Origin of the sequence: Streptomyces sp. NPDC085937 (assembly GCF_044540535.1) — a bacterium.
GTDB lineage: Bacteria > Actinomycetota > Actinomycetes > Streptomycetales > Streptomycetaceae > Streptomyces.
Genome location: NZ_JBITSH010000007.1, coordinates 283389 through 339363 on the forward strand (window position 1 = coordinate 283389; position 55975 = coordinate 339363).

50 protein-coding genes and 1 pseudogene (2 of these 51 only partly in view) are annotated in these 55975 nt (G+C 72.8%); 28 read left to right on the forward strand and 23 right to left on the reverse strand.

Going from position 1 to position 55975, the window contains the following annotated elements; translation table 11 throughout:
* From ACIF8S_RS17860 to ACIF8S_RS17875, 4 genes are all read left to right on the forward strand, one after another.
* On the forward strand, positions 1 to 281 hold the 3' end of the coding sequence (locus ACIF8S_RS17860) for a protein kinase (RefSeq protein WP_349795514.1). 1300 nt of this gene lie to the left of the window's left edge; 281 of the gene's 1581 nt are visible here — the last part of the coding sequence; the start codon falls outside the window, past its left edge; the stop codon is at positions 279 to 281.
* A 452-nt stretch (positions 282 to 733) separates the two neighbouring features.
* Entirely contained in the window at positions 734 to 1939 is a 1206-nt protein-coding gene (gene pdhA / locus ACIF8S_RS17865) for a pyruvate dehydrogenase (acetyl-transferring) E1 component subunit alpha (protein ID WP_349795512.1), read from the forward strand.
* Between the two features lies 1 nt (position 1940).
* On the forward strand, positions 1941 to 2918 hold the full coding sequence (locus ACIF8S_RS17870) for an alpha-ketoacid dehydrogenase subunit beta (RefSeq protein ID WP_349795510.1): 978 nt from the start codon (positions 1941 to 1943) through the stop codon (positions 2916 to 2918).
* A gap of 10 nt (positions 2919 to 2928) precedes the next feature.
* Positions 2929 to 4368, forward strand: a complete 1440-nt coding sequence (locus ACIF8S_RS17875; protein ID WP_400000002.1) for a dihydrolipoamide acetyltransferase family protein — start codon at positions 2929 to 2931, stop codon at positions 4366 to 4368.
* Positions 4369 to 4458: 90 nt separating this feature from the next.
* Here ACIF8S_RS17875 and ACIF8S_RS17880 read toward each other — a convergent pair whose 3' ends face one another.
* Positions 4459 to 5361 (reverse strand): D-alanyl-D-alanine carboxypeptidase family protein, encoded by a 903-nt coding sequence (locus tag ACIF8S_RS17880; RefSeq protein ID WP_400000003.1) that lies wholly within the window; start codon positions 5359 to 5361, stop codon positions 4459 to 4461.
* 196 nt (positions 5362 to 5557) lie between these two features.
* Here ACIF8S_RS17880 and ACIF8S_RS17885 point away from each other — a divergent pair, with 196 nt between their 5' ends.
* Positions 5558 to 6214: a GntR family transcriptional regulator gene (locus tag ACIF8S_RS17885; protein WP_400000004.1), complete on the forward strand. Its 657-nt coding sequence runs from the start codon at positions 5558 to 5560 to the stop codon at positions 6212 to 6214.
* Positions 6211 to 7521 carry a nitrate/nitrite transporter gene (locus tag ACIF8S_RS17890; RefSeq protein ID WP_400000005.1) on the forward strand — a complete coding sequence of 437 codons (1311 nt, stop codon included), beginning with the start codon at positions 6211 to 6213 and terminating at the stop codon, positions 7519 to 7521. The genes ACIF8S_RS17885 and ACIF8S_RS17890 overlap by 4 nt, the downstream gene beginning before the upstream one ends.
* 59 nt (positions 7522 to 7580) lie before the next feature.
* Here ACIF8S_RS17890 and ACIF8S_RS17895 read toward each other — a convergent pair whose 3' ends face one another.
* Positions 7581 to 8405 (reverse strand): maleylpyruvate isomerase family mycothiol-dependent enzyme, encoded by an 825-nt coding sequence (locus ACIF8S_RS17895; RefSeq protein ID WP_400000006.1) that lies wholly within the window; start codon positions 8403 to 8405, stop codon positions 7581 to 7583.
* A gap of 219 nt (positions 8406 to 8624) precedes the next feature.
* Here ACIF8S_RS17895 and ACIF8S_RS17900 point away from each other — a divergent pair, with 219 nt between their 5' ends.
* Positions 8625 to 9419 (forward strand): carbon-nitrogen family hydrolase, encoded by a 795-nt coding sequence (locus ACIF8S_RS17900; RefSeq protein ID WP_400000007.1) that lies wholly within the window; start codon positions 8625 to 8627, stop codon positions 9417 to 9419.
* 51 nt (positions 9420 to 9470) lie between these two features.
* Here the strand turns inward: ACIF8S_RS17900 and ACIF8S_RS17905 are convergent, their stop codons facing one another.
* Complete coding sequence (locus ACIF8S_RS17905; protein WP_400000008.1) at positions 9471 to 9965, reverse strand: LURP-one-related/scramblase family protein; 495 nt, start codon at positions 9963 to 9965, stop codon at positions 9471 to 9473.
* Between the two features lie 104 nt (positions 9966 to 10069).
* Here ACIF8S_RS17905 and ACIF8S_RS17910 point away from each other — a divergent pair, with 104 nt between their 5' ends.
* Positions 10070 to 11929: an NHL domain-containing thioredoxin family protein gene (locus ACIF8S_RS17910; RefSeq protein WP_400000009.1), complete on the forward strand. Its 1860-nt coding sequence runs from the start codon at positions 10070 to 10072 to the stop codon at positions 11927 to 11929.
* Here the strand turns inward: ACIF8S_RS17910 and ACIF8S_RS17915 are convergent.
* The 3 genes from ACIF8S_RS17915 to ACIF8S_RS17925 form a co-directional block, all read right to left on the reverse strand.
* Complete coding sequence (locus ACIF8S_RS17915) at positions 11905 to 12162, reverse strand: DUF6458 family protein (protein WP_024886337.1); 258 nt, start codon at positions 12160 to 12162, stop codon at positions 11905 to 11907. The genes ACIF8S_RS17910 and ACIF8S_RS17915 overlap by 25 nt on opposite strands.
* A gap of 127 nt (positions 12163 to 12289) precedes the next feature.
* Positions 12290 to 13588: a M18 family aminopeptidase gene (locus tag ACIF8S_RS17920; protein WP_400000010.1), complete on the reverse strand. Its 1299-nt coding sequence runs from the start codon at positions 13586 to 13588 to the stop codon at positions 12290 to 12292.
* Between the two features lie 120 nt (positions 13589 to 13708).
* Complete coding sequence (locus ACIF8S_RS17925) at positions 13709 to 15535, reverse strand: acyl-CoA dehydrogenase (RefSeq protein ID WP_400000011.1); 1827 nt, start codon at positions 15533 to 15535, stop codon at positions 13709 to 13711.
* Between the two features lie 163 nt (positions 15536 to 15698).
* Here ACIF8S_RS17925 and ACIF8S_RS17930 point away from each other — a divergent pair, with 163 nt between their 5' ends.
* A complete protein-coding gene (locus tag ACIF8S_RS17930) occupies positions 15699 to 16163 on the forward strand; it encodes an SseB family protein (protein WP_019525905.1) in 465 nt (154 codons plus the stop codon).
* A gap of 110 nt (positions 16164 to 16273) precedes the next feature.
* The gene (locus ACIF8S_RS17935; RefSeq protein ID WP_150150885.1) at positions 16274 to 17254 is read left to right on the forward strand and encodes a pirin family protein; all 981 of its coding nucleotides are present in this window, start codon (positions 16274 to 16276) and stop codon (positions 17252 to 17254) included.
* A gap of 69 nt (positions 17255 to 17323) precedes the next feature.
* Here the strand turns inward: ACIF8S_RS17935 and ACIF8S_RS17940 are convergent, their stop codons facing one another.
* Positions 17324 to 19468, reverse strand: a complete 2145-nt coding sequence (locus ACIF8S_RS17940) for a SpoIIE family protein phosphatase (protein ID WP_400000012.1) — start codon at positions 19466 to 19468, stop codon at positions 17324 to 17326.
* Between the two features lie 156 nt (positions 19469 to 19624).
* Between ACIF8S_RS17940 and aspS the strand changes: the two genes are divergently transcribed.
* A complete protein-coding gene (aspS, locus tag ACIF8S_RS17945; protein ID WP_400000013.1) occupies positions 19625 to 21388 on the forward strand; it encodes an aspartate--tRNA ligase in 1764 nt (587 codons plus the stop codon).
* Positions 21389 to 21448: 60 nt separating this feature from the next.
* On the opposite strand, the gene ACIF8S_RS17950 is transcribed toward aspS, so the two are convergent.
* From ACIF8S_RS17950 to ACIF8S_RS17965, 4 genes are all read right to left on the reverse strand, one after another.
* Positions 21449 to 21727, reverse strand: coding sequence for a hypothetical protein (locus tag ACIF8S_RS17950; RefSeq protein ID WP_400000014.1), 279 nt, complete (start codon positions 21725 to 21727; stop codon positions 21449 to 21451).
* A gap of 133 nt (positions 21728 to 21860) precedes the next feature.
* The gene (locus ACIF8S_RS17955) at positions 21861 to 22226 is read right to left on the reverse strand and encodes a PH domain-containing protein (RefSeq protein ID WP_048457137.1); all 366 of its coding nucleotides are present in this window, start codon (positions 22224 to 22226) and stop codon (positions 21861 to 21863) included.
* 127 nt (positions 22227 to 22353) lie between these two features.
* Positions 22354 to 23970, reverse strand: coding sequence for a methionine--tRNA ligase (metG, locus tag ACIF8S_RS17960; protein WP_400000015.1), 1617 nt, complete (start codon positions 23968 to 23970; stop codon positions 22354 to 22356).
* Positions 23971 to 24071: 101 nt separating this feature from the next.
* The gene (locus ACIF8S_RS17965) at positions 24072 to 25796 is read right to left on the reverse strand and encodes a VWA domain-containing protein (protein WP_400000016.1); all 1725 of its coding nucleotides are present in this window, start codon (positions 25794 to 25796) and stop codon (positions 24072 to 24074) included.
* A 295-nt stretch (positions 25797 to 26091) separates the two neighbouring features.
* Between ACIF8S_RS17965 and ACIF8S_RS17970 the strand changes: the two genes are divergently transcribed.
* A complete protein-coding gene (locus tag ACIF8S_RS17970) occupies positions 26092 to 28176 on the forward strand; it encodes a PhoX family protein (RefSeq protein WP_400000017.1) in 2085 nt (694 codons plus the stop codon).
* 52 nt (positions 28177 to 28228) lie between these two features.
* On the opposite strand, the gene ACIF8S_RS17975 is transcribed toward ACIF8S_RS17970, so the two are convergent.
* On the reverse strand, positions 28229 to 29146 hold the full coding sequence (locus tag ACIF8S_RS17975) for a LysR family transcriptional regulator (protein ID WP_400000018.1): 918 nt from the start codon (positions 29144 to 29146) through the stop codon (positions 28229 to 28231).
* Between the two features lie 224 nt (positions 29147 to 29370).
* On the opposite strand from ACIF8S_RS17975, the gene snpA reads away from it, so the two are divergent.
* On the forward strand, positions 29371 to 30027 hold the full coding sequence (snpA, locus tag ACIF8S_RS17980; RefSeq protein WP_400000019.1) for a snapalysin: 657 nt from the start codon (positions 29371 to 29373) through the stop codon (positions 30025 to 30027).
* A gap of 58 nt (positions 30028 to 30085) precedes the next feature.
* Here the strand turns inward: snpA and ACIF8S_RS17985 are convergent, their stop codons facing one another.
* The 3 genes from ACIF8S_RS17985 to ACIF8S_RS17995 form a co-directional block, all read right to left on the reverse strand.
* Positions 30086 to 31093: an endonuclease/exonuclease/phosphatase family protein gene (locus ACIF8S_RS17985; protein ID WP_400000020.1), complete on the reverse strand. Its 1008-nt coding sequence runs from the start codon at positions 31091 to 31093 to the stop codon at positions 30086 to 30088.
* Between the two features lie 113 nt (positions 31094 to 31206).
* On the reverse strand, positions 31207 to 32169 hold the full coding sequence (locus ACIF8S_RS17990) for a hypothetical protein (RefSeq protein ID WP_400000021.1): 963 nt from the start codon (positions 32167 to 32169) through the stop codon (positions 31207 to 31209).
* Positions 32170 to 32471: 302 nt separating this feature from the next.
* Positions 32472 to 32912 (reverse strand): hypothetical protein, encoded by a 441-nt coding sequence (locus ACIF8S_RS17995; RefSeq protein WP_400000022.1) that lies wholly within the window; start codon positions 32910 to 32912, stop codon positions 32472 to 32474.
* Between the two features lie 129 nt (positions 32913 to 33041).
* On the opposite strand from ACIF8S_RS17995, the gene ACIF8S_RS18000 reads away from it, so the two are divergent.
* The 5 genes from ACIF8S_RS18000 to ACIF8S_RS18020 all read left to right on the forward strand — a co-directional run bounded on the left by ACIF8S_RS18000 (position 33042) and on the right by ACIF8S_RS18020 (position 39951).
* The gene (locus ACIF8S_RS18000; RefSeq protein ID WP_400000023.1) at positions 33042 to 34310 is read left to right on the forward strand and encodes a PP2C family protein-serine/threonine phosphatase; all 1269 of its coding nucleotides are present in this window, start codon (positions 33042 to 33044) and stop codon (positions 34308 to 34310) included.
* Between the two features lie 64 nt (positions 34311 to 34374).
* Positions 34375 to 35514, forward strand: a complete 1140-nt coding sequence (locus ACIF8S_RS18005; protein WP_400000024.1) for a hypothetical protein — start codon at positions 34375 to 34377, stop codon at positions 35512 to 35514.
* A 9-nt stretch (positions 35515 to 35523) separates the two neighbouring features.
* Positions 35524 to 35904, forward strand: coding sequence for a hypothetical protein (locus ACIF8S_RS18010; protein ID WP_400000025.1), 381 nt, complete (start codon positions 35524 to 35526; stop codon positions 35902 to 35904).
* A 4-nt stretch (positions 35905 to 35908) separates the two neighbouring features.
* Positions 35909 to 38551: a substrate-binding domain-containing protein gene (locus tag ACIF8S_RS18015; protein WP_400000026.1), complete on the forward strand. Its 2643-nt coding sequence runs from the start codon at positions 35909 to 35911 to the stop codon at positions 38549 to 38551.
* Positions 38551 to 39951, forward strand: a complete 1401-nt coding sequence (locus ACIF8S_RS18020) for an extracellular solute-binding protein (protein WP_400000027.1) — start codon at positions 38551 to 38553, stop codon at positions 39949 to 39951. The genes ACIF8S_RS18015 and ACIF8S_RS18020 overlap by 1 nt, the downstream gene beginning before the upstream one ends.
* Before the next feature lie 43 nt (positions 39952 to 39994).
* Here the strand turns inward: ACIF8S_RS18020 and ACIF8S_RS18025 are convergent, their stop codons facing one another.
* On the reverse strand, positions 39995 to 40159 hold the full coding sequence (locus tag ACIF8S_RS18025; RefSeq protein WP_199785269.1) for a hypothetical protein: 165 nt from the start codon (positions 40157 to 40159) through the stop codon (positions 39995 to 39997).
* A gap of 97 nt (positions 40160 to 40256) precedes the next feature.
* Here ACIF8S_RS18025 and ACIF8S_RS18030 point away from each other — a divergent pair, with 97 nt between their 5' ends.
* The 3 genes from ACIF8S_RS18030 (at position 40257) to ACIF8S_RS18040 (ending at position 42835) form a co-directional block, all read left to right on the forward strand.
* Entirely contained in the window at positions 40257 to 41600 is a 1344-nt protein-coding gene (locus ACIF8S_RS18030; RefSeq protein ID WP_400000028.1) for a tetratricopeptide repeat protein, read from the forward strand.
* A 163-nt stretch (positions 41601 to 41763) separates the two neighbouring features.
* The gene (locus tag ACIF8S_RS18035) at positions 41764 to 42513 is read left to right on the forward strand and encodes a GAF and ANTAR domain-containing protein (protein WP_400000029.1); all 750 of its coding nucleotides are present in this window, start codon (positions 41764 to 41766) and stop codon (positions 42511 to 42513) included.
* 46 nt (positions 42514 to 42559) lie between these two features.
* A complete protein-coding gene (locus ACIF8S_RS18040; protein WP_349795448.1) occupies positions 42560 to 42835 on the forward strand; it encodes a hypothetical protein in 276 nt (91 codons plus the stop codon).
* A gap of 94 nt (positions 42836 to 42929) precedes the next feature.
* Here the strand turns inward: ACIF8S_RS18040 and ACIF8S_RS18045 are convergent, their stop codons facing one another.
* A complete protein-coding gene (locus ACIF8S_RS18045) occupies positions 42930 to 43751 on the reverse strand; it encodes a hypothetical protein (protein ID WP_400000030.1) in 822 nt (273 codons plus the stop codon).
* A gap of 309 nt (positions 43752 to 44060) precedes the next feature.
* Here ACIF8S_RS18045 and thrS point away from each other — a divergent pair.
* From thrS to ACIF8S_RS18065, 4 genes and pseudogenes are all read left to right on the forward strand, one after another.
* Positions 44061 to 45287: pseudogene (gene thrS, locus ACIF8S_RS18050) on the forward strand (threonine--tRNA ligase); the annotation flags it as partial.
* A 34-nt stretch (positions 45288 to 45321) separates the two neighbouring features.
* Positions 45322 to 46305 (forward strand): nucleoside hydrolase, encoded by a 984-nt coding sequence (locus ACIF8S_RS18055; RefSeq protein ID WP_400000031.1) that lies wholly within the window; start codon positions 45322 to 45324, stop codon positions 46303 to 46305.
* Positions 46306 to 46452: 147 nt separating this feature from the next.
* Positions 46453 to 48156 (forward strand): glycoside hydrolase family 13 protein, encoded by a 1704-nt coding sequence (locus ACIF8S_RS18060; RefSeq protein WP_400000032.1) that lies wholly within the window; start codon positions 46453 to 46455, stop codon positions 48154 to 48156.
* 197 nt (positions 48157 to 48353) lie between these two features.
* The gene (locus ACIF8S_RS18065) at positions 48354 to 49172 is read left to right on the forward strand and encodes a carboxypeptidase regulatory-like domain-containing protein (protein WP_400000033.1); all 819 of its coding nucleotides are present in this window, start codon (positions 48354 to 48356) and stop codon (positions 49170 to 49172) included.
* A 131-nt stretch (positions 49173 to 49303) separates the two neighbouring features.
* Here ACIF8S_RS18065 and ACIF8S_RS18070 read toward each other — a convergent pair whose 3' ends face one another.
* The 4 genes from ACIF8S_RS18070 to ACIF8S_RS18085 form a co-directional block, all read right to left on the reverse strand.
* Positions 49304 to 49675, reverse strand: coding sequence for a DUF6479 family protein (locus ACIF8S_RS18070; protein WP_349795440.1), 372 nt, complete (start codon positions 49673 to 49675; stop codon positions 49304 to 49306).
* A gap of 189 nt (positions 49676 to 49864) precedes the next feature.
* Entirely contained in the window at positions 49865 to 51997 is a 2133-nt protein-coding gene (locus ACIF8S_RS18075) for an MMPL family transporter (protein WP_400000034.1), read from the reverse strand.
* 195 nt (positions 51998 to 52192) lie between these two features.
* Entirely contained in the window at positions 52193 to 52507 is a 315-nt protein-coding gene (locus tag ACIF8S_RS18080; RefSeq protein ID WP_167534429.1) for a hypothetical protein, read from the reverse strand.
* Complete coding sequence (locus ACIF8S_RS18085) at positions 52504 to 52890, reverse strand: winged helix-turn-helix domain-containing protein (protein WP_349795436.1); 387 nt, start codon at positions 52888 to 52890, stop codon at positions 52504 to 52506. Before ACIF8S_RS18085 ends, ACIF8S_RS18080 begins: the two co-directional genes overlap by 4 nt.
* Positions 52891 to 53151: 261 nt before the next feature.
* Between ACIF8S_RS18085 and ACIF8S_RS18090 the strand changes: the two genes are divergently transcribed.
* The 3 genes from ACIF8S_RS18090 to ACIF8S_RS18100 all read left to right on the forward strand — a co-directional run bounded on the left by ACIF8S_RS18090 (position 53152) and on the right by ACIF8S_RS18100 (position 54867).
* On the forward strand, positions 53152 to 53928 hold the full coding sequence (locus ACIF8S_RS18090) for a TetR/AcrR family transcriptional regulator (protein ID WP_400000035.1): 777 nt from the start codon (positions 53152 to 53154) through the stop codon (positions 53926 to 53928).
* 116 nt (positions 53929 to 54044) lie between these two features.
* Positions 54045 to 54425 (forward strand): MerR family transcriptional regulator, encoded by a 381-nt coding sequence (locus ACIF8S_RS18095; RefSeq protein WP_400000036.1) that lies wholly within the window; start codon positions 54045 to 54047, stop codon positions 54423 to 54425.
* 238 nt (positions 54426 to 54663) lie between these two features.
* Positions 54664 to 54867 carry a cold-shock protein gene (locus tag ACIF8S_RS18100; protein ID WP_004985680.1) on the forward strand — a complete coding sequence of 68 codons (204 nt, stop codon included), beginning with the start codon at positions 54664 to 54666 and terminating at the stop codon, positions 54865 to 54867.
* A 125-nt stretch (positions 54868 to 54992) separates the two neighbouring features.
* Here the strand turns inward: ACIF8S_RS18100 and ACIF8S_RS18105 are convergent, their stop codons facing one another.
* Positions 54993 to 55880, reverse strand: a complete 888-nt coding sequence (locus ACIF8S_RS18105; protein WP_400000037.1) for a serine hydrolase — start codon at positions 55878 to 55880, stop codon at positions 54993 to 54995.
* Positions 55877 to 55975, reverse strand: partial view of a LysR family transcriptional regulator gene (locus ACIF8S_RS18110; protein WP_400000038.1) — the end only. The gene runs 870 nt beyond the window's last position; only the last 99 of its 969 coding nucleotides appear in the window; its start codon lies beyond the right edge, outside the window — the gene reads right to left on this strand; it ends in the stop codon at positions 55877 to 55879. The genes ACIF8S_RS18105 and ACIF8S_RS18110 overlap by 4 nt, the downstream gene beginning before the upstream one ends.

Consider the following 55975-nt stretch of genomic DNA (forward strand, 5'->3'; position numbering starts at 1 on the left):
ACGAGGCGACCGAGGAGACCGAGGACCCGGGCACCGACCCGGGCTGGGGCTCGGGCGGCGACGGCGGCTGGACGCCGTCGAGCGAGCCGTCGTGGACGCCGAGCCAGCCGGACACGGAGGAGCCGACCGGCGACCCGACGGGCGAGCCGACCGGCGAGCAGACGACGCCCACCGACCCCGAGACCGAGGAGCCGCCGCCCAGCACGCCCCCGCCGGCCACCGGAGGCACGGAGGGCAACGGCGGCGGCAACGGCGAGGACCCGCCGGACGGCGGCCAGTAACCGGCATACGAACCCACTCGCGGTCTTCGCGGGTGGGTTCGTCCGTGCCGGGGCACGGTCCCCACCGGCACGTCCCCTGTCGGCCCGGACGGCCTGGTCCGGCACCCCGTGACACACCCGGCGGCACGCCGTGCCGCCGGGAAAGTCGGCTCTTCCCTGCCCGGCTCGGCCGGGATAACGTGCCGTTGCTCCGGCCTCCTGCAAGGCTGTGACCAGCGCGCCTTCCGGGCCTTCCTCGATTTACTTGGATATCCAAGCAAAATCGCAGGTCAGAGGGGGTTTCACAGAAATGTGGAGCACTGGGTAACGTGCTTTGTGCAGGGCGCTCGCCGGGGCACCTGTCACGCCTGTTCCCGGCCGAGTGGCACCCACCCCGTGCCCGGTGGTCGAGAACAGGTGAGCCGCACTGGCCTACCGGCAACCCCGGGGGCCGGACCGACGGAGGAGCACACGTGACCGTGGAGAGCACTGCCGCGCGCACACCGCGACGCAGCGCCGGAAGCAAGGCCGGCACCACCGGCACCAAGCGCACCACCAGCACCACCAAGAAGGCCGCAGGCGCAGGGAAGAGCGCCGAGCCCGCCCTCGTCCAGCTGCTGACGCCCGAGGGCAAGCGCGTCAAGAACGCCGAGTTCGACCCGTACGTCGCCGACATCACCGCCGAGGACCTGCGCGGTCTGTACCGCGACATGGTGCTCACCCGTCGGTTCGACGCGGAGGCCACCGCCCTCCAGCGCCAGGGCGAGCTGGGCCTGTGGGCCTCGCTGCTCGGGCAGGAGGCGGCGCAGATCGGCTCCGGCCGGGCGTTGCGCGACGACGACTACGTCTTCCCGACCTACCGGGAGCACGGCGTCGCCTGGTGCCGTGGGGTGGACCCGACCAACCTGCTCGGCATGTTCCGCGGCGTCAACAACGGCGGCTGGGACCCGAACGGCAACAACTTCCACCTGTACACGATCGTCATCGGCTCCCAGGCGCTGCACGCCACGGGTTACGCGATGGGCATCACCAAGGACGGCGCCGACAGCGCGGTCATCGCCTACTTCGGCGACGGTGCCTCCAGCCAGGGCGACGTGGCGGAGGCCTTCACCTTCTCCGCGGTCTACAACGCCCCGGTGGTGTTCTTCTGCCAGAACAACCAGTGGGCGATCTCCGAGCCGACCGAGAAGCAGTCGCGCGTGCCGCTGTACCAGCGCGCGCAGGGCTTCGGCTTCCCGGGCGTCCGCGTGGACGGCAACGACGTGCTGGCGAACCTCGCCGTCACCAAGTGGGCCCTGGAGCGGGCCCGCGCCGGTGAGGGACCGACCCTCGTCGAGGCGTTCACGTACCGCATGGGCGCGCACACCACCTCCGACGACCCCACCCGCTACCGCCACGACGACGAGCGGGCCGCCTGGGAGGCGAAGGACCCGATCCTGCGCCTCCGCCGCCACCTCGAGGTCTCAAACCACGCGGACGAGGGATTCTTCGCGGAACTGGAGACCGAGAGCGAGGCGTTGGGCAAACGAGTGCGCGAAGCGGTCCGTGCCATGCCGGACCCGGACCACTTCGCCATCTTCGAGAACGTGTACGCGGACGGCCACGCGCTGGTGGACGAGGAGCGGGCGCAGTTCGCCGCCTACCAGGCGTCGTTCGCGGACGAAGACGGGGGTAAGTGACATGGCGGAAAAGATGGCCCTGGCCAAGGCGATCAACGAATCGCTGCGGCGCGCGCTGGACGCGGACCCGAAGGTCCTCGTCATGGGTGAGGACGTCGGCAAGCTCGGCGGCGTGTTCCGGGTGACGGACGGCCTGCAGAAGGACTTCGGCGAGAGCCGTGTCATCGACACGCCGCTCGCCGAGTCGGGCATCGTCGGCACGGCGATCGGTCTGGCCCTGCGCGGCTACCGCCCGGTGGTGGAGATCCAGTTCGACGGCTTCGTCTTCCCCGCGTACGACCAGATCGTCACGCAGCTCGCGAAGATGCACGCCCGCGCGCTGGGCAAGGTCAAGATGCCCGTCGTCGTGCGCATCCCCTACGGCGGCGGCATCGGCGCGGTGGAGCACCACTCCGAGTCACCGGAGGCCCTGTTCGCGCATGTGGCCGGCCTGAAGATCGTCTCCCCGTCGAACGCGTCGGACGCGTACTGGATGATGCAGCAGGCCATCCAGAGCGACGACCCGGTGATCTTCTTCGAGCCGAAGCGCCGCTACTGGGACAAGGGCGAGGTCGACACCGAGGCGATCCCCGGCCCGCTGCACAAGGCGCGCGTGGTCCGCGAGGGCACCGACCTGACCCTCGCCGCGTACGGCCCGATGGTGAAGCTCTGCCAGGAGGTCGCGGACGCGGCCGCCGAGGAGGGCCGCAGCCTGGAGGTCCTCGACCTGCGTTCGGTCTCCCCGATCGACTTCGACGCCATCCAGGCGTCGGTGGAGAAGACCCGCCGTCTGGTCGTCGTCCACGAGGCGCCGGTGTTCTTCGGCTCCGGCGGGGAGATCGCCGCCCGGATCACCGAGCGCAGCTTCTACCACCTGGAGGCCCCGGTGCTGCGGGTGGGCGGTTACCACGCGCCGTACCCGCCGGCCCGCCTGGAGGAGTCCTACCTCCCGGACCTGGACCGGGTGCTCGATGCCGTCGACCGCTCGCTGGCGTACTGAGGAGAGGGTCGTGACGACGATGACGAACGCGTCCGTACGCGAGTTCAAGATGCCGGACGTGGGCGAGGGCCTCACCGAGGCCGAGATCCTCAAGTGGTACGTCCAGCCCGGTGACACCGTCACCGACGGCCAGGTGGTCTGCGAGGTGGAGACGGCGAAGGCGGCCGTCGAACTGCCCATCCCCTACGACGGCGTGGTGCGCGCCCTGCACTTCCCCGAGGGCACCACGGTCGACGTGGGCACCTCCATCATCGCCGTGGAGGTCGCGGGCGGCGCGGCGCCGGCGCAGGAGGAGGCCCCCGCGGCCCCCGTCCCCGCTGCCGAGCCGGAGCGGCCCGCCGAGCCCGCGGCCCGCCAGCCGGTGCTGGTCGGCTACGGCGTCGCCACGTCCTCCACCCGCCGCCGCCCGCGCAAGCAGGCGCCGGACGCCGCGGCACAGCAGGCCGCGGCCGCCGTCCAGTCCGAGCTGAACGGCCACGGGGGCGCTCCCGCGACTCCGGCTGCCCCGGCTGCCCCGGCCGCCCTCGCGCAGCGTCCGCTGGCCAAGCCGCCGGTGCGCAAGCTGGCCAAGGACCTGGGCGTCGACCTGGCGACGGTCACCCCGACCGGCCCGGACGGCGTCGTCACCCGCGAGGACGTGCACGCGGCCGTGGCCGCGGCCCAGGCGTCCCCGCAGCCGCCGGCGGCACCGGTCCCGGCTCCGGCCGCAGCGCCCGTCCAGGCGGCGGCCCTGGCGTCGTACGACACGGCGCGCGAGACGCGCGTCCCCGTGAAGGGCGTCCGCAAGGCCACGGCGGCGGCGATGGTCGGCTCGGCGTTCACCGCGCCGCATGTCACGGAGTTCGTGACGGTCGACGTGACCCGCACGATGAAGCTGGTCGAGGAGCTGAAGCAGGACAAGGAGTTCGCCGGCCTGCGGGTGAACCCGCTGCTGCTGATCGCCAAGGCCCTGCTGGTTGCGATCCGGCGCAACCCCGACATCAACGCCTCGTGGGACGAGGCGGCCCAGGAGATCGTGGTCAAGCACTACGTCAACCTGGGCATCGCGGCGGCCACCCCGCGCGGTCTGATCGTCCCGAACATCAAGGACGCCCACGCCAAGACGCTGCCGGAACTGGCCGGGTCCCTGGGTGAACTGGTGTCCACGGCGCGGGAGGGCAAGACCTCTCCGGCGGCGATGCAGGGCGGCACGGTCACGATCACCAACGTCGGCGTCTTCGGCGTCGACACGGGCACACCGATCCTCAACCCGGGCGAGTCCGCGATCCTCGCGGTCGGTGCGATCAAGCTCCAGCCGTGGGTGCACAAGGGCAAGGTGAAGCCCCGCCAGGTCACCACCCTCGCGCTGTCCTTCGACCACCGCCTGGTCGACGGCGAGCTCGGCTCCAAGGTGCTGGCCGACGTGGCCGCGGTCCTGGAACAGCCGAAGCGGCTGATGACCTGGGCCTGACGGCCGGACATGGCAGGAGGGGCGTCGCACGGTGTGCGGCGCCCCTCCCGTCGTCCCTGGGCCCTGGCGTCCCCGCGGTGACGTCGGCCGTCAGATCTTGCTGAACGCGTAGTTCATGAGGGCCTTGGCGTCCTTCTCGCGCTGGGCGGTGGAGGACGAGGCGAGCACGGTGCCGACGACCGTCTTGCCCTTGCGGGTCGCGGCGAACACCAGGCAGTACTTGGCCGACGGTCCGGAGCCGGTCTTCACGCCGATGGTGCCGCTGTAGCTGCTCAGCAGGTTGTTGGTGTTGACCCACGGCGCCATCGTGCGGGTGCCGCCCGTCCGGGTCTTCGTCTTCGCCGTGTACTTCTTCGTCTTGACGATGGCGCGGAAGGTCGCGTTCTTCATCGCGCTGCCGGCGATCTTCGTCAGGTCGCGCGGCGTGGAGTAGTTCTTGCCGTTGCCGATGCCGTCGAACGAGTCGAAGTGGGTGTTCTTCAGGCCCAGCTTCTTCGCGTCCGCGTTCATCTTGGAGATGAACGACTTCACGCGTGCGGAGCGCGTGCTGCCGGTGCCGAACTTGTCGGCCAGCGCGTAGGCGGCGTCGCAGCCGGACGGCAGCATCAGCCCGTACAGCAGCTGGCGCACGGTGACCTTGTCGCCGACGATCAGGCGCGCGGAGGAGGCGTTCTTGGAGACGATGTAGTCGCTGTACGCCTTCTGGATCGTGACCGTGGAGTTCAGGTTCAGGTTCTTCTGCGCGAGCACGACCTTGGCGGTCATGATCTTCGTCGTGGAACCGGTGGAGCGGCGGGTGTCCCCGCCCTTCGTGTACAGCGTCTTTCCGTTCGCGTAGTTCATCACGAAGCCGCCCTTGGCGACGACGGGCGGAACGGGCGCGGCTGCCTGCGCGGGCGCCGCGTAGAGGGCGCCGGAGGCGAGCACGGCGCCGGTGGTCACGACGACGCCGGCGGCTCTGCGGAGGCGGACGCCTTGAATGCCGATTTTCAAGTCAGATACCCCGATTACCGTGAATGGCCGTGCTGCTCGGCCGAGTTGAGGAGCGGCCGCCCAGAAGGGGCCGCACGTATCTGACCCGTACGCCGAAGGGATGGTTGTACGGGAGATGCCGCGACTTTTCCGGCACGCACAGTCCGCATCGTGGACGAATACTTCCATGCGTACGTGTTGTATCTATGCTGTCGGCATGAGCTTGTCCGCACCCGAGAAACGTCCCCCTGCCGCCGACCGTGTCTACGCCCACGTCAAACAGGGCGTGCTGGAACGCACGTACGAGGGCGGGACGCTGCTCACGGAGGGCGAGCTGGCCGAGGCCGTGGGGGTGTCCCGCACGCCCGTGCGCGAGGCCCTGCTGCGGCTGGAGGCCGAGGGCCTGATCAAGCTGTACCCGAAGAAGGGTGCCCTCGTACTGCCGGTCTCCGCCCAGGAGATCGCCGACGTCGTGGAGACGCGGCTGCTCGTGGAGGAGCACGCGGCGCGCAAGGCCGTGCCCGCGCCCCCCGCGCTGATCGAGCGCCTGGAGGAGCTGCTCGCCCGGCAGAAGGAGCAGGCGGCCGCCGGTGACTTCGCGGCGGCCTCCGTCACCGACCGGTGCTTCCACGCCGAGATCGTCCGCAGCGGCGGCAACGAGATCCTCTCCCGCCTCTACGACCAGATGCGCGACCGCCAGCTGCGGATGGGCCAGGCCGTGATGCACTCCCACCCGGACCGCATCGCGAAGACCCTCGCCGAGCACGAGGAGATCCTCGGTGCGCTGCGCTCCGGGGACGCCGAGGCGGCCGTGGAGATCGTCCACCGGCACGTCGGCTGGTTCTCCCACCTGGCGCGGGGAGAGGCGCGATGAGCCTCGCCGCGCGGGGTGCCGGCACGCTGCCCGGTGACCCGCCCGGCGGCCGGCGTGCGCTGGTCGTGTGGGGGGTCGGCGTCTCCGTCTACTTCGTCGCCGTCATCTTCCGTACGTCCCTGGGTGTGGCCGGCCTCGACGCGGCCGAGCGTTTCCACGTGGGCGCCTCCGCGCTGTCCACCTTCTCCATCCTCCAGCTGCTGGTCTACGCGGGCATGCAGATACCCGTCGGCCTGCTGGTGGACCGGCTCGGCACCAAGAAGGTGCTGAGTCTGGGCGCCGTGCTGTTCACCCTCGGGCAGCTCGGCTTCGCGCTCTCCCCGTCGTACGGCATGGCGCTCGCCTCGCGCGCGCTGCTGGGCTGCGGCGACGCGATGACCTTCATCAGCGTGCTGCGGCTGGGGACGCGGTGGTTCCCCGCCCGGCGCGGGCCGATGGTCGGGCAGATGGCCGGGCTGATCGGCATGGCGGGCAACCTCGTCTCCACGCTGGTGCTGGCGCGGCTGCTGCACGGCATCGGCTGGACGGCGGCGTTCGCGGGCAGTTCGCTCGCGGGCGTGGTGGTGCTGGTGCTGGTCCTGCTGTTCCTCAAGGACCACCCGGAGGGCCACGAGCCGGAGCCGCTGCCGCACCAGGGCGCCGCCTACGTCCGCCGGCAGATCGCCACCTCCTGGCGGGAGCCGGGGACCCGGCTCGGGCTGTGGGTGCACTTCACCACGCAGTTCCCGGCGATGGTCTTCCTGCTGCTGTGGGGGATGCCGTTCCTGGTGGAGGCGCAGGGGCTGTCCCGGGCCGTGGCCGGTGAGCTGCTCACCCTGGTGGTGCTGGCCAACATGGCCGTCGGTCTCGTCTACGGCCAGGTCGTCGCCCGGCACCACGGGGCGCGGCTGCCACTGGCGCTCGGCACGGTGGGCGCGACGGCCCTGCTGTGGGCCGTGACGCTGGCCTGGCCGGGGGACAGGGCGCCGATGTGGCTGCTGATCGTGCTGTGCGCGGTGCTGGGGGCGTGCGGGCCCGCGTCGATGATCGGCTTCGACTTCGCCCGCCCGGCCAACCCGCCGGAGCGGCAGGGCACGGCGTCCGGCATCACCAACATGGGCGGGTTCGTCGCCTCGATGACCACGCTCTTCGCGATCGGCGTGCTGCTGGACGCGACCGGTGACGACTACTCGGTCGCCTTCTCGGCGGTCTTCGTCCTCCAGGCGCTGGGCGTCACCCAGATCCTCCGCCTGCGCAGGCGCGCGGCCCGCCGCGAACGGGAACGGCTGGTGGCCAGCAGGGTCTCCACGGTCCACGTCCCGGCCTGACGGCCACGGAAGCGGCGGGCGCGCGCCAGGCGGGCGCCCGCCCGCACGGCGAGGACTTCCTACGGCGTGACCGCGAAGTGGCGCAGGATGGCCGCGGCCAGGTCCGGGTCGCCCTCCGTCTTCACGCGGTCCGCCACCGCCTCCGCCGTCACGCGGCCGCAGGCCAGGCGGACGTACGTCTCCCAGTCGAGGGTGAGGGCGGCGGCCGGGCCCAGGGCCGGGGCCGTCTCCAGGGTCCCGCGGCCCTGGATGTCGACGCGCACCGTGCGCAGGAACTCCACCGGGCCGTGCACGTCGACGACCACCGCGGAGCTGCGCGGCGCCCGCGCCAGCTCGGCGACCACCCGGGGCAGGTCGTCGAGCAGCACGTCACGGGCGACCAGGGCGCCGGGGGAGTCGAGGTTTCCGGGGCGGCCGAGCGCCGTCCGCAGGTCCTGCTCGTGCGCCCACACGTCGAAGGCGTGGCGGCGCATCGACTCCTCCAGCGTCAGCTCCGTGCCCAGCGGGCCGCGCACCTTGGTGCCGGGGTCGCGGGACTCGTTGCGCAGCTGGCGGTTGCGCCGGATGATCATCAGCTCCAGCTCGGAGGTCATCTCCGGCGCCGTGTGGTGGCGGCGCACGTCGACCTGCATCTCCATGTACCGCTGGTGGTCGTTGGTGACGTGGAACAGGTCGCGCGGCAGCGTGTGGATGGGCCGAGGGTCGCCGTACATCTCGGAGTCGAGGCCGATGACGTGCGAGACCACGTCACGGACCGACCAGCCCGGGCAGGGTGTGCGCCGGTTCCAGTCGGCCTCCGGCAGCGGCTGCACCAGCTCGGATATCGCCTCGATGGAGTGGGACCAGGCGTCGGCGTAGGGCTGGAGGGCGGGATGCAGACTCACGGAACGGGACCCCTCGGCGGTCGGTACACGGGCAGGTTGTGGCGGCGGTGCCAGTGGGCGATGGCTGCACTGCGCGGGTGTCTCGGGTCTCCCCCGGTTCTCGGCTTCGCTCGAACCGGCGGGACCCCCAAGTTACGCTGCTGACAGGCACCCCGGCAGTGCTTTCGTGTGACGATCGTAGGCCCGTGGACGCGGGTCGAATGCCAGGACGGTGGTAGTGTGCGCGCTTCCTTGCTGCAAGTCGCCGTGAACGAGGACGAATCGGTCGAATCGCGTCGGCGTCGGGTGGCCGCGCTGGTACGCGATCAGGCCGGTGCGGACCTCGTCGTCCTCCCTGAGCTGTGGACCACGGGCGCCTTCGCCTACGAGGAGTTCGGCACCGAGGCGGAACCCTTGGAGGGCCCGACCTACGAGGCGATGGCCAAGGCCGCGAGCGAGGCGGGCGTGTGGCTGCACGCGGGCTCCGTCCCGGAACGGGACCCCGAGGGGCCGCTCTACAACACCTCGCTCGTCTTCTCCCCGTCCGGTGAACTGGCCGCCGCCTACCGGAAGATCCACCGCTTCGGCTTCGACAAGGGCGAGGCCCTGCTGATGGGGGCGGGCGAGGACCTGGTGACGGTCCGTCTGCCGGACACCGTCGTCGGCGTCGCCACCTGCTACGACCTCCGCTTCCCCGAGCTCTTCCGCGGCCTGGTCGACGCAGGCGCCGAGACCTTCGTCGTCCCGGCGGGCTGGCCCGAGCGGCGCCGGGCGCACTGGACGCTGCTGGCCCGGGCGCGGGCGGTGGAGAACCAGGCGTTCGTCCTCGCGTGCGGAACGGCCGGGACGCACGCGGGAGTTCCCCAGGCGGGTCACTCGATCGTGGTGGATCCGTGGGGCGAGGTGCTGGCCGAGGCGGGACCCGGGGAGGAGGTCCTGACGGTGGAGCTCGACCCCGCGACGGTGGCGGGCACCCGGGACCGCTTCCCTGCCCTGAAGGACCGCGTCCTGGGCCTGGACCGCCCCCGCCGCTGACCGACCCGCCCCGATCCGCCCACGCGGGGCCGGGACGACTCCCCCCGCGCGCTAGTCCTCCCGCTCCTTCTCCGCCAGGTGGATCACGCACACCGCCACGGCGATCAGCAGCGCCGGGTCCGCGTCGTCCCGGACCACGTCCACGCCGTAGGTCTCCCGGAGGGTCATCAGCCGGCGGGAGATCACGGCGAGCAGTTCGCCGTCGTACTCGACGGCGAACTCGCGGTCGAGGATCCGGCCGCTGACGTCGAGCTCGGTGCCGCCGTCCGCCAGGGTCACCCGGTAGTGGTTGCGCAGCAGGGACAGCCGCTTGCGCCGGACGGTGGCCAGCGGCTCGCCCTCCCGCTCGATCACCATGGTGTCCCGCAGGGCGAGCATCTTCTGGCGGATGTCGATGAGCACGCGCCCCTCGGCGTCCTTCAGCTCGAAGGTGTCCCGCAGCCGCATCGCCTTGCCGTCGACGAGGAAGACCTTGTTCCCGCGGTCGTCCTCGATCCAGTAGTCGTCCCCGATGCCGAGGATCCGGTCGCGCACAAGAAATCTCATGCCCCGACGGCTTCCCCGCCCGGTCCCGTCCGACGCCGCCACTAGGCCGACGGGCGGATCCCGGCCCACCCCCGCCCGGTGCTCCCGGGTGGCACGCTGGACGTATGGACGACGCCGCTTCCGCTCCCCCGGTCCGCCGTTCCGCGCGCGTGCGGGCCCCCGAGTTGGCGGGGAAGGGCGGCTGGCTGAACACGGGCGGCGACGGGTACACCCTCGCCGGCCTGCGCGGACGCGTCGTGCTGCTGGACTTCTGGACGTTCGCCTGCATCAACTGCCTGCACGTCGTCGACGAGCTGCGCGAGCTGGAGGAGCGGCACCGGGACACGCTCGTGGTGATCGGCGTGCACTCGCCGAAGTTCCCGCACGAGACGGAGCACGCGGCGGTGGCCGACGCCGTCGAGCGGTACGCCGTCCGGCACCCCGTTCTGGACGACCCGGAGCTGACGACCTGGACGCAGTACGCGGTGCGGGCCTGGCCGACGCTGGTGGTCGTCGACCCCGAGGGGTACGTCGTGGCCACGTACTCCGGCGAGGGGCACGCGCCCGAGATCGGGCGGCTGGTGACGGAGCTGGAGGCCGAGCACGCGGCGAAGGGCACCCTCAGGCGCGGCGACCTGCCCTACGCGCCGCCCGAGCCCGAGCCGACCGTGCTGCGCTTTCCCGGGAAGGTGCTGCGGCTGCCGTCGGGGACCTTCCTGGCCGGCGACACCGCCCGCCACCAGCTGGTGGAGCTGGCGAAGGACGGGGAGACGGTCCTCCGGCGGATCGGCCGGGGCGAACGCGGCCTGACGGACGGGCCCGCGGACACGGCACGCTTCCAGGAGCCGCAGGGGCTCGCGCTGCTGCCGGACGGTGCCGTGGCCGTCGCCGACACGGTCAATCACGCCCTCAGGCGGGTCGACCTCGCCTCAGGTGAGGTCACCACCCTCGCCGGCACCGGCTCCCCCTGGCGCCGTGGCGACGCCGTCTCGGGAGCGGCCCGCGCGGTGAACCTCTCCTCCCCGTGGGACGTCACCTGGTGGCGGGACCGGCTGTGGATCGCCATGGCCGGCATCCACCAGCTGTGGACGTACGACCCCGCCGACGGCACCGTCGCCCGCGCGGCCGGGACCGGCGAGGAGGGCCTCGTCGACGGGCCGGCCGGGCAGGCCCTGTTCGCGCAGCCCTCGGGGCTCGCGGTGACGCGGCGGGGGCTGTGGGTGGCCGACTCCGAGAGTTCCGCGCTGCGCCTGCTGGGCCGGGACGGGCAGGTGCGCACGGTCGTCGGCGCGGGACTGTTCGCCTTCGGGCACCGCGACGGCCCCGCGGACGAGGCGCTGCTCCAGCACCCGCTGGGGGTGACCGCGCTGCCCGACGGGTCCCTCGCCGTCAGCGACACCTACAACCACGCCCTGCGCCGCTACGACCCGGCCACCGGCGAGGTGTCCACCCTGGCCACGGACCTGCGCGAGCCGAGCGGCGCCGTGGTGGACGGCGAGGACGTCGTGGTGGTGGAGTCGGCCCGCCACCGGCTGACCCGGCTGAGGCTGCCCGCCGGCGTTCCGGTCCGGCCCGGAGCGGAGCGGCCCGTCACGGAGATCGCCGTCGGCCGGGTACGCCTGGAGGTGGTCTTCGAGCCGCCGCCGGGCCAGAAGCTCGACACGCGGGACGGGCCCGCGACGCGCCTGCTGGTGTCCGCCTCACCGCCCGCGCTGCTGCGCGGCGGAGAGGGCGCGGGGAGTGACCTCTCCCGCGCCCTCGAGACCGACCCCGCCGTGGGGCAGGGGGTGCTGCATGTCGTGGCGACGGCGGCTTCGTGCGACGCCGGCCCTGACGTCCTCCATCCGGCCTGCCATGTGCACCGCCGTGAGTGGCGGCTGCCCGTGCGCCCCGTCGCGGGGGGCACGGACCGGCTGGCCGTGGAGCTGTCCGGTGCGGACGGCGCGGGCCGGGCGTCCGGTCAGACGCCGTACCCGTCGCTGTAGCCGTCGCGGGTGTGGTGGTGCGGACGCGCCGGGTCGTCGACGACCGGGGTGGCCGGGGGGACCACGACCCGCCGACGCCGGGCGATGCTGCTGAAGGTCGCGACGCCGATCAGTCCGACGATCATGAAGATGACGCCGACCAGGTCAAGGTTGACACCCTGCATGTCCCAGTCGGTCGCGAACGTGAGGATTGCTCCCACGGCGATGAGGATGATGCATCCGCCGAGGCCCATAGGTGTCGCCTCCCTGTCCGGTGTTTCCGGTGCGACCCGGGTACCCGGACGGACGGCTCCCATGCGCCGTCCGGCGCACGGGAGTTGACCGCTCCTCAGGACGCTGCTAGGGGACGCGTCGCCCGCACTAGCCCTCCAGGAAGGCGACCAGCGCGTTCGCCAGCAGGAACGGGTCCTGGGCGCCGCACAGTTCGCGGGCGCTGTGCATCGACAGGATGGCCACGCCGATGTCGACCGTGCGGATGCCGTGCCGGGCCGCGGTGATCGGGCCGATCGTGGTGCCGCACGGCATCGCGTTGTTGGACACGAACGACTGGAAGGGCACGCCCGCCTTCTCGCACGCCGCGGCGAACACCGCGCGTCCCGAACCGTCCGTGGCATAGCGGTTGTTGACGTTGACCTTGAGGATGGGGCCGCCGTCGACGCGCGGGTGGTGCGTCGGGTCGTGCCGCTCCGCGTAGTTGGGGTGGACGGCGTGTCCGGTGTCGGAGGACAGGCAGACGGTGGCGGCGAAGGCGCGGGCCCGGTCCTCGTACGACCCGCCGCGGGCGAGCACCGAGCGCTCCAGGACGCTGCCGAGCAGCGGGCCGTCAGCGCCGGTGTCCGACTGGGAGCCGTTCTCCTCGTGGTCGAAGGCGGCGAGCACCGGGATGTACGACAGCCGCGAGCCCCGTGCGGCGGCGGCGGCGAGCGCGGCCGTGCCGGAGTGCACGGACAGCAGGTTGTCCATGCGCGGGCCCGCCACCAGCTCGCGGTCGCGGCCCAGGTACGCGGGCGGCTCGACCGGGTGCACCATCAGGTCCCAGCCGGTGACCTCGCCGGCCGGCACTCCCGCGGTCTCCTCCAGGAAGGCGATGAGGTCGCCGTCGCGGACGTCGTCGCCCATGCCCCACACCGGCTGCATGTGCCGCTGCTTGTCGAGCTTGAGGCCGTCGGAGTTGACCGCGCGGTCCAGGTGGATGGCGAGCTGGGGGACCCGCAGCAGCGGACGGTCCACATCGACCAGGCGGGTCGTGCCGTCCCGCAGGGACAGCCGCCCGGCGAGGCCCAGGTCGCGGTCGAGCCAGGAGTTGAGCAGCGGACCGCCGTAGATCTCCACGGCCACCTGGCGCCAGCCGTGCGCCCCGCTGTCGGGACGCGGCTTGACCCGCAGGTTGGGGGAGTCGGTGTGCGCGCCGACGATCCGGAAGGGCGTGTGCGGGTCCGCCCCCTCGGGGACGTACCAGGCGATGATCGCGCCGCCGCGCAGCACGTACTTGCCGCCTGCCGTGCCGTCCCAGGCGTCCGTCTCCGCGACCTGCCGGAAGCCCGCCTTCTCCAGCCGCCCGGCGGCGTTCGCCACGGCGTGGTACGGCGTGGGGCTCGCCGCGAGGAAGGACATCAGGTCGTCGGTGTGGCCGCGGTCGAAGCGGGGGGGTTCGCTCATGGGTTCACCTTAACGAGCGCGAGGGCCCGCTTCCCGGTGCGGGGAGCGGGCCCTCGCGGGGGTCCGGCGTGGTTGCGAGACGGGTCTGTACGGGGAGATCCCGTAAGGGCCCGCAAGCGGCTAGAAGGCCGCCTCGTCCAGTTCCATCAGGTCCAGCTCGACACCCTCGGAGACCTTGCGGGCCAGGGTGACGCCCGGCAGGACGTTCGCCGCGAAGAACTTCGCCGCGGCGATCTTGCCGGTGTAGAAGGCCTTGTCCTTGGCGGACGCCGTCGGGAGCTTCTCGGCGGCGATCGCGGCACCCTTGAGCAGCAGGTAGCCGACGACGACGTCACCGGAGGCCAGCAGCAGGCGGGTGGTGTTCAGGCCCACCTTGTAGATGTTCTTGACGTCCTGCTCGGTGGCCGCGAGGTCGGTGAGCATCAGGCCGACGATGGCCTCCAGCTCGACGGCGGCCTTGGCCAGGTGCTCGCGGGCGCCCGCCAGCTCCTCGCCGCCCTCGCCGACCGCGAGGAACTTCTTGATGTCCTCGGCGAGGGAGTTCAGGGCGGCGCCCTGGTTGCGGACGATCTTCCGGAAGAAGAAGTCCTGGCCCTGGATGGCGGTGGTGCCCTCGTACAGGGTGTCGATCTTGGAGTCCCGGATGTACTGCTCGATCGGGTACTCCTGCAGGAAGCCGGAGCCGCCGAAGGTCTGCAGCGACTGGGCGAGCTGCTCGTAGGCCTTCTCGGAGCCGTAGCCCTTGACGATGGGCAGGAGCAGGTCGTTCATCGCGTGCTCGGTGGAGGCGTCCTCGCCGTTCGCCTCCTTGACCTGGATGGCGTCCTGGATCGAGGCGGTGTACATCACCAGGGCGCGCATGCCCTCCGCGTACGCCTTCTGCGTCATGAGCGAGCGGCGCACGTCGGGGTGGTGGGTGATGGTGACCTTGGGCGCGGTCTTGTCCATGAAGTTCGCCAGGTCGGGGCCCTGGACGCGCTCCTTGGCGTACTCCAGCGCGTTCAGGTAGCCCGTGGACAGCGTGGAGATCGCCTTCGTGCCGACCATCATGCGGGCGAACTCGATGATGCGGAACATCTGGCGGATGCCGTCGTGCTTGTCGCCGATCAGCCAGCCCTTGGCGGGGTGCTTGTCGCCGAACGTCATCTCGCAGGTGTTGGAGGCCTTCAGGCCCATCTTGTGCTCGACGTTCGTGGCGTAGACGCCGTTGCGCTCGCCCAGCTCGCCGGTCTCGAAGTCGAACTCGTACTTCGGGACGAGGAAGAGGGACAGGCCCTTGGTGCCGGGGCCGGCGCCCTCGGGACGCGCGAGCACGTAGTGGAGGATGTTCTCCGACATGTCGTGCTCACCCGAGGTGATGAAGCGCTTCACGCCCTCGATGTGCCAGGAGCCGTCCTCCTGCTGCACGGCCTTGGTGCGGCCCGCGCCCACGTCCGAGCCGGCGTCCGGCTCGGTGAGCACCATCGTGGAGCCCCACTGCTTCTCCGTGGCGATCTTCGCGATGTGCTTCTGGACCTCGTTGCCCTCCTCGAAGAGGATGCCCGCGAAGGCGGGGCCCGAGGAGTACATCCACACGGCCGGGTTGGCGCCCAGGATCAGCTCGGCGTAGGCCCAGATGAGGGAGCGGGGCGCGGTGGTGCCGCCGATCTCCTCGGGCAGGCCGAGGCGCCAGTACTCGGAGTCCATGAAGGCCTTGTAGCTCTTCTTGAAGGACTCGGGGACGGGCGCGGTGTTGGTCTCCGGGTCGAAGACCGGCGGGTTGCGGTCGGCGTCCGTGAAGGACTCCGCGAGCTCGTTCTCGGAGAGGCGGGTCAGCTCCTCCAGGATGCTCTTCGCGGTCTCGACGTCCATCTCCTCGAACGGGCCCGTGCCGTACAGCTTGTCGCGCCCGAGTACCTCGAAGAGGTTGAACTCGATGTCGCGGAGATTCGACTTGTAGTGCCCCATGGCGACGGCTCCGTTTGAGAGGGATCGGCGAGGGACTGATTCCTCGCAACTGATTCACGTACCGACAAGTAGCTCCGATGATGCTACCCGTCGGTAATAAGAAGCAACCCCGATCCGGACATCTGTGACCCAGCCCTCGCGCGGGATCAGTAGTCTGTGCGGCATGTACGGCTACGACCAGAGCGCGGGGACACAGCAGGGTTACGTGCCGCCGCAGCAGCAGATGCCGGGCGGGTACGGGCAGCAGGCGCCTGCGTATCCCGAACCGTCCGCACCTTCGCTCGCCGACGCCGTGCGCGCGTTCACCACGGGCCAGATGGCGGCGGAGGACTTCCAGCAGATCTTCGCCACCTCCAAGGTCTACTGCCCGCGCGGTGACAACCCCGGCTTCCTCGCCCTGCACAACACCCAGCAGCCGGTGATTCCGATGTTCACCTCGCTCAAGGAGCTGCGGCGGTACGCGGGCAAGGAGTCCAAGTACTTCGTGATCACCGGCGCCGAGGTGATCGACCTGCTGCCCACGGGCTACGGCTTCGTGCTGGACATGGAGGGCGAGCACCGGATGGTGTTCGACGCCAAGGCCGTGGAGCAGATGGTCGAGTTCGCCATGCGCCGGATGTATGGCTAGAGCCGTCGTCCTCGTGCGGAGCCCGGAGGGAATTCCCTCCGGGCTTTCTCCGTTCGAGGTGGCAAGAAGTTCAACGCTCAACTAAAGTGGGCGTACCCGAGGAGGTACCCATGCCTGCAGTGACCGTCGAGAACCCGCTGACGCTGCCCCGTGTGACCGCTCCCGCCGACGCCGTCGCACGCCCCGTGCTCGCCGTCACGACCGCGCCCAGCGGTTTCGAGGGCGAGGGCTTCCCGGTGCGCCGGGCGTTCGCGGGGATCAACTACCGCCATCTCGACCCGTTCATCATGATGGACCAGATGGGTGAGGTGGAGTACGCGCCCGGCGAGCCCAAGGGCACCCCGTGGCACCCCCACCGCGGCTTCGAGACCGTCACCTACATCGTGGACGGGATCTTCGACCACCAGGACTCCAACGGCGGTGGTGGCACCATCACCAACGGCGACACCCAGTGGATGACGGCGGGCTCCGGCCTGCTGCACATCGAGGCGCCGCCGGAGCACCTGGTGATGTCCGGCGGACTCTTCCACGGCCTCCAGCTGTGGGTGAACCTCCCCGCCAAGGACAAGATGATGGCGCCCCGCTACCAGGACATCCGCAGCGGCAGCGTCCAGCTGCTCACCTCCCCGGACGGCGGCGCGCTGCTCCGCGTCATCGCCGGCGAGCTGGACGGCCACGAGGGTCCGGGCATCACGCACACGCCGATCACGATGATCCACGCCACGCTCGCGCCGGGCGCGGAGGTCACCCTGCCCTGGCGGGAGGACTTCAACGGCCTGGCGTACGTGATGGCCGGGCGGGGTGCGGTGGGTGCCGAGCGGCGTCCGATCCACCTCGGGCAGACCGCGGTGTTCGGCACCGGCGGCTCGCTGACCGTCCGCGCGGACGAGAAGCAGGACTCGCACACGCCGGACCTGGAGGTCGTCCTGCTGGGCGGCCGGCCCATCCGTGAGCCCATGGCGCACTACGGGCCGTTCGTGATGAACACCAAGGACGAGCTGATGCAGGCCTTCGAGGACTTCCAGAAGGGCCGCCTCGGCACGGTCCCGGCCGTGCACGGCATGACGGAGAAGGGCCCGCAGGAGGCCTGAACCCTCACGCACCGAAGGGCCCCGTCCGGTTGAGGGCGGGGCCCTCGGCGTTCCCGGTGACGACTCCGCTCAGCCGGGTCCGTCGGCGTCCTTGCGTTCGTAGAGTTCGAACCAGATGCTCTTGCCGCGCCCGCGGGGGGCGACTCCCCAGCTGTGGGCCAGGAGCTCGATCAGGAGCAGTCCCCGGCCCGAGGACGCCAGCTCCCCCGGCCTGCGCCGATGCGGCAGGTCGTCGGCGGTGTCGGTGACCTCGACCCGGATGCGGCGGCCGTCACCGCCGTCCGTGATCTCCGCGAGGAGCAGGGCGTCGGCGTCGGTGTGCACGAGGACGTTGGTCAGCATCTCCGACAGCAGCAGCACCGCCGAGTCCACCTGGTCGTCCGAGGGCCAGTCGTGCAGCAGCTCGCGCAGCTGCTGGCGGGCGATCCCCACGCGTTCCGGCTCGGCCTGTGCCACCGTGAGCGCCGTGCGGCGCACCGGAGGCGGCACCGTCTCGTCCGCCCCGCAGTCGCAGGTGCCGCCCTGCCGGGTCAGCAGGAGCAGCGCGATGTCGTCCTCACGGCGGTCTGCCAGCGGGCCGGTCGTGTGGTGCGAGGACGGGCCGTGCACCGCCTGGACCAGGGCGTCGGCCAGCTCCTCCTGGGTGCCCCGGTGCCGTTCCAGGATCTCCCGCAGCCGCTGCCAGCCGGTGTCCAGGTCGTGGCCCCCGGTCTCGATCAACCCGTCCGTGCAGATCAGCAGGGTCTCGCCGGGCTCCAGGATGAGCCGGGTGGTCGGGTAGTCGGCGTCCGGGTCGATGCCCAGCGGCAGTCCGCCGGCCGTCGGCCGGGTCAGCACCGTCGCGTCGGCCATCCGGATGACCGGATCGGGATGCCCGGCGCGGGCGACCTCCAGGACGCCGGTCCCCGGGTCGACCTCGGCGTACAGGCAGGTCGCGAAGCGCATCTCGGTCGGGTCCTCGCCGATGCCGTGCAGGAACCGGGAGGCGCGCGCGAGCACGGCGTCCGGGCGGTGGCCTTCGGACGCGTACGCCCGCAGCGCTATCCGCAGCTGGCCCATCAGCCCCGCGGCCCGTACGTCGTGGCCCTGCACGTCGCCGATGACCAGCGCGAACCGCCCTCCCCCGGCCGCCGTCCGGGAGGCGCCGCCGGGCAGGGGGATCACGTCGTACCAGTCACCGCCGACCTGGAGTCCGCCGCCGGTCGGGACGTAGCGGGCGGTGACGTCCATGCCCGGGATGCCCGGACCGAGCTTCGGCATCATCGAGCGCTGCAGGCCCTCGGTCAGCGCCTTCTCGGTCTCGGCGGTGCCCGCGCGGGACAGCGCCTGCGCCAGCATCCGGGCGACCGTGGTCAGCACGGAACGCTCGTCGGGGGTGAACGCGACCGGGTAGGTGAAGGCGGCCAGCCAGGCGCCCATCGTGCGGCCGGAGGCGGTCAGCGGCAGGAACGCCCAGGACTGGCGGCCGAAGCGCTGGGCGAGCGGCCAGGTGAGCGGATAACGGGAGCTGTACTGCTCCGGGGAGGAGATGTAGACCGCGCGGCCCGTGCGGACCACCTCGGCTGCCGGGTAGTCCGTGTCCAGCGGCATGTAGAAGGGGCTGTCGGCGCCGGGCTCGTGCCCGTGGTGGCCGATGATCGTGAGCCGGTCGCCCGCCACACCGAACACGGCGAGGCCGTCCGGGGAGAACCCCGGCATCGACAGGTTGGCCGCGACCCGCAGCACCTCCTCCGTGGAGCGGGCTTCTGCCAGGGCGCGGCCGGCGTCCAGCAGGAACGCCTCGCGGGAGCGCCGCCAGTCACCGGTCACCGCGCTGCGCGCGGCGGGTGTGCCCGGGGCCGGCTCGGTCACCTCCTGGAGGGTGCCGGTCAGGACGTAGGACTTGCGCTCGGCGTCGAAGGAGGGCTTGGAGCGGCTGCGGACCACCCGGACGACCTGGTTCTGGTCGTCCATGATCCGGATGCGCACCTCGGCGAGGGTGCCCTCGGCGACGGCAAGCTGGATGATCCCGGTGATCTCGTTCCAGTCGACGGGGTGGAAGCGGGCCCGGACCTGCGCCTCCGTGAGCGTGGCCTCCTCGGAGGGCAGACCGAGCAGCCGGGCCGCCACGGCATCGACCGTGACCAGCCCGGATGCGGTGTCCCAGTGCCACACGCCGGTTCCGAGGGCGGCGAGGACGTCCCCCAGGGCGGGCAGGGGCTCACCAGTGCGCATTGCTCCACTTTATGAAGATGGTTCCGAAAACTTCCACCGATGTCGTTTGCCCGCACCACGGGGAATGGCGGAGCAGCGATCTTGGCCCGGCCGGTAGGCTTGGGGGAGTTTCACGTGAAACAACGACCCCGATCCGCGAAGGCTGGATGAACGACGATGCATCGGTACAGGTCCCACACCTGCGGCGAGCTCCGCGCCTCTGACGTCGGCACCGACGTCCGGCTGAGTGGCTGGCTGCACAATCGGCGCGACCTGGGCGGCATCCTCTTCATCGATCTGCGTGATCACTACGGGATCACGCAGCTGGTGGCCCGTCCGGGCACCGAGGCCTACGAGGCGCTCGACAAGCTGTCCAAGGAGACCGTCGTCCGCGTCGACGGCCAGGTCGTCTCGCGCGGCACGGAGAACGTGAACCCCGACCTGCCGACCGGTGAGGTCGAGGTCGAGGTGGGCGCCGTCGAGGTGCTGGGCACCGCGGCCCCGCTGCCCTTCACCATCAACGCCGAGGACGGCGTCAACGAGGAACGGCGCCTGGAGTACCGCTTCCTGGACCTGCGCCGCGAGCGCATGCACCGCAACATCATGCTGCGCACGCAGGTCATCTCGGCGATCCGCCAGAAGATGACCGCGCTGGGCTTCAACGAGATGACCACGCCGATCCTGTCCGCGACCTCCCCCGAGGGCGCGCGCGACTTCGTGGTCCCCTCGCGTCTCAACCCCGGCAAGTTCTACGCGCTGCCGCAGGCCCCGCAGCAGTTCAAGCAGCTGCTGATGATCTCGGGCTTCGACCGCTACTTCCAGATCGCGCCCTGCTTCCGCGACGAGGACGCCCGCGCCGACCGCTCGCCGGGCGAGTTCTACCAGCTCGACGTCGAGATGAGCTTCGTCGAGCAGGAGGACGTCTTCCAGCCGATCGAGAAGCTGATGACCGAGCTGTTCGAGGAGTTCGGCAACGGCCGTCATGTGACGTCGCCGTTCCCGCGTATCCCGTTCCGCGAGGCGATGCTGAAGTACGGCTCCGACAAGCCCGACCTGCGCGCCCAGCTGGAGCTCGTCGACATCACCGACATCTTCGAGGGCTCGGAGTTCAAGGCGTTCGCCGGCAAGCACGTGCGCGCGCTGCCGGTGCCGGACGTCTCCGGCCAGCCGCGGAAGTTCTTCGACCAGCTGGGTGACTACGCGGTCTCCCAGGGCGCGAAGGGCCTGGCGTGGGTGCGCGTCGGCGAGGACGGCTCGCTGACCGGCCCGATCGCCAAGTTCCTCACCGAGGCGAACGTCGCCGAGCTGACCAAGCGCCTCGCCCTGGCCCCCGGCCACGCGGTGTTCTTCGGCGCGGGCGAGTTCGACGAGGTCTCCAAGATCATGGGCGCGGTGCGGGTCGAGGCCGCCAAGCGCGCCGGCCAGTTCGAGGAGAACGTCTTCCGCTTCTGCTGGATCGTCGACTTCCCGATGTACGAGAAGGACGAGGAGACCGGCGCGATCGACTTCTCGCACAACCCCTTCTCGATGCCGCAGGGCGGCCTGGAGGCTCTGGAGACCCAGGACCCGCTGGACATCCTCGGTTGGCAGTACGACATCGTCTGCAACGGCGTCGAGCTGTCCTCGGGCGCGATCCGGAACCACGAGCCGGAGATCATGCTCAAGGCGTTCGAGATCGCGGGCTACGACCGCGAGACGGTCGAGGACAAGTTCGCGGGCATGCTGCGCGCGTTCCGCTTCGGCGCCCCGCCGCACGGCGGCATCGCCCCCGGCGTGGACCGCATCGTCATGCTCCTCGCCGACGAGCCGAACATCCGCGAGACCATCGCCTTCCCGCTCAACGGCAACGCCCAGGACCTGATGATGGGCGCGCCGACGGAGCTGGAGGAGATCCGTCTGAAGGAGCTGCACCTGTCGGTGCGGAAGCCTCAGCCGAAGTAGTCCGTAGCGCGGAGAAGGGGCCCGGAACCGTGTCGGTTCCGGGCCCCTTTCCGTTGTCGCTCATGGCCGGACATGCCGTCGGCGCTCTTCACCGGCCCACTCCCTGGCACAGGCGTCCATGTGCGTCAGCAGCCAGCATCTGAAGCCGTAGCACACGAGGTCGACTTCCGCGTCGGACAGACCCGCGCGGGCACCGATGTCCGAGAACCTCTCCCGGAACACCGACCTTGCGCTGTCCACGGGCATTTCCTCGATCACCACCAGCCTGATCAGGCTGGTACACAGTTCCCACAACTCGGCCTTGAACTCGTGCGCGAGTTCCACGATGTGCTTTTTCATGAGGTGCCGATGACACCGATCGAAGCACCAGGCCTTCGGTCGACGTGCCTGTCAGATGCGGTAACCATGAGGGCGAGTCTGATACGCCCACAACCTGCGTGCGGCGCTCGTGGCCGTGACTCACACGATCGGGTCAGCGGGCTACGAACTGGGTGAGGATGGCCTGGACCTCGTAGATGTCGACGCCCTTGGTGAAGGTCTTCTGAATCGGGGTCGGGGCGCCGGAGATCCAGATCTTCAGTTCGGCGTCGAGGTCGAAGTGGCCCGCGGTCTCCACCGCGAAGTGGGAGATGCTGCGGTACGGGATCGAGTGGTACTCGGTCTTCTTGCCGGTGATGCCCTGCTTGTCGACCAGGATCAGCCGGCGGTCCGTGAACAGTATGGTGTCGCGGATCAGCAGGAACGCCGCGTGCACCTGCTCGCCGTGGCCCAGGAGCCGGGCGTAGTCCTGCTGGGCCTTGGCCGGGTCGACGGTGTGCGCGTTGCCGAAGAGTGCCATGGATGAGATCCCCCCATACGTGTCGTGACGGCGGTCGGGTGTCCGGCCGCCCTGGCGTGATCTTCGCAAAGCAGAGGGCCCCGGGAGAAGGGTCGTTCTCTTCCGGGGCCCTGCTGTAGCGAGCGTGTTACGCGGTGGGCTTCTCCTCCAGGCGGGGGAAGAGGACCGCGCCCTTGGTGATCGTGGAGCCGGACGGGAGCAGGCCCCAGGTGCCGGACTCCTGGACCTTCTGGTCCGCGAGGGCGCCGAGACCGGCCTCCGCGCCGAGGGACTCCCAGAGCTTCTGGGAGGTCTCCGGCATGATCGGGTTGAGCAGGACGGCCACCGCGCGGAGCGACTCCGCGGCCGTGTAGAGGATCGTCGCCAGGCGGGCCTTGCCCTCCGGCGAGTCGTCCTTCGCGACCTTCCAGGGCTCCTGCTCGGTGATGTAGCCATTGACCTGCTTCACGAAGTCGAAGACCGCCAGGATGCCGCCCTGGAAGTCCAGCTCCTCGCCGATCTTCCGGTCCGCCTCCGTGACCGCCTTCGCCAGGCCGTCGTGGATCGCCCTCTCCGCGTCGCCGTCGGCCGTCGCGGCCGGCAGCTCACCGCCGAAGTACTTGCCGACCATCGCCGCCACGCGGGAGGCGAGGTTGCCGTAGTCGTTCGCCAGCTCGCTGGTGTAGCGGGCGGAGAAGTCCTCCCAGGAGAAGCTGCCGTCCTGGCCGAAGGCGATCGCCCACAGGAAGTACCAGCGGTACGCGTCCACGCCGAAGTGCGAGGTCAGGTCCTGCGGCTTGATGCCCGTCAGGTTGGACTTGCTCATCTTCTCGCCGCCGACCATCAGCCAGCCGTTCGCGGCGATCTTCCCGGGGAGGGGGAGGCCCTGCGCCATCAGCATGGCCGGCCAGATGATCGCGTGGAAGCGGAGGATGTCCTTGCCGACCAGGTGCACGTCGGCGGGGAACGTCGACTCGAACTTCTCCGGGTTCTCGTTGTAGCCGACCGCCGTCGCGTAGTTCAGCAGCGCGTCGACCCACACGTAGATGACGTGCTTGTCGTCCCACGGGACCTTGACGCCCCAGTCGAACGTCGAGCGGGAGATGGAGAGGTCCTGCAGGCCCTGGCGGACGAAGTTCACGACCTCGTTGCGCGCGGACTCGGGCTGGATGAAGCCCGGGTTGGCCTCGTAGTGCGCGAGGAGCTTCTCGCTGTACTCGCTGAGCTTGAAGAAGTAGTTCTCCTCGCTGAGGATCTCCACCGGCTTCTTGTGGATCGGGCACAGCTTCTGGCCCGCGTAGTCGCCCTCGCCGTCGAGCAGCTCACCGGGGAGCTTGTACTCCTCGCAGCCCACGCAGTACGGGCCCTCGTAGCCGCCCTTGTAGATCTCGCCCTTGTCGTACAGGTCCTGCACGAACTCCTGGACGCGGTCGGTGTGCCGCTTCTGCGTGGTGCGGATGAAGTCGTCGTTCGCGATGTCGAGGTGCTCCCACAGGGGCTTCCAGGCCTCCGTGACGAGCTTGTCGGCCCAGGCCTGCGGGGTGACCCCGTTCGCCTCGGCCGTACGCATGATCTTCTGACCGTGCTCGTCCGTGCCGGTGAGGTACCACACCTTCTCGCCACGCTGGCGGTGCCAGCGGGTGAGCACGTCGCCTGCGACGGTCGTATAGGCGTGGCCCAGGTGAGGAGCGTCGTTGACGTAGTAGATGGGGGTCGAGACGTAGAACGCCTTCGCCCCCTGCTTCTCTGATCCAGTGGCCGCCATGGTCGAAATCCTACTGGTCCCGACGAGATCGACTCACACGCGTTTCGGGGGGTGGACGGGGCTCCGTCCACCCCCCGGGGGGCGCGTAGGGGCTGAGGTTCCTACGGGCGCCAGGACGCCAGGACGCCCTCGTAGAGCTCCTTGTCCGTGAGCTCGCGGGGGGTGGGGCCCGCGTGGAAGAACGACGTGTTCTCCGTCTTGAGCTTGCGGAGGTAGTCGAAGGCCTTGTTGTCGTGCTCGCCGAAGGCGACGAAGGAGAAGAACACGTTGGGGTGGTTCTTCGCGGCCTCGGTGAGGGCCTTGGTGGCCGGGGTCTTCGCGTCGGGGGCGCCGTCCGTCTGGAAGATCACCAGGGCGGGGGTGCCGGCCGGCTCCTTGGCGTGCTGTTCGAGGACCGCCTCGACGGCTGCGTGGTAGCTGGTACGGCCCATCCGGCCGAGCCCTGCGTGCAGGTCGTCGATCTTGTTCTCGTGCTCGGTGAGGGTGAGCTCGCCGGTGCCGTCCAGCTCGGTGGAGAAGAACGTCACGTGCAGCGTGGCCTCGGTGTCGAGGTGCGCGGCGAGGGCGAGGGTCTGCTCGGCGAGGGCCTGGGCGGAACCGTCCTTGTAGTACGGACGCATGGAGGCGGAGCGGTCGAGCACGAGGTGGATCTTGGCGCGGGCGCCGGTGAGGTCGTTCGCCTTGAGGACGGCGCCGGCTGCCTTGTAGGCGGTGGTGAGGGTGGTGTTACGGAGGGTGGAGGCGGGGGTGGCGGGGCCCGTTGTTCCGGCCTCGGCTTCGCCTTCGGCCGGCTTTTCGTTCCCACCCGCACCACCCGTGCGGGTCTCGTTGTCGGGTGCGGGTGGCCCCTGCGGGGGCTGCTCGCCGTCGGCGTCCGCGGGAGCGGCTGCCGCCGCTTCGGCCGCGGCCTCAGGCTTTGCCTTGGCAGCAGCGGCGGCCTCAGGCTCGGCCTCCGCCTTGGCCTCCGGTTCGGCGGCGGCCTTCGTTTCGGGCTGCGCCTCAGGCTCGGGCTCGGCGCCGGCCTTCGGCTCCGTCTTGGCGTCGGCCTTCGGTTCCGTCTTGGCCTTGGGCTCGGGCTCCGTCTTGGCGTCGGCCTTCGGTTCCGTCTTGGCCTTGGGCTCGGACGTCGCGTCGGTCTTCGGTTCCGGCTTGGCTTCGGGCTTGGGCTTGGCCTCGGGCTCGCCTTCGGGACCGGTCTCCGTCTCGGGCTCGGGGGTGGCGGGGGTCGCTTCCGCCTCGGCGTTCGGCGCGGCCTTCGCCTCGGGCTTCGGCTCCGGGGCGGCCTTCGCCTCGGGCTTCGGCTCCGGGGCGGCCTTCGGTTCCGGTGACGGGGCCGGGTCGGTCTTTGCCTTCGGTTCCGGCTCCGGGTCGGTCTTTGCCTTCGGTTCCGGCTCCGGGTCGGTCTTTGCCTCCGGTTCCGGCTCCGGGTCGGTCTTTGACTCCGACCCCGGCTCCGGGGCCGTCTCGGCCTTCTGCTCCGGCTTCGGCTCGGGAGCCGTCGTCGCCTTCGGCGCCGGGTCGGCCGCCGGCTCCGGCGCGGACGCGGGCTTCGGGTCCGTCGACGGGGTCGGGTGGGGGACCGTGATCTTGTCGAAGGCGGCGCTCACAAGGTCGTGTTCGTCGCGTTCGCGCTGTTCCGGGACCGTCGGGGTGGCCGGTGTCGGCTCGGGGGACGGGGACGGGATCGTGGGTTCCGGGGACGGTTCGGGCGTGGTCGGGGCGGCCGTTTCCGTCGCCTCGGCGGCCGGCGCCGCACCCTCCGCTTCGGCGGGCCTCGCTTTCCGTGACCGTCCGAACGCGTTCCGCAGGAGAGTGAGAATGCCCATGTGCGCAACCCTTCGCGTGAGTTGATGCCCGTCAAACCCTGGCCAGGACGGACACGTAAGGTTAGCGGCCCTTGTGGGCGATCTTGGGCAGGGTGGGATGTGCGGGATCGTATATGTCAAGGGCGCGATCCGGCCTGTGGACGACCACCCGGCCACCCCGGCCATCCGGCCCGCTCGCACGCACCGCCCTTGATGCCACCGCGGCTTCACCCGTCGTTCATCCCGGCGCCCGGTCGCCGCACCCGTGTGCTCCTACGGTCACGCTGACACCTCGGGCTCGCCAAGGAGAGAACACGTGCGAAAGCTGCTGCCGTTGATCGGAACGCCGTCCCGTTCGCACCCGGGCGGACGGTCTGCCCTGACCTGTCGTTTCCGGTGTGGTGACGCCTGCTTCCACGAGGTGCCCAACACCAGCGCCAACGCGTACGTCGGTGACGTCGTCGCCGGGGCCCTCAGCCGGCGGTCGGTGATGCGTGCCGCCGCCGTCGTGACCGTCGCTGCGGCCGGTGCCGGGGTGGCCGGTGTCGCCACCGCTCCCGAGGCCAGGGCGGAGGCGGCAACGGCGGCCGGGGCCGCGAAGGGTCACCGCCCGCCCAAGGGCGGCGCTCGCGGCCTGCGGTTCACGCCCGTCGCGCCCAACACCCGTGACGCCGTCACCGTGCCCGAGGGCTACCGGCAGAACGTCGTCATCCGCTGGGGCGAGCCCATCCTGCGCGGCGCGCCCGCCTTCGACCCCGAGCGGCAGAGCGCCCGCGCGCAGGCCGGACAGTTCGGGTACAACTGCGACTTCCTCGCGCTGTTGCCCTTGAAGGGCGAGCGCCACCGGCAGTTGCTGGTCGCCAACCACGAGTACACCGACGAGATCCTCATGTTCCGGGACTACGACCCGCAGAACCCGACGCGCGAGCAGGTGGAGATCGCCTGGGCCGCGCACGGTCTCGCCGTCGTCGCCGTGGAGGAGGACCGCGGGAGCGGCAGGCTGACGGCCGTCGGACGGCACCACCTGAACCGGCGGCTCACCGCCACCTCCGAGTTCCGGCTCACCGGGCCCGTCGCCGGCTCCGACCTGGTGAAGACGTCCGCCGACCCGAGCGGCACCCGGGTGCGCGGCACCCTCAACAACTGCTCCGGCGGCACCACCCCGTGGGGCACCACCCTGCACGGCGAGGAGAACTTCAACCAGTACTTCGCCAACGGCAGCAGCGCCACCGACAAGCGGTACGGGATCGGCACCGGCGCCACCGAGCGCAAGTGGGAGCGGTTCGACAAGCGGTTCGACCTCGCCCAGGAGCCGAACGAGGTGCACCGCTTCGGCTACGTCGTCGAACTGGACCCGTACGACCCCGACTCCACGCCCCGCAAGCACACCGCGCTCGGCCGGTTCAAGCACGAGGCGGCGACCGTGCGGCTGACGCACGACGGGCGTCCGGTCGTCTACTCCGGCGACGACGAGCGGTTCGACTACTTCTACAAGTTCGTGAGCAGCAAGCGGATGCGGCACGGTGACAGCCGCGCGGCCCGCGCGCACAACCTCACGCTGCTCGACGAGGGCACGCTGTACGTCGCCCGGCTGACCGGCGACTCGCCCGCCATCGAGATCGACGGGACGGGGAAGCTGCCGGCGGACGGCGAGTTCGACGGCAGCGGCGAGTGGATCCCGCTGGCCACCGCGACCGCCCGCGGCGCCGTCTCGCACGTGGAGGGCATGACCGCCGAGGAGGTCTTCGTCTTCACGCGCCTTGCCGGTGACAAGGTGGGCGCCACCAAGATGGACCGGCCCGAGGACATCGAGCCCAACCCCGTCACCGGCAAGGTGTACGTCGCGCTCACCAACAACTCCAACCGCGGGACCGGCGCGAACCCCAAGGCCGACGAGGCCAACCCGCGCCACGCCAACAAGCACGGCCACGTCCTGGAGCTCACGGAGCGCTTCAACCGGCCGGAGAGCACCCGCTTCGCCTGGTCGCTGTTCCTGGTCGCGGGCGACCCGGACGACCCGGCGACGTACTTCGCCGGGTTCCCCAAGGACGCCGTCAGCCCGATCTCCTGCCCGGACAACGTCGCCTTCGACGCGCACGGCAACCTCTGGATCTCCACCGACGGCAGCGCCCTCGGCTCCCACGACGGCCTCTTCGGTGTCGCCACCCGCGGGGAGCGGCGCGGGGAGCTGAAGCAGTTCCTGACCGTGCCCACGGGTGCCGAGACCTGCGGGCCGGTCGTCCAGGACCGGCGGGTGCTGGTCGCCGTGCAGCACCCGGGCGAGGTGGACGGGGCGACCGTGGAGCGGCCCGCCTCCACCTGGCCCGACGGTCCCGGGACGTACGTCCGCCCGGCCGTGGTCGCGGTGTGGCGCGCGGACGGGCGGGACATCGGCGTCTGACGCCGGAGGACGGACGGCGTGACCGGGAGCGGCGGCGGGGCCCACGCGGGCCTCAGAGCACCAGCTCCTCCAGCCACTCCCGGTACGCGGGTGCCTGCCGTGCCACCTCCCGGTACGCCTCCGCGAGGTGCGGGTAGACGCCCTCCAACTCCGTCTCCGTACGCGCCGCCAGCAGCAGCCGTACGCCCAGCGGGTCGCCGTCGATGCGGCGGACCGCCGTCTCGGGGCGGGAGGGCGACGTCGGCTGGCAGACGGTGACGACCTCGCCGATCGCCACCAGCGACGCGGCGGTGTGGTAGTCGCCGTGCAGCACGGGCGGGTCGATCCCGGCCCCGCCCAGCATCCGTCGTACGGCGTCCCACTCGCCGTCGACCGCGGGGTCGATCATCCAGCGGTCGTGTGCCAGATCGGACAGGTGGACGACCGGGCGGGCGGCGGCCGGGTGGTCGGCGGGCAGGGACACGAACTGCGGTTCGCGGGCGATGAGGACCCGGGTGCGCAGGTTCTCCGGGACGCGCAGCGGGCAGCCCTCGACCTCGTGCACGAACGCGACGTCGAGCTGCCCGTCGGCGACCATGCGCAGCAGGGCGTTGGCGGAGACGTCCATGTGCAGGGTGGGTTCCTGCCAGTGCCGGCGCAGCCGTCGCAGCCAGCCGGCCAGGGCCCTGCTGGCGGTGGAGCCGATGCGCAGCTGCCGGCCTCCGACGGCGGCGGCGCGGGCCTCGGTCACCAGGGAGCGCAGCTCGGTGACGAGCGGACGGGCGCGGCTGAGCACCAGCCGGCCCAGTGGGGTGGGACGGCAGCCGGTGCGCGCACGGACGAACAGGGCACCGCCCAGCTCCTGTTCGATGCGCCGCAGTTGCGTGCTCAACGAGGGCTGGGCCACGCCGAGGTGGCGTGCGGCTCGGTGCAGACTGCCGGTGTCGGCGATCGCGCACAGCGCCCTGAGGTGCCGGACCTCAAGCTCCATGCCCCGGGAGCGTAAGCGGGAAGTTCAGCTTTCACCAGACACCCAAAACCCGCCTGTCCAGACGTAGTCGGACGTCGGTGACACACGGCAGGGGTGCGCTGCGACACATGGCCGGGGAGCGGCGATAGCCCGGTCCTATCACCGGTTGCCATCATCACAGCGGCCGCACGGGCGCGGAAACTCACCGGTGACACATGACTCACCCCCCACCCAAGGAGTCATCGATGCGCCTGCGCATGCCCCTGTCCGTGCTGAGCGCGGCCGGTCTGAGCCTGACCGCCCTCGGCCTCGGTGCCGCCCCGGCCGGCGCCGCCGCCGCGCCCGTGTACGACGGCTCGTCCGAGGAGGCCGCGGCCAACCGCGCGTTCTTCGAGGCCGTGCTGAAGTCGGTGGCCGAGAAGCGGGCCGCCGACCCCACCGGCGCCGCCGCCGTCACCGTCGTCTACAACGCCTCCCAGGCGCCCACCTTCGCCACGCAGATAGCCCGCAGCGCCCAGATCTGGAACAGCTCGGTCTCCAACGTGAGGCTCCAGTCGGGCACGTCGGGCGCGGACTTCTCGTACCGCGAGGGCAACGACTCGCGTGGCTCGTACGCCTCCACCGACGGTCACGGCCGGGGCTACGTCTTCCTCGACTACGCCCAGAACCAGACCTACGACTCGACGCGGGTCACCACGCACGAGACCGGTCACGTGCTGGGTCTGCCGGACAACTACTCCGGTCCGTGCAGCGAGTTGATGTCCGGTGGCGGCCCCGGCCCGTCCTGCACCAACGCCACCCCGAACTCCGCCGAGCGCTCCCGGGTGGACCAGCTGTGGGCGAACGGATTCGCGGCCGCGCTGGACCGGGCGGAGAAGGCGCTGGAGAAGTCCGCGCGCTGACCGGTGTGTGTCCCGACCGGTGCGGGCCGTCCTCGACGAGGGCGGCCCGCACCGCCGTTCAGCGGCCCGCGTGCAGGGTGAGGTCGACGACGAGCGCCCGGTGGTCGGTGCCGCGCAGGTCGAGGAAGCGGGCGCGGTCAGCGGCGAACTCCTCGGAGACGAGGACGTGGTCGATCTGCGCGCCGAACGCCGGGGCGGTGCGGGCCGGCCAGGTCGGTGTGCGGTCGGCGCCGTCGAGGCGGGCCGCGTCGCGCAGCCCGGTGTCCAGGACGCGCCGGAAGGCCGCGTGGTCCTGGGAGGCGTTGAAGTCACCGGCGAGCACGGTCGGGACGTCCGGCGCGGCGGCGGCCGCGTCCCGCAGCCGGTCCAGCTCCCGCTGCCACAGCGGCACCTGGCCGGGCAGCGGCGGCATGGGGTGCGCCAGTTGCAGCCGTACGGTGCGGCCGGCGACGTCGGCGGTGGCGCCGGGCATGCCCAGGGTGCCGGGGACGCCGGTGGTGGGCCGGAGCGGGAGGCGGCTGAGGATGACCGAACCCTCGGAGCCGTCGCCCGCCACGGCGCTGCGGTGCGGGTAGGCGGCGGAGAGGTCCCGTTCCAGGTCGGCGTCGCAGCGGCGGTCGCACTCCTGGACGAAGACGAGGTCCGGTTTCTCCCGTCGCGCGGCGTCGACGAGCGGGCCGGTGGCCCTGCCGTACTCCACGTTCGAGGTCAGTACGCGCAGGTGCGCGAGGGGCGGCCCCGCCGGGTCCTCCGTCCTGCCGTACGGCTCGATGTACCAGGCCAGCAGTCCCAGCAGGGCCACGCCCCACACGGCGCCGGCCCACCAGCGGGACCGCAGGGTGAACAGCAGTCCGGCGGCGGTCGGGACCAGCAGCCAGGGGAGGAAGGCGAGCAGCTGGGGCACGGGGGTCACGCCGTCGGTGTCGGCCACCCGGCAGCCGACGACCACGCTCACCCCGGCGAAGAGCAGCGCCGCGCACCAGGCGGCGGGACGCCGCAGTCCGCGGGCCTGTCGTCCCTCCCACGCGTCGTCGGGGACGGTCGGGCCGGCCGTCGCAGTCCTCACCGTTGCCGCCTTCCGCTCGCGGGCGCGATGCCCGGATCCTCCCTCAAGGACGAGGAGGCGGGACGGCGGGTTGCCGGAACGGGCGGGTCGGGAGGGTCGGTGGCGAGGGCGGGTCAGGTGCGGGTGCCGGTCGGAGCCGGGGTGGGTGCGGGGTCAGGGGCGCCGCCTGTGCGGAGGCGGTCGCGGTGGCGGGCGGGTACGCCGCTCAGCCAGGTGAGCAGGGCCGCCGCCGCGCCCACGGCGAGGAGCAGCCAGGACGCCGTGCGCAGGGTGGCGGTCAGGGCGTCGTAGAGCGCGGCGGCCGCCGGGCGGTGGACGGCGTCCGGCAGGTCGGCCAGGGTCAGGCGGCGGCCGGCGGCGACCGCCAGGGCGAGCAGGGCGCCGCCCAGCGCGGTGCCCAGGCCGGCGGCGGTGAGGACGCGGCGGCGGGACGCGGCGAGCGCGACGCCGGTGACGGCGAAGGTGACGGCCGTGAGGGGGAGCCAGAGGGCGGCGGCCTCCAGCAGCCGGTAGCCCCTGCGGAGCTCGGCCACCTCGTCGGCCGGCACCACCGGGACCTCGGTGTGCCGGACGGGGATGCGGTGCGCGTAGGGCATGCGGTCGGCCTCGAGCCGCTGTTTCACCTGTGCGGTGACGGGCGCGAGGTCGACCGTGACCGGGGCGTGGGCGGACGTGTCGTCGCGCAGGGCGTGCAGGAGCGCGTCGTGCACGGCGCGGTTGCCGGCCTCCCACGCCGTGCGGAATGCGTCCGTACGGGTGAAGGAGCGGATGGCGTCGCGGACGAAGGGGCCGAGGGGGGCGTCGCTGTCCGTGGTGCGTGCGTCCAGCTCGCGTACGACCTGGTCGCCCACGGCGTCGGCGACCGCGTCGCGCACGTGCGGGTCGGTGGCGAGGGGGGCGACGGTGCGGACGTAGCGGGTGGTGTCGGCGAGGTCGTGGGCGGCCCAGGCGGCCAGGACGGCGCAGGGGGTGAGGAGGCAGGCGAGGGCGAGCAGCGCCGCTGCGAGGGCGTTGCGGGTGCGGGGGTCCCTCCGGGGGGTGCGGTGGGGGGTGCGGTGGGGGGTGCCTTCGGCCACGGTTCCAGGCAAGTGCCGTGGGGGCGGGGGCGCGAGTGGGGTGCCCCCGAACGGGGGGCTTGGGTTGGGTGCGTGGGTGCGGCGGCGTGGGGGCTGGGCGCGCAGTTCCCCGCGTCCCTTGGGGGTGGGGCGGAGCGTGGGTGGGTGCGGGTGCGTGGGGGTTGGGCGCGCAGTTCCCCGCGTCCCTTGGGGGTGGGGCGGAGCGTGGGTGGGTGCGGGTGCGTGGGGGTTGGGCGCGCAGTTCCCCGCGCCCCTGAGGGAGCGGGTGTGGGCCGGGTGTCGCTCCGTGGCTCCGGGGTGGGTTATTCGAGGCGGTGGCCTTCTGCGTCTTCCTGGGTGTAGTAGCGGTAGAACATGATCAGGAAGACGCCGGCCATGATGCCCACGCCCACCGCCACCGAGCGGTAGATGCTGCCGTTGGACTGGCTGAACAGGAAGCCGACCGCGCAGCCCGCGAAGGCCGCCCAGGCCAGCGCGTGCACGCCGCGCCGCAGCTTCGGGCCGACGGTGAGCAGGGTGATGAAGAGCGCGGCGAAGACCAGCGCGGTGAGGAAGCCGAACAGCAGGTTCCAGCCGGTGATGGGTCCGCCGTAGCGCCGGTTGGCCGCGGCCCAGAAGCCGTAGACGAGCGCCGTGAGGACGGGCAGGACCACCCGGGCCATCCGGTGGGTGCGGGCGTCGAAGACGTCGGTGGTGCGGGACTGTTCGATCATGCCCCGGGTCCGGGGTGCCGCGTGCGCCATGGGAGCACTCCTCTCTCCACCCCCGTCCCACCAGGGCACACCTGCCGCGCCCGGGCGGCAACTCGGCCGTGCGGAGCGGGCCGGGCCGGAGGGGATGCGGGCGGCACGGCCGCGTGTTTCGCTGGGGCCGTGAGTCCGGCCAGCACAGGACATCCCCTGCCCGACCGGTACCCGGCGGCCGGCCGGGCCGATGTCGTGCAACGGCAGCAGATGCTGCGCATGCGGGGGCGCAGTGTCGCCTGGCTGCCGCCGCTGCTGCTGCTCGTCGCGATCGCGGTGGCCGACTACAACACCACCGGAGAGTTCCGGATCATCTCCTGGATCGTGCTGGTGCCGGGCATCGCCGCCGCGCTCTGCGGGGTGTGGGGCACGGCCCTGTTCGCGGCGCTGTCCATGGGCACGTACACCGTGGTCGACAACGCCTGGCCGCACCAGTTCCAGGCCGGGCTGCCCGACTTCATCCTGGTCGCCCTGGGCGGTGCCCTCGCCACGCTGGCGTGCGGGGTGCGGGTGCGCGGTGAGCGGCGCGCCCTGCACATGCGGGACGTGACGGACACGGTGCGGCGGACCGTGCTGCGGCCGCTGCCGCCCGGCTGGGGCGGCCTGGAGCACGCCGGGGTGTACCTCACCGCCGACGCGCAGGCCCGGGTCGGCGGCGACTTCTACGACATCCAGCCCGGCCCGCACGGCACCCGGGTGTTCGTCGGGGACGTGCAGGGCAAGGGACTGGGCGCGGTGGAGACGGCGTCGGTGCTGCTCGGCACGTTCCGGGAGGCCGGTTTCCACGAGACGGACCTGGCGGCGGTCGCCGACCGGCTGGAGGCGCGGATGGTGCGGCACCGCGCGTACACCACCGCGCTCGGCCGGGCGGACGGCGACCGGTTCGCCACCGCCGTGCTGCTGGACTTCCCCGCGGACAGGACCGACGTCGTGGACGCCGTCGTCTTCGGCCACGAGCCGCCGCTGGCCGTGGGGCCGTCGGGCGTGCGCCACCTGCCGACGGTCGGGGGGCTGCCGCTCGGCTACCGCGACCTGGCACCGGGGCCGCCGGTGGTGTGCCGGGTGCACGTGGGCGCCGACGAGACGCTGCTGCTGGTGACCGACGGGGTGACCGAGGCGCGCGACGTCCACGGGCACTTCTACGCGGTCGCCGACGACGTACGGCGCTCCGTGGCCGCCGACCCGCGGCTCACCGCGCCGGCGCTGCTGGTGATGCTCGTCCGGGACGGGACGGTGCGGCACTGCCGGGGGCACCTGACCGACGACACCACCGTGTTCGCGGTACGCCGTACCCACGTGACGCGGGCCGGGCCCCCGGCGGGCGCCACCGCGCTCCCCACGGAGGTGGACCCCACGGCCGGGGTCGAACCTCGCGAAGGGGGACGTTCACCGCTGTGACGCCCCCGTTTGCAGCCGCAGCGGTTACGGTGCTGCCGTGGGTGATCGACAGGGGGAGGGGACCATGCCCGGAACCGTGCTGCTGCTGGCGGCCTCGCCGCTGGGCCGTGGACGGCTGGTGGACGCGGCGTCCGTGCTCCCCGTGCTCGCGGCGGTACCCCCCGCCGTGCTGTCCGGCACGGACACCGCGAACGTCGTGGAACTCGCCGACCCGCTGGAGCCGCAGGCCGTGCTGACCCGGCTGCGGGCGGCCGCCGCCGCGCCCGGCCCGCTCACCGTGTACGCGGCGGGCGAGCTGCGGCTGGACCGCCGGCAGCGGCTGCCGCACCTGGCGCTGGCCCGCACGACCCCGGCCACCGTGCGGTACACGGCGCTGCCCTGGCACTGGTTCCGGGACGAGCTGCGGCTGCGCCCGGCCGGTGCGACGACGCTGTTCCTCGACCTGCACGCGGACGCGGACACCTGGCAGGCGCTGTGCGCGCCGCCCGCGCCGGGCCGGCCGTTCCTGCTGGACTGCGGGCGGGACGCCGCCGTTTACGGTCGCATCGCACCGCCGCCGTCCCGGCGCGGGGTGGTGGCGCCGTCGTACATGAAGGCGCTGGCGACGGTGTTGCGCAGTGGGCGGCGGCCGGCGGCGGAGGACCTGCACCAGCAGGTCCTGGCCCGGATCGCGCCGGAGAGCGCGGGCACCGACCTGGTGCTGGCGCAGCGCGGTCCGCTGCCGGGCGACCCGCACGCGGCCGTCACCGAGGCCGTGCGCGCCGGACGGCACGCCGAGGCGGACGCGCTGGCCGCGCGGCTGGAGCAGGCGGCGGGGTTCGCGCACGGGCCGGTGTCCGAGGAGGCGCTGCACTGGACCGAGGTCCGGGCGGACCTGGCGATGCTGGCGGGGGACGCGGTGCGCAGCTGTCAGGCGTGGATGGCGCTGGCGGGGACCCGCCTGGCCGCCGGGCAGCCGGCCGACGCGCCCGCCGTCGAGGCGGCCGTGGACCGGGCGCACCACCAGTGGGTTCTGGTCGACGACCCGGTGCGGGTGCGTGAGCTGGGGCTGACGCTGGTGGAGCTGCGCGGCCGGGTGCCGGGGCGCCGGGACGGGGCCGCGGAGCACGTACGGCGCCGGTTGCGCGCGGTGCGGACGAGCGGCGGGGTGCCGGCCGGGCAGCTGCGTACGGACCCTCCCCAGGGAGCAACAGCGGTGCCATGATGGTGAGTTATGGCTGAGGGGGATGGAGTGGCCGACCAGGACATCTGCATACGGCTGGACGGGACGGCGACCGAGGGCGACATCTCGGCGCTGCGCAACTGGCTGGAGCGGGAGAAACCGCTCGACGACCTGCTGGGGCACGGGCGGGTGCGGATGCGGGTGCGGCCCGCCACCGACGTGGGTCCCGCCGCCGACGGGTCCGGCGCACCGATGGGGACGAGCACGGAGATCGTCATCGCCGTCACGTCGGCGGGTGCCACGGTGGTGTTCCAGGAGCTGCTGGAGCAGGTCAAGCGGGGTGTGCTGGCCTGGCAGGCCAATCGGCGCCGGGTCGAGAACGGCGAACCGCCGCAGGGCAGAGTCGAACCGGTGAACCGCGACGACAGGTAGGCCGGTGGAGCCTCAGGACGCGGGGGAGTCGATGGACCGGGCGCTGCTGATCGGGGTGTCCGAGTACGACTTCACGGAGCCGCCGGACGGTGTGCCGAACGACCTGCCGGCGGTCCGGCACAACCTGACCGCGCTGCGCGAGGCGCTGGTGCGCGGGCGGGTGTTCGCCGAGCAGGAGATCAGGACGCTGCCGTCGCCGTACCTGGCCGACACGGGGCGGGTGCTGCAGCGTGCCGCCAAGGAGGCCCGCGGGTTGCTGCTCGTCTACTTCGCGGGGCATGGGGCGATCCCCAGCGGGGGCGACGAGCTGTACCTGCAGATGCGGGACGCCCGGGTGATCGCCGGTGAGCACACGGTGTTCTCCGGGGCGGAGAAGTTCTCCGACCTGATGGCGACGGTGCTGGCCACCAGCGAGGCGTCCCGGATCGTGGTGATCCTGGACTGCTGTTTCGCGGGCAACGCCGCCCGGGTGTGGGAGCACTTCGAGGACAAGCGGCGCGTCGCGGTGCTGATGAGCGTGCAGGCCAACCACCGTATCGACGCGGGTGACCGGCGCACGCCGACGCCGTTCACGGCCGAGCTGGCCGCCCTGCTGGGCGAGGGCGGCGGCATCGGGCTGCCGGCCCTTCTCGGCGCGCTGAGGCAGCGGATGGCCGAGCGCGGCCACCGCACCCTGCGCGAGGACCGCTGGGAGCCGCAACTGCGCGCCGACGCGGGCCTGAAGGTGCGGCTCGGCAAGGGCGAGGAGCCCCAGGGCGTCCCGCTTCCCGACCCCCTCGTGCCCGACCCCTTACCGCCCGGCCCCGTTCCGCCCGATCAGGGTCCCGGTGGGCCGGACGGCTCCCCGTGGCCACCGCGCGGCGGGCTGCGGGCCGTCCTCGCCGCGTGGCGCCGGACCCGCGCGGAGTCCCGGGAACGGCCGGACCCGCAAGAGCCGCCGCCGTCACACCGGCCCGTGCTCCGGTTCGCGCTGCCCGCGCTGCTCGTCCTCGGCCTCCTCGGGTTCGGCCTGTACGGTCCGCTGGGCCTGGCCGGCGGCGACGGCACCCACTGCGCCCCGCCCCTGGAACTGCGGGTGCTCACCGACCCGGACCTGGAGCCGACGGTGCGCGCCGCCGCCGACGCCTATCTCACCTCGGAGGGGAACACCACCGACGCCGGCTGCCGGCGCACCGGCGTGACCGTCTACAGCGCCGGGTCCTCCGACGTGGTCGGTGCGCTGCGGGGGCACACGGGCGACTGGCAGGAGCCCCGGGACGACGACGTGAACCCGCAGCGGGACGTCGGCCCGCAGCCCGACGTGTGGATCCCCGCCTCCCGCGCCGACGTCGACCGGGTGCTTCACGAGCAGGACACGGACGCCGTCGCGGTCCTGGAGCGGGAGGCGTCGCCGCTCGCCTACTCCCCCGTCGTGCTCGCGGTGCCGCAGGAGATCGCCGCCGACTCCCTGGAGGGGCGCACCGCGCTGGGCCTGACCGAGATGGTCCGGGACCTGACGGCGCGCGCCCCGGACGCGGCCGTGCGCCGCCCGGACCCCGAGTTCACCGACTCCGGTCTGCTCGCCACGGTCGGCCTGTACGGCGCCGAGGGACGTGCAGTCGGCCGCGGGGAACGCCTGCTGGACCGGGAGGGCCCGCCCTCGCCCACGGCCGGCGAACTGCTGTGCGTGCTGCCCGACGACGACGCCGTGGACGACCGCACCGCCGCCCTGGTCCCGGAGTTCCTGATGCGCAGCGGCGTCGCCTGCGACAGCACCACGCGCAACCGGCGGATGGCCCAGTACCCGGACGACGTGCCCGGGATGGAGCCGGTGTTCGTGCGGGTGCGCTGGAGCGGCGGAGACCGCGACGCGGCGGACCGGGACGCGTCGGTGGCCGCCTTCCACGACTGGCTGTCCGGCGCGGGCGGACGCGCGGTGTTCGCCCGGTACGGCTTCCGCTCCGCCGACACCCGGGAGCTGCTGTACCGGGACGGGGCCTCCGACCTGGGCATGATATACGCGCCCGCGCCGCTCGACGAGTCGGCGGGCCGGGACGCGATGGAGCGGGCGCTGCGCGACTACCAGGCGTACGGCGGACCCGGCCGGGTGCTGTTCCTGCTGGACAGCTCCGGTTCGATGGCCGACCTGTGGCAGGGGCCGAGTGGCGGCCCGGGGCTGCTGCGCCAGTCGCTGGGCGGGCTGGGCACGGCGGACGAGTACGGCGTCTGGGCGGTGGCGGACACCGGCGACGGTCCGTACGAGACGCTGCTCGGGTTCGGCACCCACCGGACGCCCGACGCGCAGCGCGCCGTCGACACGCGGGCGCGGGTGCGGGACGCCGCCGCCGACCCGCACGCGGCGCTGCTCGCGGCGTTCGAGGAGATGGAGCGCCGGAGGGGCGACGGGCGGCCCCAGCTGATCGTGCACATCACCGACGGCGAGCACGGCGCGCGGCTGACCGGCGGCCGGCTGACCGAGGTGCTGGACCGGGCCGCTGCGGGCGGCGCCCCGGTGACCGTGGCGGTGCTCGGCAGCGGGGGCTGCGACCCGGGCCGGCCGGACCGCCGGATCGCCGACGCCAGCGGCGGGCGCTGCCTGGACGCGGGGGACGACATCGGCGCCGCCCTGCACGACGAGATCGCCCGCACGGGAACGGGGGAGGGCTGATGCCGCGACGGTTCGCCGCGCCGCCGGCGCAGCTGCGGCGGTTCACCGTGCTGCCCGCGCTGCTGCTGTTCCTGGCCGCCTGCACCGGCGGAGGGGACGGGGAACGGCCGCCCGACGCGGCCGTCACCGAGGAGGTGCCCGGCACCATCGTGGTGGCCAGCGGCCGGGACGTCACCGGCACGAACGGCGTACGGCAGCAGCTCATCGACGCCTGGAACCGGCGCGAGCAGCGGACCGGTTCGCAGTACCGGGCCCGGCTGGTGGAGCTGCCGGGCAGCGCCGACGAGCAGCGCAGCCAGCTGCTGGGCGCCCTGCAGTCCCGCAGCGCCGAGTACGACGTGGTCAACCTGGACGTGACCTGGGTGCCGGAGTTCGCCGAGGCCGGCCTGGTGCGGGCGCTGCCGGACGACGTCGTGGACGAGGACGTCATCGCGTCGGTCGCCGAGACGGCCCGCTGGGACGGGAAGGTCTACGCGGTGCCGTTCAACAGCGACGTCGGCCTGCTCTACTACCGGCGCGACCTCATGCGCCGGGCCGGTGTGGAGGAGCCGTACGTGCCGGAGGGGTTCACCTGGGACCGGCTGCGCGGGCACGTCGAGACCCTGCACGCGAAGCTCCCCGGTGCCTTCGCGAAAGGCTGGACCACCCAGCTCGCCGCGTACGAGGGACGGACGGTCAACGCGGTGGAGGCGTTCGCGTCGGCGGTGCCCGGCCTGGAGCTGGTGGACGGGAAGGGCCGCTACGCGGGGGACGTGGAGGAGCTCACCCGGGGGGTGGCGGAGCTGCGCCGCCGCACCGAGCCGGCGTACACGCTGCCGGACGCGGCCGGCTCCGACGAGGCGGCCGCGACCAGCGACTTCGTCAAGGGGCGCACGGTCTTCCTGCGGGCCTGGCCCTCCGCCTACCCGACGCTGTACCAGGCCTTCGCGAACGAGCTCGGGGTGGCCCGGCTGCCCGGGCGGGCGGTGCTCGGCGGGCAGAACCTGGCGGTGTCCCGGGCGTCGCAGCGCGCGGGCAAGGCGACCGAGCTGATCCGGTACCTCACCGGGCGGGAGAGCGAGCGCTGTCTGCTGGAGGCCGGGTTCGCGGCGACCCGGGACTCCGCGTACGACGGTCTGGTGCGCTGTCCCCCGGCGGTCACCGCCGCGCCCTCGCCGTCGCCGACGGGGGAGGGCGCCGACGGGGCGCCGCGCCGGGACGGCGGCCGTCCCGGTTTCGCCGACGAGATGCTGAGGGGCGCCCTGAGCGAGGCCGTGCACCGGCCGAGGACGCCGCTGTACGGCGCGTTCACCCAGACGTTCATCACGGAGCTCGGTCCGCTCCTCGGTGACGGCCCGCCCGGTGACGAGGAGCTGGCGCGGCGGCTGGACGAGGCGCTGCGCAGGGCGCTGCCCGGTTAGGGCCCGCCCGTCGGCGAGCTTGGCCCGATCCTGACGGAAGACCTCAGCGTTCGGCCGCCTTCACCGGCGCGGTGGTGACCTGGTCGGGCTCCTGGCCGACGGCCTTGGCCGGCCCCACGTTCGCCGCCAGGACCAGCGCCGCGACCGCGGCGAGAGCCGCGACGAGGCCTCGGGCGTAGCGCTCGGTGGGGCGTGTGCGGTCCAGCACGGCGACCTCGCAACAGCGATGGGTTAAGCGGGTTTAATTCGCGGTTTAACCTAGGGGCTGTCCGAGGCGAACGGCAAGGGGCACTGGGGGAGTTGGCATGGGGGAGCGGGACGAGCCGGGCACCATCGGACGGCGGGTGCAGCGGTTGCGCGTGGCACGCGGACTGACACAGAAACAGCTGGCCGAGCCGGTGTACACCCCCGCCTACATCTCCACCCTGGAGGCCGGCCGGGTGCGCCCCTCGGACGACGCGCTGCGGCATCTCGCGGATCGGCTGGAAGTCGAGTTCGACGAACTGGCGACCGGGCGCTCGGCGCGGCGGGTGACCGAACTGCGCCTGCGGCTGACCGAGGCGCAGCGCTCGCTCGCGCTCGGTGAGGCGGAGGCCGCGGTGGAGCAGTACACGGCGCTGCTGGCCGAGGCGGACGCCCAGGGGCTGCCCGAGGAACAGGCCGCCGCGCTGCTCGGGCTCGGCGAGTGCGCGCTGGACACCGGCGAACTGGAGGCGGGGCGGCGGTACTTCGAGCAGGCCGAGGAACGGCTCGCCGAGGCGCCGCTGCCCGCACGGGTGCCGGCGCTGCGCGGCCGTGCCGTCGCGCACTACCTCGCGGGGGAGCTGAGGTACGCGGTCTACCTGCTGGAGACCGCGATCGACGAGCTGAACCGGGGCGGACTGCACGACCCGGACGCGCTGCTCCTGCTGTACGCCAGCGTCATCGGGCCGTACATGGACATGGGTGCGCACGCGCGTGCCGCGCAGGCCGCCGAGTTCGCGCTGACGCTCGCCCCGCAGTCCGGCGACCCGGCGCTGGTGGCGCGCATGCACCGGTCGGTGGCCCGCACCCTGCTCGCCGAGGGGCGCCTCGCGGAGGCGGACGCCTCCCTGGCCAAGGCGGCGGAGCTCTACCGGGGGCTGCAGCTGCGCACCGAGCTGGCCAACTGCCACTGGATGCGCGGGTACGTGTACGCGCAGAACGGCGACCTGGAACAGGCCGAGGGCGAGATGCGGGAGGCGCTGCGCATGCTGTCGGCGACCCGCGCGGTCCTGTACAGCAGCCAGCTCACCGTCGAGCTGGCCGACGTGCTGCACCGGCGCGGGCGGTCCGAGGAGGCGGCCGGCCTGCTGCGGGACGTGCTCGGCGGGCTGTCCCCCGAGCGGGGCGCGGTGCACGCGGCGGCCGCGCACCGGCTGCTCGGCATCATCGCCGAGGACACCCGGGACACCGAACAGGCCGAGGAGCACTACGTGCGCGCGCTCAGCCTGCTGGAACGCGCGGGAGCGGCGGGCGACCTGGCCGACCTGTGCCGCCTCCTGGGCGACCTGCTGCGCCGGACGGGCCGTGTGGAGGCGGCCCTGGACGCCTACCGCACCGGCCTCGGCCACCGCACGGCGCCCGGCACCACCACCCTGGGCCCGGCCCCGGCCCAGCCCCCGGTCTGAGCCGGACCCAGGGCCGCGGGGGGAGGCAGGACCAGGGCCTCACCGGTCCCGGAGAGGGGGCCGGCCCCGCGGCGGCCCCGGCGGGCCTGGACGTGGTGTGTTTCGAGGGCTTGGGGCCGGGTAGTCGGGACGCGTTTCGGCTGGTGAGGGGAGGCGGTGCGGCGTGCGGCCCGGGGACGACCCGGGGGGTGGGCAGGACCGGGGTGCAGGTACCGGGGGGTACGAGCGGGCGGTCGGTGCCATCGCCGCGGAACTGCGCGGCGCCGGACCCGCGGAGGTGCCCGAACGGCTGTGCGCGGTCGCCGTCGACCTGCTCCCGGTGGACGGCGCCTCCGTGTCGCTGCGGGGCGACAGCATGCCGCTCCAGCTCGCCGCGTCCGGCGCGCGTGCGGCGCGTCTGGCCCAGTTGCAGGCCACCCTGGGCGACGGCCCCTGCCACCACGTCCTGAAGACGGGAGCCCCCGTCCTCGCCCGTGACCTGGCCGACGACGACTGTGCCGACCGCTGGCCGGTCTTCGCGCAGCAGGCGCTCGGCACGGGGGTGCGCGCCGTGTACGCGCTGCCCCTCGGCTCCACCGCCGTCTGCGTCGGCACCCTCGACCTCTACCGCGGCACCCCTGGCGTCCTCAGCGCGTCCCAGCTGCACGTGGCGCTGCTGCTGGCCGGGGCGATGACGGTCGCGCTGATAGATCTGCCGCACGACGCCCGGGACGCCGGCGAGGGCTGGCTCAGCGGGCTGGCGGGCGACCACGACCGGGTGCACCAGGCGGTCGGCATGATCATGGCCCAGCTCGGCGTCGGCGCCGACGAGGCCCTGGCCCGGCTGCGCGGTGACGCCTTCGCCCAGGGCGTCACCGTCCTGGAGGCGGCCGTCGACGTCGTCTCCCACCGGCGCCGTTTCGACGCGCTCTGAACCGCCCGGAGACCGGCCGGCCCTCCACCGCCTAGGCTGACTGGTCATGGACACAGCCATTCTCTTCCTCACCTGCGTCGTCATCCTCGGCGTGGCCTCGATCCAGACCCGCCAGTCCCGGTCCGACCGTCGTGTCGCCCGCGTGGAGCGCAAACTCGACCAGGTCATGCGGCACTTGGGCCTGGACGAGGAGGTGCCGCGCGAGGACGAGATCCTCGCGCTCGTGCGGGACGGCAAGCAGGTGCAGGCGATCAAGCTGTACCGCGAGGCCACGGGCGCGGACCTGGTCGAGGCCAAGCAGGCCGTCGACCGCATGAGCTGATCCCGCACGGCAGCGGCTGACGGAAACTCACGGCAGCGGCTGACGGAGCACGGCAGCAGCTCACGTAGGCGCACGGCCGCGTCGGCCGCCCGCGTCAGACGCGCAGCCGCCCCTGCCGCGCGACCTCCGCCAGCCGGTCCGCGGCCAGTTGGGCCATCGCCTGGGTGATCTCGGGCCGCACCGGGCCGAGTCCGCCGTTGGTGAGGGTGATCGTGTCCTCGCCGACACGGATCGCCGCGAGGTCCACCGTAAGGCGGGCCGGGTCGCCGTCCGGGGTCTTGCCCGTCATCGTCATCCGCAGGGCGGCCCGGGCGTCACCGGCCTGGTCCGGCAGGGGCAGCTCCGTCACCTCGACGGTCTGCGTGCCGGACCGCACGGTCGTCGCCCGGAAGCTCCCGCACTTCTCCGGGAGCGTGGCGAGCCAGGCCAGTTCGCGTTCGACGTCGGCCGGCCGGTGGGGGCCGATCTGCTCGCGCAGTTGCGTGTCGTCCTCGGTGTCGTCCAGCGTCACCGAGGCGCTGGGACCCGCCGCGGCACCGAACGGCTCCTCCGTGTAGAGGGTTTCCAGCAGGCGTCCGCAGGCGGCGTCGTCCGTGGTCGCCTTGAGCATGCCGTCGCGCCACAGCGCCGCGCCCTGGCCGGCCGTCCACGGCGGGCCGAGGTCCGCCTCGGTGATCAGCGCCGCCTTCAGCTGGTCCTCGCTCAGCACGGGGGTGGTCCGCTCGGTGCCGGTCACGGCGGACGGCGTGGGTGCCGACGGCGTGGGCGACGGTTCGGCCGGTGGCTCGGACACGCCCTGGGGCAGCGCGCGCGGGACGTCCCGGTCGTGACCGACGCACGCCGCCGTGATCAGCAGGGCGGTCACCGACAGGGCGGAGGCGAGGAGGGTGCGGGCGGTGGCCGGGGCACGGGTCATCGGGATGCCTCCTGGGGGAGCCGGGCCGTCCACGGGCGGACGTGCTCCTACGGCACCACCGGGACAGGCCCCCCACCAGCGCGGCGAGCCGTCCGGGTGAGCACCGCCCGCAGTCCCCACGGGGCCGAAAACCGGGTGCGGCGGCCCGCCGCCCGCTGCTAGCGTCCGCCTCATGCAGCGTGCCCACGTGTTCCTCACGACGACGCCGGAGAGTGTCCCGGCGCGCTGACAGCTGACCACTGACGAAGCCCCGGGGCGAGTGCCCCGGGGCTTCGCCGCGCGTGGTGCTCGCCTCCCGACCACGAGGAGGACGCCGTGCGCGACCACCGACGCCTCGGCCGTGAACTCGGCCTGTTCGACACCGACCCGCTGATGGGCGCAGGCCTGCCCTACTGGCTCCCGGACGGCGCCGTCGTGCGCCACACCCTGGAGGAGTACGTCCGCGAGGCGGAACGCGCGGCCGGCTACCGCCACGTCTGCTCACCGGTGCTGGGCAAACGCGAGCTGTACGAGATCTCCGGCCACTGGGACCACTACCGCGACGACATGTTCCCGCCGATGGAGCTGGGCGCGGAGCAGGTGCTGCTGCGCCCCAGCCTCTGCCCCCACCACGCCCTGATCTACCGCTCCCGCGCCCGCAGCTACCGGGAACTGCCGCTGCGCCTGGCCGAGCTGGGCGGCATGTACCGCTCCGAGCCGTCCGGCGTCCTCGGCGGACTGACCCGGGTGCGGGCCATCCAGCTCAACGACGCGCACATCTTCTGCACCCCGGACCAGGTCGTCGAGGAGGCCGCGGGCGCCCTCGCGCTGATCTCCCGCGCCTACGCCGACCTGGGCATCCGCGCCTCCCGCCACCGGCTGTCGCTGCCGGGCGGCGGGGGCAAGTACGTCGCCGACCCGGCCCTGTGGCGGCGGGCCACCGCCCTGCTGCGCGAGGTGCTGGACGCGTCCGGCGTGGAGTACGAGGCCGTCGAGGGCGAGGCGGCCTTCTACGGCCCGAAGATCGACGTCCAGATCACCGACCCGGCGGGCCGTGAGTCCACCCTGTCCACCGTGCAGATCGACTTCCACCAGCCGGAGAGGTTCGGCCTGCGCCACATCGGCCCGGACGGTGCCCGGCACCGCCCGGTCATGGTGCACCGCAGCGTCATCGGCAGCGTGGAACGCGCCGTCGCCCACCTGCTGGAGGAGCACGGCGGCGCCTTCCTGCCGTGGCTGGCGCCGGTGCAGCTCGTGGTGCTGCCGGTGGGCGAGGAACAGGAGGAGCACGCCCACGCGGTCGTACGGCAGGCCGCGGAACTCGGTCTGCGGGCGGAGGTCGACGGGTCCCGGGAGGGCAGCCTCGGCGCCCGGATCCGGCGGGCCCGGCTGGTGCCGTACCAGGCGGTGCTCGGGGCGCGGGAGGCCGCGGACGGCCTGCTCGCTCTGCGCCTGCGGGACGGACGGCGGCCCGGCGCGCTGCCGGTGGCGGACGCCCTGGGGCGGATCGGGGCACGGGTGCGCGGACGGGGAGCCGCGCTCTGGGGGCCCGCGTAAGGTCGACGGGCAGCCCGCCTGAGAGGAGCCCCTCGTGAGCAACGGCCGGCCCGTCCCGGTGATCATCGACTGCGACACCGGGGTCGACGACGCCCTCGCCCTGCTGTTCGCCGTACGCCACCCCGGGATCGACCTGCGGGCCGTCACCTGCGTGGCCGGGAACATGGACGTGGACGGCGTCGTGCGCAACACGCTGACCGTGCTGGAGCGGGCGGGCGCGCCGGACGTCCCGGTGGCGCGGGGCGCCGAGCGCCCGCTGATCGAGGCGCCGCGCTCCGCCCGTCACGTCCACGGCCACGACGGCATGGGCGACCTGGGCCTGCCCGCGCCCCGCCGGGCCCCGGCCGACGTGGACGCGGTGACACTGCTGCGCCGCGAGATCCTCGCCTCGCCCCGCCCGGTCACCCTCGTGCCCACCGCGCCGCTCACCAACATCGCCCTGCTGCTGCGGACGCACCCCGAGGTCACCCGCAACATCGGGCGGATCGTGTTCATGGGCGGCGCGGCGGCCGTCGGGAACGCCACCCCGGTGGCCGAGTTCAACGTCTGGCACGACCCGGAGGCCGCCGCGATCATGCTCACCGCGGGCGTGCCGATCACCATGTACGGGCTGGACGTGTTCACCCGGGTCGTCGTCCCCGGCGCCGACGTGCGGCGGCTGCGCGCCAGTGCCGAACCCGGGGCGCGGCTGGCCGGCGACCTGCTCGCGCACCGCCCCGCCCACCCGGGCAGTCGCCCGGACGACCCCGCCGAGGACTCCGGCGGCCTCGGTGACGCGGGCGCGCTGTGCGCGGTCGCCGACCCGGAAGGGCTGACGACCCATCGCCTGCCGGTCGAGGTGTCCCTCGCGCCCGGCCCGGCGCGCGGCCAGACGGTCGTCGACCGGCGCCCGCGCCCCGGCGAGTCCGAGCTGCACGAAGGCACCCGCGAGCAGCCGCTGGTGGACGTCGGCCTGGACGTGGACGTCGAACGCTACGTGAAGCTGTACCTCACGACGGTCGAACATCCTGTGCCGTAGTCGGACGCCGGTTCGACCCGGGTGGGCCGGGCGGACGTGCGGTCCGCCACACCCGGGGGGAATGGCGCACCGTTACCGGTGCGTTCACTTTTACGGTGTTCTGGTCAGTTTCTCCACAGGTACCCGCACACCCAGAGGAGACCCCGCGTGACCGACCGTCCCACCGCGCCCGACCCCCGGCCGCCGCACCCCGCCCCCGACGCCACGCCCGACCTCTCCTCCCGCGACCCCGACTGGTGGCGGCAGGCCGTCGTCTACCAGATCTACCCCCGCAGCTTCGCCGACGCCGACGGTGACGGCCTCGGTGACCTGCGCGGCATCACCCGCCGCCTGACGCACCTGGCGGCGCTGGGTGTGGACGCCCTGTGGCTGAGCCCGTTCTACCCGTCCGAGCTGGCCGACGGCGGCTACGACGTCGCCGACCCGCGTGACGTCGACCCGCGCCTCGGCACCCTCGACGACTTCGACGCGCTGGTCGGCGAGGCCCACCGGCTGGGTCTGAAGGTGATCGTCGACATCGTCCCGAACCACACCTCCCACCAGCACGTCTGGTTCCAGGAGGCGCTGCGCGCCGGACCCGGCTCCCCGGCCCGCGACCGGTACGTCTTCCGCGACGGTCGCGGCGCGAGCGGCGAGCTGCCGCCCACCGACTGGCAGTCCGTGTTCGGCGGCAGCGCCTGGCAGCGGGTGCCCGACGGACAGTGGTACCTGCACCTGTTCGCGGCCGAGCAGCCCGACCTCAACTGGGGCCACCAGGACGTCCGCGAGGACTTCCGCACCACCCTGCGCTTCTGGTCCGACCGGGGCGTGGACGGCTTCCGCATCGACGTGGCGCACGCCCTCACCAAGGACCTCGAGGAGCCGCTGCGCGACCTCGGCGACCACGCGGCGGGCGGCGAGGCCGCCCTCGCGGACTTCGCGCCCGGCACGCACCCCTTCTACGACCGCGACGAGGTGCACGAGATCTACCGCGACTGGCGGAAGATCTTCGACACGTACACCCCGCCCCGTACGGCCGTCGCCGAGGCGTGGGTGCCCGGCGCCCGGCGAGCCCTGTACGCCCGCCCTGACGAGCTCGGCCAGGCCTTCAACTTCGAGTACCTCGAGGCCGCGTGGGACGCGGACGAGCTGCGTCAGGTGATCACCGGGTCGCTGGCGACCGCGCAGGCGGCGGGCGCCTCGGCGACCTGGGTGCTGTCCAACCACGACGTGGTCCGGCACGCCTCCCGCCTGATGCTGCCGCCGGGCACGGACGAGAACGCCTGGCTGCTGTCCGGCGGCCACGCCCCCGCTGTCGATCTGGAGGCGGGGCTGCGCCGGGCCCGCGCCGCCACCCTGCTGATGCTGGCGCTGCCCGGCTCGGCGTACGTCTACCAAGGCGAGGAACTCGGCCTGCCCGAGGTCGCCGACCTGCCCACGGAGGTGCTCCAGGACCCGATCTGGGAGCAGACCGGCCGCGTCCGCAAGGGCCGCGACGGCTGCCGGGTCCCGCTGCCGTGGACGACGACCGGCCCGTCGTACGGCTTCGGCTCGGGCGGCGCCTGGCTGCCGCAGCCGGCGTCCTTCGCCGAGTACGCGGTGGAGGCGCAGGACGGCGTGGAGGGCTCGACCCTGGAGCTCTACCGCACGGCCCTGCGGCTGCGGCGCAAGCTGCTCGACGGCGAGACGCTGACCTGGGCGGAGGACACCCCGGTGGGCGTGCTGCAGTTCGACCGCGGCGACGGTTGGCGCTGCGTGACGAACCTGTCCGACGAGCCGGTCTCCCTGCCGGCCGGCGAGGTCGTCCTCACCAGCGCCCCCCTGCGGGACGGCCGCCTGGCCCCGGACACCACGGCCTGGCTGACCCACTGACGCGCCCTGAAGACCGGGAGCGCGCCGCTCCTGCCCCTCCCGGAGCCGGACGCGGCGCGCTCCCGGTGCCGCCGCGTCCCCCGGGCGGGATGCGGCGGACGCCACCCGGACGGGGGCCCAGGGCGGGCGGGGTGGGGTGACCGCCGTCAGAGTCGGCCGCAGGTGTCCGTGCCGGCCGTACAGGGAGCCCCTCCACGATGAACAGGTCCAGCAAGACAGCGGCCGCCGTGCTGACGGCGGCCGGACTCCTCGCGGGCGGGTGGCTGCCCGCCGGTGCGGCGTCCGCCGACGACGGCCCGGGGCCGTCGGCGGGCGACCGGGTGCTCTGGGGCGCCGTGACCATCCCGCCCGGCCGGGACGGCATCGTCGAGGCCGCGGGACTGTCCGGTGGCGAGGCCGCGGAACTGTCCGGTCCGGCCCTCGGTTCCGGCTCCACCCTCACCCTGACCGCCCCGGACGGGGCCCGCGTCACCGGCGCCCCTCTCTCCACGGCCGGTTACCGGGGCGCGGTCGCCGCCGACGGCCGCAGCGCCGCGTACACGGCCACCTCGGAGGAGCAGCCGTGGCGAACCGGGGCCTACCCCTTCGTGCTGGCGGTGCCCGCGGACGCGGAGCCGGGGACCCGGCTGAACGGCTGTGTCCTGCGGCTCGCGGACGCGCGGGGCGTCGCGCGGGCGACCGGCGGATGCGAGGTGACGGTGGGGCTGCCCTCGCCGGTCCTGTCCCGTCCCGAGTCCGGCGTGCCCCTGGGTGCCCGCCCTGCCGCGGCGGGAACGGCGCACCCGGGCGCGCGGATCACGGTGTCCGACCAGGACGGGAACGAGGTGTGCACCGACACGGCGGGCCCCGACGGCCTGTGGAGCTGCGCCCCCGCTCGCGACCTCCCGGACGGCCCGAACCGGCTCCAGGCCAAGGCCACCTTGAACGGCGTCGGCGCGACGAGCGAGCAGATCCGGATCAGCGTGGGCTCCCCCACCCCGGAGTCCGCCCCGGCCCTGGCGGTCCCGCCCCGCTGACAGGTCCCTCAGGGGCGCGGGGAACCGCGCGAGGCGGTCCCGGGGGCGAAGCCCTCGACGTCCGTGGGCCCACCCCCGGTCACCCGTCCCGTGTGGCAGGGCACGTCGGACCGGCTGGTCGGACGTGCTGGTCAGACGTGGCCCGGGCCGCCGCTGCCGAAGGCCCCGCTGGAGCCCGGCAGCCAGCGCTTGCGCTGCTGGTCCCTTCCCGTCTTGGTACTGGCGTGGTGGAGCTCGTACGGCATCAGCCGTGAGCCTGTCCTGGGCGTGAGGGGTATCTCGTCCGGCTCCCGCATCTCCCGCATCTCACGGATCGCACCGCCCTCCGGCAGCCTTGGCTGGTCCTCGGGGTTGGGGCGTGGCGACTCCTGGTCCATGTACCGCATGCCGGCACGTACGGCCCAGACCAGGGCGCCCGCCACGATGATGCCGCCGACGAAGGCCGCGGCCACGGCCCACTGGTGGTCACTGGCGGCCAGTTGTACAAGCGTTGCCGTGTTCATGTTTCCGAGTATGGACCAGGAAATGTGAGAAAGCTCCCGCTATGTCCGGATCGGTGCCGCCCCTCGTTCGGCCCGCCCCGAGGGGCGGCGGTCCGCCCGGGGTGGCAGTCTGCGGCCAGAGGGAAGGCCGGGACGGGCCGTCGCGTCCCCACGTGTGCAGCTCGGGGCCCGGCCCCGGCCTTCCCGTCTCTACGCCGACGTCCCGGCGGCCCGCTCCCGTACCCCGGCCGTCCCGGCGGCCCGACGGTCGCCGCCCGCCCCGCCGTCCGCCCGGGGCGGCTCGCGGAACAGCCGCCCCGGCCACCAGAACCACCGCCCGAGGTCCAGCGCGAGGGCCGGCACCAGGACCGTGCGGACGAGGAACGTGTCCAGCAGGACGCCGATCCCCACCAGCACCCCCATCTGCGCCAGGGTCACCAGCGGCAGCCCGGCGAACACCGCGAAGGTGGCCGCCAGCACCACACCGGCCGAGGTGATCACCCCTCCGGTACTGGTCAGACCCTCCAGGACACCGCGTGACCAGCCGAGGCGCGCGGTCTCCTCCCGCACCCGGTGCATGAGGAAGATGTTGTAGTCGATGCCCAGGGTGACCAGGAAGACGAAGCCCATGAGCGGGATCGACCAGTCGACGCCCGCGTAGCCGAGGACGTGCTCGAAGAGCAGGTTCGAGCCGCCGAGCGCCGCGAGGTAGGACAGCACCACGGTGGCCAGCAGCAGCACCGGCGCGACCAGCGCCCGCAGCAACCCGATCAGCACCGCGAGGACGACCAGCAGCACCACGGGCACCACGGTGGTCAGGTCCCGGTCCGCGGCCCGCGCGGTGTCCAGGCTCTCCGCGGTGGTCCCGCCGACCAGGGCGTCCGCGCCGTCCACCGCGTGCACGGCGGTGCGCAGAGCGTCGACCGTGTCCTTGGCGGCCTCGCTGTCCGGGGCGTCCTCCAGCACCACCGACAGGGTGGTGAGGGAGCCGTCGGGCGTGCGGTCGCCGCCCGGTTCGACCCGGGCGACGCCGTCGACCCCGGACGCGGCCGTCCGCACCGCGCCGGCGGCCGGGGTGCGGGCGACGATCTGCGCCGGGTCGGAGGCGCCCGACGGGAAGTGTTCGGAGATCCGCTCCTGCGCGACGACCGACTCGGGCTTGTCCTGGAACATCTCCGACTGGGTGAGCCCGAGGGAGATCCCGGCGGTGCTCAGCGCGAGCACCCCGGTGACCGCCACCGACATCAGCCACGACCAGCGCGGGCGCCGCGCCACCACGGCCCCGATGCGGGACCACACCGTGCGCTCCTTGCGCGCGGGCGTGCCGAAGCGGGGGACGAACGGCCAGAACACCCAGCGCCCGGCGAGGACCAGCAGCGCGGGCAGGACCGTGACCATGGCGAGGAACGCGCACACCACACCCACCGCGCCGACCAGACCCAGCGAGCGCGAGGAGTTGATGTCGGCCAGCGCCAGGCAGGCGAGGCCCACGGCGATGGTGCCGGCCGAGGCGAGCACCGCGGGCCCGGAGCGCGTCAGGGCGATCCGCATCGCCGCGTGCCGGTCCTCGTGGACGTGCAGTTCCTCCCGGTAGCGGGCGATGAGCAGCAAGGCGTAGTCGGTGCCGACGCCGAAGACCAGCACCATCAGCACGCCCGCGCTCTGCGGGTCGACGGGCAGCGAGGCGTGCTTGGCGAGCAGATAGGTGGAGGCCTGGGTGAGGACGGCGGCGAAGCCGACCGACAGCAGCGGGAACAGCCACAGCACGGGGCTGCGGTAGGTGATCAGCAGCAGCACGGTCACCACCAGGCCGGTGGCGATCATCAGGGTGGAGTCCAGGCTGTCGAACACCGCGACGCTGTCGGTCAGGGACGCGGCCGGGCCGCCGACCTCGACGTCCGTGCCGGGCGGGGCGTTGGCCCCGGCGACGTCGCGCAGGGCGTCGACCGTGTCGGTGACCTCGTCCTCGCCGTCCAGCGGGACCACCGTCATCAGCGCCTTGCCGTCGTCGGACGGGACCGGCCCGGTGACCTTCTGCCCGGCGGCCACGAACCGGTCCAGGGCGGAACGCTCGGCGTCGGCGGCCTCCCGCGCGCCCGCGCCGGTGTAGACGACGACCGCGGGCATGACCGTGTCCGTACGGAACTTCTCCAGCTCCGTGTTGACCCGCGCGGACTCGGCGCCGTGCGGCAGGAAGGCGTTGGGGCCGCTCTCCTCCACGTCGCCGAGTTTCCCGGCCGGCGGACCGAGCGCGACGGCGACGATCAGCCAGACCGCGAGCACGGCCCACTTTCCGCGGCGCCCGCCGGGCGCACGCGCGATGCGCTGCAACAGGGCACGCATGAGTACTCTCCTTGGTGTGAAGCGCACCGTCGGCCGGTGACGGCCGGCGCGGGGCGCACGGAGCCCGCACCACGGCGCTCAGGCTGTGACGACCTGCCGTGGTGGACGGGATGGGGTGTGTCCGGGGCGTGTGCTTCCTCCGTACGGCCGGGAGTTGCCGCTCCCGGCCGTACACCTCGGCGCACGCGCGTCAGGTCACTCGATCTCGCGCATCATCTTCTCCATCGATCCGACGGCGAGCCGGGTCTGTGTCAGCTCCTCCAGCAGCCGGCGCTGCTCGTCCGTGGTGCGGCGCTGCAACTCCACGGTGTCCTCGAGGAGTTGCGCGTACCGCGTGGCCAGCTCCTTGTACTGCTCCTCGCGCGCGGCCAGCATGCGGGCGCGCCAGGTCGCGGCCACCTGCCAGACGATCACGATCAGCAGGGTGAAGAACCCGGCCGCGCCGACGGCCCCGACCAGCACGCCGAGCTCCTCGGCTCCGGCGGCCTGCGTCACCAGTTGGTCGTTCACTTCGCTTCCTCTTTCGCGCCTCGGTCCGAGCGGCCCGTGCCGCGGTCGGCGGTGCCCGCGTCGACGTCGGTGAGCGTCGCGGCCGCGCGGGCGACGGTGTGCGGGGTGAGTTCGCAGACGAACGGCGTGACGTCGTAGTACTTGACGGTCTTGCCGTCGTCCGCGGCTTCGAGCGTGCCGGTGACGAGGCCCGCGGCCTCCAGCCGCTGCAGGTGCATGTGCAGCAGTGGCCGGCTGATGCCGATCTCGCGCGCCAGCGCGCTGACGTACGTGCGGTTCTCCACGAGTGCCGCCACGATCCGCATCCGGTGCGGGTTGCCGAGCGCGGAGAGCATCTTCAGCAGAACGTCGCCCGTGGGCGCCGGCGGCGGGACCTCGGGCATCACGGCCCCTTTCCCTCGTACCTGTCAGAAAAGGCTGACAGGGGTCTCGTACACCTGTCAAAGATTTCTGACACATCTCAGGGTCGGATCGGGGACGCCTCAGGGTCACGTCCGGGAGGCCCCGACAATTGGCCCGGAGCCAGGCCCCGGGGCGAGGCCCGCTGCAAGGGGCCCGGCATCAAATGGGGAGCACTCCCTGTTTAGCGCCGGGACGATAGCATCCGGGCCGGGGAACGCTCCCCGGTTCGTACGGAGGACGCCATGACCGCCGGTGAGGAGCCCACCGCCCCGGACCGCACCGCCCCCGACCCCACAGCCCCGGACACCGCGTGCAGCCCGGCCGCACCGCCTCCCGCGCCCCGGCTGCGGCGGGACGCGCGGCGCAACCGGGAGCGGCTGGTGGAGGCGGCGCACGTGGTCTTCGCCGAACGGGGACTCGACGCGCCGCTGGACGTGATCGCGCGGCGGGCCGGGGTCGGCAACGCGACGCTCTACCGGCACTTCCCCACCCGGGCGGCCCTCATCGACGCCGTCTTCCACGACCAGCTCGCGCAGACCATGTCCGCCGGTGACCGCGCCCGAGCCGCACCGGACACCTGGACCGGTCTGACCGACTACCTCGGCACCGTCTTCGCCACCCTCGCGGCCGATCGCGGCACCAACGACCTCATGACCACCCGTCTGCCGGACGTCGAGACGCTCCGCGCCGTGCACGCGCACAACCGCGAGACCGTCGACGTCCTGCTGGAGCGGGCACGCGCCCAGGGCGTCGTCCGCCCCGACGTCACCACCGAGGACCTGCTCCTCGCCCTTGCCGCGCTGGGCCGCGCCGTGCCGGCCCTGACGGCGGCCACCGGCCCCGACGGCTGGCGCCGCCCCCTCGCCCTGTTCCTCGAAGGGCTCCGCGCCCCCGCCGGCACCCCGCGTCCGCTGCCCGGACGGGCGCTCGACGAGGGCGAGCTCGGGAAAGTTCTCGGAGAGATGGGACCGCACCGGACCTGGCCCGGCGGCGGGGCCACGACGGCGGACGAGACGTGATCCGAGGACATCTGCACGCGCCACGACAGATTTTCCGCCGAGGCGACTAGAGTTTGGAGGTGGGGAACCCGTCCCCGTGGCGGACCGTGCCCACTGTGGTCCGCGGAAAGGTGCGTATGCCTTCGGAAAGTCAGCCGTACGTCGACGGCCGGCAGCCGGACCAGGACCGGCCCCCCGTCGCCGACCGGCTCGACGACGACCACTTCCCGGCCTACACCATGGGCAGGGCCGCCGAACTGGTCGGAGCCACACCCGCGTTCCTCCGTGCGCTTGGCGACGCGCGGCTGATCACCCCGATGCGCTCGGACGGCGGTCACCGCCGTTACTCGCGCCATCAGCTCAGGCTCGCCGCCCGCGCCCGTGAGCTGGTCGACCAGGGCACCCCGGTCGACGCCGCGTGCCGCATCGTGAGCCTCGAGGAGCAGCTGGAACGGGCCGAACAGGTGAACGAGGACCTCCGCCGTCAGGGTGCGGACCCGGTTCGCGGACACCGTTGAAAACCTGCCCCGGCCGGCACAGAATTTCCGCTCCGTTCGCGAGAAACTCTTATCGCTAAACACGCTGTCCGGGTTTATTCCAGTGATTTTCCTCGCTTGCCGCGAATCAATTCCGTGCTAGGCTGACGTCAGTTGCAGTTGTGGTTGCCAGTTTGCTACCGGGTCTCCGGGCAGGTGATCATCGCGACGATGTAGGGATTCGTAAAGTGCGATTCCCGCACTGTCTCAGGAGATAGATATGGCCACCGGTACCGTGAAGTGGTTCAACTCGGAAAAGGGCTTCGGCTTCATCGAGCAGGACGGCGGCGGCGCTGACGTGTTCGCCCACTACTCGAACATCGCCACCTCGGGCTTCCGTGAGCTCCAGGAAGGCCAGAAGGTGACCTTCGACGTCACCCAGGGCCAGAAGGGCCCGCAGGCGGAGAACATCGTTCCCGCCTGACCTGCACGCAGGTTGTGAAGAGCGGGTGCTCGCACGTTCCGTGCGGGCACCCGCTCTTCGGCGTTTTCCGGCCCCATTCCGTTTGATTTCTGGCGGCGATCACGCGATCAGCGGGATCGGCGCCGTCACCGCGCGCGGAACGCCTTCGCGCGCAGGGCGTCCACCGCGATCCGCGCCGCCGTGCCGATCACCGCGTCGGCCGCCGGAAGGGTGGCCGCGGTGTGGGCGGTCCGGGTGAACACGGCGACCGCGTAACGGCCCCCGTCCGGATACTCGACCACGCCCACTTCGTTGCGCAGGGTCGGCAGGCTGCCGGTCTTCCCGGCGACATGGACGTCGTCGAAGGGAAAACCCGAGGCCAGACGGTGCGGCCACACCTGGAGCCCCATGATCCGCCGCATCGCGGCGCCGTGCTCCGGCAGACCCGTCTCGTCCCGCCACACCGCCCCCAGCAGCCGGGTCATGTCCCGGGGCGTGCTGCGGTTGGTGCGGGCCGGGTCCAGTGCCCGCAGCCGGCTCACCACCCGCGGGTCGGCGAGCGCCCGGGCGCCGTCCGGTCCGGCGTCCTCCTTCACGGTGGCAAGCATCTGGCCGAAGGAGTGCACGGCCAGCGTCCGGGTGAGTCCCAGCCGGGCCGTGGTGGCGTTCACCGCGTCCAGCCCCACCCGGCGCAGCAGCAGGTCGGCGGCCGCGTTGTCGCTGACCGCCATCATCAGATAGGCGAGGTCGCGCAGGGACATCCGGGCCGCGTCCAGCATGGCGGCCACCCCAGTAGGCCCGGCCGTGCGCTCCCCCGGCACGGTCTCCGCCTGCTCGGTGAGGTCCAGCTCGCCCCGCGCCGCCCGCTCGTGCAGGGCGACCAGCAGGCACAGCTTGTGGACGCTGGCGGTGCACACCGGCTGGTCGGCCCCGGCGTCCAGCTGCTCACCCGAGTCGATGTCGAGGGCGTGCAGCCAGCCGGTGACCCCGGCGTCGGCGAGGGCCGCGTGGATGCGGGCGACGGCGTCCGTCACAGCCAGTACTCCGATGCCGGTCGCAGGTGCAGGGGACGGTCCGGCACGTCGGGGACCGCGCCGGCGGCGGCGCGCAGGGCGTGCGTGGCCGCCTC

What these genes read in the sequence shown, in the direction of transcription:
- ACIF8S_RS18065 (WP_400000033.1), top strand. Translation starts at nt 48,354, where the DNA reads ATGAACAGGTCCAGCAAGACAGCGGCCGCCGTGCTGACGGCGGCCGGA.
- ACIF8S_RS17905 (WP_400000008.1), bottom strand. Translation starts at nt 9,965, where the DNA reads ATGAGATTTCTTGTGCGCGACCGGATCCTCGGCATCGGGGACGACTAC.
- ACIF8S_RS17965 (WP_400000016.1), bottom strand. Translation starts at nt 25,796, where the DNA reads ATGGGCATTCTCACTCTCCTGCGGAACGCGTTCGGACGGTCACGGAAA.
- snpA (WP_400000019.1), top strand. Translation starts at nt 29,371, where the DNA reads ATGCGCCTGCGCATGCCCCTGTCCGTGCTGAGCGCGGCCGGTCTGAGC.
- ACIF8S_RS18045 (WP_400000030.1), bottom strand. Translation starts at nt 43,751, where the DNA reads ATGACCCGTGCCCCGGCCACCGCCCGCACCCTCCTCGCCTCCGCCCTG.
- ACIF8S_RS18090 (WP_400000035.1), top strand. Translation starts at nt 53,152, where the DNA reads ATGACCGCCGGTGAGGAGCCCACCGCCCCGGACCGCACCGCCCCCGAC.
- ACIF8S_RS18070 (WP_349795440.1), bottom strand. Translation starts at nt 49,675, where the DNA reads ATGAACACGGCAACGCTTGTACAACTGGCCGCCAGTGACCACCAGTGG.
- ACIF8S_RS18100 (WP_004985680.1), top strand. Translation starts at nt 54,664, where the DNA reads ATGGCCACCGGTACCGTGAAGTGGTTCAACTCGGAAAAGGGCTTCGGC.
- ACIF8S_RS18030 (WP_400000028.1), top strand. Translation starts at nt 40,257, where the DNA reads ATGGGGGAGCGGGACGAGCCGGGCACCATCGGACGGCGGGTGCAGCGG.
- ACIF8S_RS18010 (WP_400000025.1), top strand. Translation starts at nt 35,524, where the DNA reads ATGGCTGAGGGGGATGGAGTGGCCGACCAGGACATCTGCATACGGCTG.
- ACIF8S_RS18005 (WP_400000024.1), top strand. Translation starts at nt 34,375, where the DNA reads ATGCCCGGAACCGTGCTGCTGCTGGCGGCCTCGCCGCTGGGCCGTGGA.
- ACIF8S_RS17950 (WP_400000014.1), bottom strand. Translation starts at nt 21,727, where the DNA reads ATGAAAAAGCACATCGTGGAACTCGCGCACGAGTTCAAGGCCGAGTTG.
- metG (WP_400000015.1), bottom strand. Translation starts at nt 23,970, where the DNA reads ATGGCGGCCACTGGATCAGAGAAGCAGGGGGCGAAGGCGTTCTACGTC.
- ACIF8S_RS17920 (WP_400000010.1), bottom strand. Translation starts at nt 13,588, where the DNA reads ATGAGCGAACCCCCCCGCTTCGACCGCGGCCACACCGACGACCTGATG.
- ACIF8S_RS17930 (WP_019525905.1), top strand. Translation starts at nt 15,699, where the DNA reads ATGTACGGCTACGACCAGAGCGCGGGGACACAGCAGGGTTACGTGCCG.
- ACIF8S_RS17870 (WP_349795510.1), top strand. Translation starts at nt 1,941, where the DNA reads ATGGCGGAAAAGATGGCCCTGGCCAAGGCGATCAACGAATCGCTGCGG.
- ACIF8S_RS17885 (WP_400000004.1), top strand. Translation starts at nt 5,558, where the DNA reads ATGAGCTTGTCCGCACCCGAGAAACGTCCCCCTGCCGCCGACCGTGTC.
- ACIF8S_RS17910 (WP_400000009.1), top strand. Translation starts at nt 10,070, where the DNA reads ATGGACGACGCCGCTTCCGCTCCCCCGGTCCGCCGTTCCGCGCGCGTG.
- ACIF8S_RS17915 (WP_024886337.1), bottom strand. Translation starts at nt 12,162, where the DNA reads ATGGGCCTCGGCGGATGCATCATCCTCATCGCCGTGGGAGCAATCCTC.
- ACIF8S_RS18040 (WP_349795448.1), top strand. Translation starts at nt 42,560, where the DNA reads ATGGACACAGCCATTCTCTTCCTCACCTGCGTCGTCATCCTCGGCGTG.
- ACIF8S_RS17925 (WP_400000011.1), bottom strand. Translation starts at nt 15,535, where the DNA reads ATGGGGCACTACAAGTCGAATCTCCGCGACATCGAGTTCAACCTCTTC.
- aspS (WP_400000013.1), top strand. Translation starts at nt 19,625, where the DNA reads ATGCATCGGTACAGGTCCCACACCTGCGGCGAGCTCCGCGCCTCTGAC.
- ACIF8S_RS17995 (WP_400000022.1), bottom strand. Translation starts at nt 32,912, where the DNA reads ATGGCGCACGCGGCACCCCGGACCCGGGGCATGATCGAACAGTCCCGC.
- ACIF8S_RS18085 (WP_349795436.1), bottom strand. Translation starts at nt 52,890, where the DNA reads ATGCCCGAGGTCCCGCCGCCGGCGCCCACGGGCGACGTTCTGCTGAAG.
- ACIF8S_RS17975 (WP_400000018.1), bottom strand. Translation starts at nt 29,146, where the DNA reads ATGGAGCTTGAGGTCCGGCACCTCAGGGCGCTGTGCGCGATCGCCGAC.
- ACIF8S_RS18075 (WP_400000034.1), bottom strand. Translation starts at nt 51,997, where the DNA reads ATGCGTGCCCTGTTGCAGCGCATCGCGCGTGCGCCCGGCGGGCGCCGC.
- ACIF8S_RS17890 (WP_400000005.1), top strand. Translation starts at nt 6,211, where the DNA reads ATGAGCCTCGCCGCGCGGGGTGCCGGCACGCTGCCCGGTGACCCGCCC.
- ACIF8S_RS17940 (WP_400000012.1), bottom strand. Translation starts at nt 19,468, where the DNA reads ATGCGCACTGGTGAGCCCCTGCCCGCCCTGGGGGACGTCCTCGCCGCC.
- ACIF8S_RS17955 (WP_048457137.1), bottom strand. Translation starts at nt 22,226, where the DNA reads ATGGCACTCTTCGGCAACGCGCACACCGTCGACCCGGCCAAGGCCCAG.
- ACIF8S_RS18020 (WP_400000027.1), top strand. Translation starts at nt 38,551, where the DNA reads ATGCCGCGACGGTTCGCCGCGCCGCCGGCGCAGCTGCGGCGGTTCACC.
- ACIF8S_RS17935 (WP_150150885.1), top strand. Translation starts at nt 16,274, where the DNA reads ATGCCTGCAGTGACCGTCGAGAACCCGCTGACGCTGCCCCGTGTGACC.
- ACIF8S_RS18095 (WP_400000036.1), top strand. Translation starts at nt 54,045, where the DNA reads ATGCCTTCGGAAAGTCAGCCGTACGTCGACGGCCGGCAGCCGGACCAG.